The organism is Rhizobium sp. LjRoot30 (assembly GCF_964253915.1).
Lineage (GTDB): Bacteria > Pseudomonadota > Alphaproteobacteria > Rhizobiales > Rhizobiaceae > Metarhizobium.
Map to the genome: position 1 here is coordinate 282,012 of NZ_CAXUSG020000004.1, position 57,083 is coordinate 339,094.

Sequence of the window (57,083 nt, forward strand, 5' to 3'; positions counted from 1 at the left end):
TACCGTCGTCGCCGCGCCAGTAGCGCCTAACGTCGTCGCGGGCACGGTCGTTCCATTCCAGGAAGGGCGGCGGGAAATTGCCGAGCTGGTAGCCGCCCGGCCCGATATCCCAAGGTTCGGCGATCATCACCCGGTCGGCCAGAACGTCATCGGCGAGGATCGCTTCCAGCGTCCGGCTGCTGCTGCTGAAGCCTGCCGCCGTCCGGCCAAGGATTGGTGCCAGGTCGAACCGGAAGCCGTCGACACCGGCATTGAGCACGAAATGGCGGAGGCTGTCGACGATCAGGCGGTGGATATAAGGATGGTCACAGGCGACCGTATTGCCGGTGCCCGTATCGTTGACAAGGTTGCCGGCATGCCGTGGATCGTGCCGGTAGAAGGCAAGATTATCGAGGCCGCGCAGCGACAGCGTCGTGCCGAAGCGGTCGCTTTCGCCGGTATGGTTGAAGACGAGGTCGAGAATGACACCGATGCCTTCCCGGCGCAGGGCAGCGACCGTACCGGCCAGTTCGCGCATGCCGCCGGGCACGAGGCGCGGATCGAGCGCCATGAAGGCGACGGGATTGTAGCCCCAGCCATTGTGCAGGCCGAGCGGCGGCAGGTGTCGCTCGTCGATCCAGGCGGTGATCGGCATCAGCTCGACGGCATTGACGCCGAGGCGCTTCAGGTGGTCGATGACGGCCGGATGGGCGAGCGCTGCCACCGTGCCGCGCTGGGCCGCGGGAACATCGGGATGCAGCATGGTGAAGGGCCGCACGGCGACTTCATAGATCAGGCCGCCATGCCGGAAAAGCGGCGGCCGGTGCGTTACGGGGATATCGCGCCGGACGATCGCCTTCGGCATCAGTTCGGCCGTGTCCACGCCGTAGGTTCCGAGCCGCGGATCGTGGCGGAACGCACGGTCGAGCTCGGTCGCATAAGGATCGACCAGCAATTTCGACGGGTCGAACCACAGGCCGTTGTCGGGATCGTAAAGCCCGTCGGCGCGGTAGCCATACCGCGTCCCTTCCTTCAGCCCGTCGATGAACAGGCGGTGCATGTCGCCATCGCGTTCCATCGGCTGGCGAAAGAATTCGTTCCCGCCTTCATAGAGGCAGAGATCGACATGCGTGGCATGGCTGGACCACACGGCGAACTCGACGCCCGTTTCAAAAGGGATGGCACCGCCCTGGCGAGAAAGGCAGTCCTGCATGGGGTCCCCGTTCAGGTAATGACACTCGGCGTATCACGTCCGGTGCGGCTGCGGATGTCGGCGATGGTTTCGGCGACGGCGATCAGGTCGGCGAGCGCGTCCTGCGTCTCCAGTCCGTGGCGATTCGGATCGGGCTCGTAACGCTCGATATACACCCGCAAGGTTGCGCCGGACGTACCGGTTCCCGAAAGACGGAAGACGACACGCGATCCACCTTCGAACAGGATGCGGATGCCCTGGTTCTTGCTGACCGACTTGTCGACCGGGTCGTGATAGGCGAAGTCGTCGGCGGCGGCGACGGTGAGATCGCCGAACGCCGTGCCAGGCAGGCTTCCGAGTTTCTCACGCAGCGCTTCGACGAGACCGTTGGCGGCATCGGTATCGACACCTTCGTAGTCATGGCGCGAATAGTAGTTGCGGCCGTAGGCGGCCCAATGCTGGTGGACGATATCGGCAACGCTCTCGCCGCGCACGGCAAGGATGTTCAGCCAGAGCAGCACGGCCCACAGCCCGTCCTTTTCGCGGACATGGTTGGAGCCGGTGCCGGCGCTCTCTTCGCCGCAGATGGTGGCGAGGCCCGCATCCAGCAGGTTGCCGAAGAATTTCCAGCCGGTCGGCGTCTCGTAGCTGCCGATGCCGAGCTTTTCAGCGACGCGATCGGAAGCGCCGCTGGTCGGCATGGAGCGGGCGATGCCGGCGATACCGGCGGAATAACCGGGCGCCAGGTTGGCATTGGCGGCGAGAATCGCCAGGCTGTCGGACGGCGTGACGAAAATGCCCTTGCCGATGATCAGGTTGCGGTCGCCGTCACCATCGGAGGCGGCGCCGAAATCCGGCGCGTCCTCGCCCATCATCTCGTCGTAGAGTTCCTTGGCGTGGACGAGGTTAGGGTCGGGATGGTGGCCGCCGAAATCCGGCAGTGGCATGAAATTGCGCACCGAACCGTTAGGTGCGCCAAGGCGGATCTCGAGGATTTCCTTGGCATAGGGGCCGGTCACGGCGCTCATGGCATCGAAGCAGATGCGGAAACCGAGGCTGATCATGTTGCGGATGGCGCCGAAATCGAAGAGCTCCTCCATCAGCGCCGCATAATCTTCTACCGGATCGATGACCGAAACGATCATGCCGGCGATGGTCTGCTTGCCGATGACATCAAGATTGATGTCGGCGAAATCGGCGATCTTATAGCTGTCGATCACCTTGGTGCGGGCGAAGATCGCATCGGTGATCTTTTCCGGCGCCGGACCGCCATTGCCGATATTGTACTTGATGCCGAAATCTTCGGTCGGGCCGCCGGGATTGTGGCTGGCCGACAGGATAATGCCGCCGAAAGCCTTGTATTTGCGGATGATGTGCGAAGCGGCGGGCGTCGAAAGAATGCCACCCTTGCCGACCATGACCTTGCCGAAGCCATTGGCGGCGGCCATCTTGATCGCCTTCTGGATGACTTCGCGGTTGTAATAGCGACCGTCGCCGCCGATGACGAGGCACTTGCCCTGATACCCTTCCAGCGAATCGAAGATCGACTGGATGAAGTTCTCGGCATAGTCCTGCTGCTGGAACACCGGCACTTTTTTGCGAAGCCCCGATGTGCCCGGTTTCTGGTCCGGATACGGCTTCGTGGGGACGGTTTTGTTCATGTGGCTATATGCCTTTCGCAACGAGACTGGAATAAAGCGCGGCATACCGCTCGGCGCTCTTCTCCCAAGAGACTTCCGATTTCATGCCTTGCTTTTGCAATTGGGTCCAGAGCTTTTGATCATAATACAGCCGGAAGGCACGGCGCAGCGCCTGGCGCAGTCCGGCGGCGTCGATCGGCGAGAATTGGATGCCCGTTGCCGCATGGTTGTTGATCGCCGCCTCGTTTGCATCGATGACGGTATCGGCGAGGCCGCCGGTACGGCCGACGATCGGCACGCAGCCGTAACGCAGGCCGTATAGCTGCGTCAGGCCACAGGGCTCGAAGCGCGAGGGGATAAGGATAGCATCGGCGCCTGCCTGCATCTGGTGCGACAAGGCCTCATTGTAGCCGATGGTCATGCCGATCCGGCCGGGATGCCGGTGGGTGGCGGCCAGCAACGACCGTTCGAGATCGGGGTCGCCGCTGCCGAGAATGGCAAGCTTTCCGCCCTGCGCCACGATCTCGTCGGCCGCGTCGGCAACCAGGTCCATGCCCTTCTGCCAGGTCAGCCGGCTGACGACACAGAAGATCGGCCCGTCGTCCTCCACCAGGCCGAAATGGGAGACGATTGCCTTGCGGTTGGCGGTGCGTTTGGCGAGACCCGACGCGGAATAACCGGCCGCGATCATCGGGTCGGTTTCTGGGTTCCAGATCTGGGTATCGATGCCGTTGACGATGCCATGCAGGAAATCGGCGCGGGCGGCGATGACGCCTTCCAAGCCCATGCCGAAGTCCGGTGTCAGGATTTCCTCGGCATAGGAGGGGCTGACTGTGGTGATCGCATGGGATGTCTGCAAGCCGCCCTTCAGGAATCCGACATCGCCGTAATATTCGACGCCTTCGATGGAGAAGGCGTGTGGCGGCAGGCCGAGTTGCCCGAAAATCTCAGGGGCGAACTGGCCCTGGAAGGCGATGTTGTGGATGGTCAGCGCGCTCGGCAGTTCCGGCGCAAAACCGTAGCGCATATAGACCGGCGTCATCGCCGCCTGCCAGTCGTGGACATGCACGAGATCAGGCTGCCAGCCGGGCAGGGCGCCGGTGGCGATTTCGGCACCGGCTTTGGACAGCGCCGCAAAGCGCCGCCAGTTGTCGGGATAATCGAGGCCGTTGGTATCGAGATAGGGGCCGCCGGCGCGGTCGAAAAGTTCCGGCGCGTCGAGGATCAGCAGGGTTAGACCCTTGTAATCTGCCTCCAGCACGCTGGCCCTGGCACCGAGCAGATCGTCGAACTCGGCGCGCAGCATGGTATTGCCCACGGCTGCCATGACCGCCGGATAACCGGGGATCAGCGTTTTCGTCGAAATGCCGCGGGCCTTGAGCGCCAGCGGCAGGGCACCGGTGACATCGGCCAATCCCCCGGTCTTGACCAGGGGATAGATCTCGGATGCGATGGCCAGGACTTGCATCGGTTACAGGTCCAGCCGGTCAATCATCTGCTGGGTGATCAGGCAAATGCCTTCGTCGGTGCGGCGGAAGCGCTTTCCATCGATTTCAGGATCCTCGCCGACCACCAGCCCTTCCGGAATGGTGACGCCGTGGTCGATGACGACGTTCTTCAGCTGCGCCCGACGGCCGATGCGCACGGAGGGCAGCACCACGGCGTTTTCCAGCCGCGAGTAGGAGTTCGCCCTGACGCCGGTGAACAGCAGGCTGCGGGTGAGCGAGGCGCCGGAAATGATGCAATCGCCCGAAACCAGCGAGGAGATCGCCGAGCCGCGGCGGTTTTCATCGTCATGGACGAATTTTGCCGGCGGATTGATCTCGGCATAGGTCCAGATCGGCCAGGACTTGTCGTAGAGGTCGAGTTCAGGAACGATGTCGGTGAGGTCGATATTGGCCTGCCAGTAGGCATCGATGGTGCCGACGTCGCGCCAGTAGGGTTCGCGTTCGAAGTCGGAACGCACGCAGGACTGGGCGAAACGGTGCGCGATGGCCTTTCCGTTATTGACGATATAGGGAATGATGTCCTTGCCGAAGTCGCGGCTGGAGCTTGGGTCGTTGGCATCGCGCCGCAGGCAATCGAGCAGGAACTTGGTGTGGAACACGTAGATGCCCATCGAGGCCAGTGCGAAATCCGGCTTGTCGGGAATGCCCGGCGGATCGGCCGGCTTTTCGACGAAAGCAATGATCTCGTCCTTCTCGTTGACATGCATGACGCCGAAGCCGGTTGCCTCCATGCGCGGCACTTCCAGGCAGCCGATGGTAACGTCGGCGCCTGAATCGACGTGCTGCTGCAGCATCAACTCGTAGTCCATTTTATAGATATGGTCACCGGCGAGGATGACCATGTATTCCGGGCCGTAGGGCTCGATGATGTCGATGTTCTGGTAGACGGCGTCGGCCGTGCCTTCGTACCACTGCGTTTCCGAAACGCGCTGGCTGGCCGGCAGGATGTCGAAGCTTTCGTTGCGTTCCGGGCGGAAGAAGTTCCAGCCGCGCTGCATGTGGCGGATCAGCGAATGGGCCTTGTATTGCGTCGCGACGCCGATGCGGCGGATACCGGAGTTCAGCGCGTTCGACAGCGCGAAATCGATGATGCGCGCCTTGCCGCCGAAATAGACGGCGGGTTTGGCGCGTCGATCGGTCAGTTCCTTGAGGCGGCTTCCGCGTCCGCCGGCAAGAACATAGGCCATGGCATCGCGGGCCAGCGGTTGGATCCGTTTTTCCATCATTCTTTACTCCTCCCGACTTTTCTTCAGTTTTCCCATTCCAGCATCAGTGTTGCGAGCGGTGGCAAGGTTATCGTTGCTGTCGTTCCCCCATTGGCCACCTGCACTGCTTGAACACGTCCGCCATTGCCCTTGCCGCTGCCGCCATAGATTTCGGCATCGGTATTGAGGATCTCGCGCCAACGTCCGCCGGCCGGCATCGGGATCGTGAAATTCTCGCGATAGACCGGCGTGAAGTTGCAGACGACGACGACAGGCTTTTCACCCGGCGCCTTGCGCTGCCAGACGAAGACCGAGTTTTCGTGGTCGTCGGCGCTCAACCATTCGAAGCCTTCGCCCTCGCAGTCGCGGGCGTGCAGGGCCGGCTTGGAGCGATAGGTGAGGTTGAGATCGCGCACCAGCCGGCGCATGCCTTCGTGCATCGGGTACTGCAGCAGGTTCCAGTCGAGCGCCTTCGCTTCGCTCCATTCGCTCCACTGGGCAAATTCCTGGCCCATGAACAGAAGCTTCTTGCCGGGATAACCCCACATCATGCCGTAATAGGCGCGCAAGTTGGCAAACTTCTGCCAGTCGTCGCCGGCCATCTTGGCGATCAGCGAGCCCTTGCCGTGCACCACCTCGTCATGGGAAAGCGGCAGGACGAAGTTTTCCGAGAAGGCGTAGAGCAGCCCGAAGGTGATCTCCTGATGGTGGTGCTTGCGATGCACGGGCTCCCGCGCCATGTAGCTCAGCGTGTCGTGCATGAAGCCCATGTTCCACTTGAAGCCGAAACCGAGCCCGCCTTCATGCACCGGATGCGAGACCTTCGGCCAGGAAGTCGACTCCTCCGCCACCATCATCGTGCCCGGATGGCTGCCGTAGACGTGCTTGTTCACCGATTGCAGGAACCGCACGGCATCGAGGTTTTCCCGACCGCCATATTCGTTCGGCACCCATTCGCCGTGCTTGCGGGAATAATCGAGATAAAGCATCGATGCGACCGCATCGACGCGCAGCCCGTCCAGATGGAATTTTTCCGTCCAGTAGAGCGCATTGTTGACCAGATAGGACAAGACCTCGAGCCGGCCGAAATTGTAGATCGCCGTGTTCCAGTCGGGATGGAAACCCTGGCGCGGGTCCTCGTGCTCATAGAGCGCGGTGCCGTCGAACCAGGCAAGCCCGTGCTCGTCGGTCGGGAAATGCGCCGGCACCCAGTCGAGGATGACGCCGACGCCGACCTTGTGGCAGCCGTTGACGAAGCGGGCGAAACCTTCGGGTTCGCCAAAACGCGCCGTCGGTGCGTAGAGCCCGGTCGTCTGGTATCCCCAGGAGGGATCATACGGATGTTCGGTGATCGGCAGGAACTCGATGTGGGTGAAACCCATGTCGGTACAATAGGGGATGAGCCGTGTCGCCAGCTCGTCCCAGGAGAGCATCGTGCCGTCGTCCTTGCGCTGCCAGGAGCCAGCATGCACCTCGTAGATCGAGATCGGCTGGCGGCGGTGGTCGACGGTCGCCCAGTGCTTGCGGTGCGCCTCGTCGTCCCATTCCTGCACCAGTTCGGCGGCGGTCATCGAGGCGTTTTTCGGGCGCAGTTCGGCGCGGCGCGCGAAGGGGTCGGCCTTCAGCGGCAGCGGCACACCGTTCGACCCCATGATCTCGAACTTGTAGGTCTGGCCGGCAACGACGTCCGGGGCAAAAATCTCCCAGATGCCGGTATCGGCCCGCAGCCGCATCACGTGCCGGCGGCCGTCCCAGTTGTTGAAATCGCCGACGATGGAGACACGTTTGGCATTCGGCGCCCAGACGGCGAAATGGAAGCCGTTGACGCCCTCATGCTTCAGCGGATGGGCGCCCAGCTTGTCGAAGAGCCGGAGGTGCGAGCCTTCGCGAATGTAATAATCGTCCATCGGCCCGAGCACCGGACCGAAGCTGTAGGGATCTGTGATCATCCACTCCGCATCGCCGCGCCGGGCGCGGTAACGAACGGGCTGCAGTTTCGAGACCTCGACGCGGCCGACAAAAAAGCCGGCCGGATCGAGGCTGGTCAGTTCACCGACCGTCGTTCCGTCGAGCGCCACCGCCGTGACGGCTTCGGCGCCCGGTATGAAGCAGCGCACCGCGTAGCCGTCCGCCACGCGATGAACACCGAGAATAGCAAAGGGATCGGTATGGGTACCGGTGACAATGGCCGCGATGTCGTCGGTGGACACCTCCACCGACTGAACCTCCTCGGGGAGGCGCTTCGACGGCTTTTTCATCCGGCTCTCCAGATCTCTTTCGCGTATTGCCGGATCGAACGATCCGACGAGAACCAGCCCATGCGCGCAGTGTTGCGGATGGTCTTGGAATACCAGCGTTCCGGTTCGCTCCAGATCGCGTCCACTTCGCGCTGGGCGCGCGTGTAGGAATCGAAGTCGGCGGCGACCATGAACCAGTCGTGGGTGTAGATGCCGTCCACCAGTCCGGCGAAGCGGTTGCGGTCGTCCGGCGAGAAGACGCCGGAGGCGATGGCCGCCAGCGCCTGCGACAGCTCGCGGGAATTCTCGATCGTGGCCCGCGGGTTCGGCGTTTCCGAGCGAACCTTGGCGACCTCGTCGGCGGTCATGCCGAAGATGACGATGTTGTCGGCGCCGACATGGTCGCGCATCTCGACATTGGCGCCGTCGAGCGTGCCGATGGTCAACGCGCCGTTGAGGGCGAACTTCATGTTGCCGGTGCCGGAGGCTTCCATGCCGGCCGTGGAGATCTGCTCCGAGAGGTCGGCCGCCGGCACCATGATTTCAGCCAGGGAGACGTTGTAATTGGGAATGAAGACCACCTTCAGCAGGCCACGCACCGCGGGATCGTTGTTGATGACACGGGCTACGTCGTTGGCCAGCTTGATGATCAGCTTGGCGTTGTGATAGCTCGGCGCCGCCTTACCGGCAAAGAGCTTAACGCGCGGCACCCAATCCAGTTCCGGGCGGGAACGGATCTGGTCGTAGAGCGCGACGGCCTCGATGATGTTGAGCAGCTGGCGCTTGTATTCGTGGATACGCTTGATCTGGATGTCGAACATTGCCGACGGATCGAGGCGGATGCCCATGCGCTGGGCCACGAGATTGGACAGCACCTGCTTGTTGGCACGCTTGACGGCTGCAAACCTCGCCTGGAAATCGGCATTGTCGGCGTGGGCGTCGAGCGCCTTCAGCGCCTCCGCATCGTCCATGAAGCCGTCGCCGATGGTTTCGCGCAACAGGCTGGTCAGGCCCTGGTTGCACTGCATCAGCCAGCGCCGCGGGGTGATGCCGTTGGTCTTGTTGTTGATGCGTGTCGGGTAGAGCTTGTGGAGATCGGCAAAGACCGTCTCCTTCATCAGTTCCGTATGCAGCGCCGAGACGCCATTGATCGAATGCGAGCCGGTGAAGGCAAGATTGCCCATCCGCACCCGGCGGTCGCCGGTTTCGTCGATCAGCGAGATCGACCGGATTTCGGCATCGTTCATGGTCTTCGTCTTGCGGGCGTCGATGAGAACCTTGGCGTTGATCGCGTAGATCAGCTGCATGTGGCGCGGCAGAAGCCGTTCGAACAGCGGAACCGGCCAGCTTTCCAGCGCTTCCGGCAGAAGCGTGTGGTTGGTGTAGCTGAAGGTGCGCCAGGTGATGTCCCAGGCCTGTTCGAAATCCAGGTTATGGACGTCGATCAGCAAGCGCATCAGTTCCGCAATGGAGACGGCCGGATGGGTATCGTTGAGCTGGATCGATACCTTGTCCGGCAGCGAGGTGAAGTCCTCGTATTGCTGCAGGTGGCGGCGCAGGATGTCCTGCAGCGACGCGGAGCAGAAGAAGAATTCCTGGCGCAGCCGCAGCTCTTGTCCTGCCGGCGTCGCATCGGCCGGATAGAGGACGCGGGCCAGCGTTTCGGCCTTGTTGCTCTCGCGCAGCGCGCCGATATGGTCGCCGGCATTGAAGGCGTCGAGCAAGATCGGGTCGATCGGTTGCGCCGTCCACAGCCGCAACGTGTTCACCCGCTTGGCGCGCCAGCCGACCACCGGGGTATCGTAGGCCATGGCGATGACGCGTTCTGCCGGCTTCCAGACGTAGCGCGGCGTCTCGTCATATCCGCCGACGGTTTCCACCGCACCGCCGAAGCCGATTTCATAAGAGCTTTCGCGGCGCTCGAATTCCCACGGGTTGCCGTGGGCGAGCCAGGTTTCCGGCAGTTCCACCTGCCAGCCATCGGCCATCTGCTGGCGGAACAGGCCGTGCATGTAGCGGATGCCATAGCCATAGGCGGGAATATCGACCGTCGCCATCGATTCCATGAAGCAGGCGGCGAGACGGCCGAGGCCGCCGTTGCCGAGTGCAGCATCCGGCTCCAGCCCGGCGATGACGTCGAGATCGACGCCGAGCGAGGTGAGCGCGTCGCGAATTTCCGACATCAGGCCCATATTGTTGATGGCATCGCGCATCAGGCGGCCGATCAGGAATTCCAGCGATAGATAATAAACGCGCTTGGCGTTGGTCTTGTAGACCTGCTTGGTGGAGGCCATCCACTTGTCGATGATGCGGTCGCGGATGACCAGGATCGTCGCCGTCAGCCAGTCATGCGGCTTGGCCACCTGGGCATCCTTGCCGATCCTGTAGGTCAGGCGCTCGATGATTTCTTCCGCGAGAACTGCGGGTTGGGAGCTGCGCGGGGCGGGAAGGGGGAGGTCTGCCTTGGGGAGATTGTTCATCTGTGGCCCTGTAGGTTTGGATAGTGGTTTGGCAACCGAACGACCAACACAAATCAACTCGCGTGCGGCATCATACGGTCAGTTTATGCACCGATATCATGCACTTGCAACAGAGATTTAAGCGCTGTGAAAAATCATCCGCGGTTGTGCTCCGTGAATGAAAAGGACTTGCGTTTGCTGAAATTTGCGTGTCTGCTTGATGCCCGCGAAACACGAAAACACCCGCCTCCGGCCATTCCGGAAGCGGGTGATTCATAACGTTTCGATGAAGGCTGCGGCGCCGTCAGTTGGTCAGGCGTGTCGACAGCTGCGAGGCCTTTTCGCCGATCGATTTGAAGGCGGCAACCAGTTCACTCATGTTGTCAGCCGCAAAATAGTGGCTCGCGTCCGTGGCGCAGTATTGCAGCAACTGCTGGCCGCGGGTCGGGGCCATGAAGGCAACGGTGTAGACCTGGATCTTGGCGGTGCGGGCGGCATCGCACGTGGCCTTGGTCGAGACGTCGTCGCTCGTGTAATTGTTGTCGCCGTCGGTCATGAAGACGATGTATTTGGTCGGCACCTGACCGTTCTTTGTCTTGTGCTCTTCCTCTTCCTTGTAAGCGCCGGACTTCTTCACCTTCATGAGGCTGTCATAGGCGGTCTGCATGCCCTTGGCGGATGCGGTGCCGCCGAGCGCCTGCAGGGCGTTGACATAGGTGGAGGCTGCCGCCTTGTCCCAGGAGAGGCTTGTCGCGGCCTGCGTCTCGAGGTCATAAGAAATGGCGCCGATGCGGACGTATTCACTCTTCGGATCCGCCGTGGTCAACTGCGTCATCAGGCTGCCGACAGCTGTCTTCAAGGCGTTGATCTTCGAGATATAGCACGGGCTCGATGCTGCCAGGTTGGGGTAATATTTCCAGTTGCTTTCCGTGTAGTTCTGGCAGGACGTGGCCGTCGTGCTCTTGGTATCGGTCTTCCAGGCCATCGAACCGGACTTGTCGAGCACGAGGTACATCGACAGGGCGTTCTTGCTCTCCGTCTGGCTTTCGGAAGCGCTTTTCACCGAGACATCCATCGACTTGAAGCCGATGATGCTGCTGAAGCCTGAGAAGGGAACCGTATAGGCGGCCTTGATCTCCACCTTGAAGTTCTTGCCCGCGCCGCCGACTGGCGTTTCGATGATGTTTACGACCGGATCCGTCGAAAAGGGGTTGTCTTTCGGCACGTCCTTCGCTTCGTCGAGGGCGCTGCCCCTGTTGGCCATCTGGCCGGTCAGGAACTGGATGGCCAGCTCGCGCGCTTCCTTTTCGGTGAGGCCCTTTTGCGCCAGAGCAGAGGCGGCCGCAAGTGCTGCGGAATCGGCGGCGTCCTGCAGCCGGTTCTTTTCCTGCAGCAGATTCGACGTGTCAATCGCCAGTCCGACGACGCCGAACAGGATGGGGATGATCAAGGCTGTGGTGATGGCGAAATTACCGCCCTTGTCCCGCAGCAGGTGCCGCAATTTCGTTTCACGACCCGAGAGACCACTCATGACGCATATCCAGTCATTTTTTTAAGCTGGACAAGCTTTAGCGCTTTCTCATTGACGGAGGATTTATGGAATGGGTGCAATTTTATCGAAGGTGCATGTTTCGTGACAGTGGTGGCTAACCGACCGGGACGACATCCACCGCCTGAACGGTCTGCTGCTTGCCGTAACTCTTGAGAACCCCGATGACCGGCGCGACGTCGGAATAGTCGCGGCCGTAGGCAACGACGATGTGGTCGGTGCCGGCGGGAATGTTGTTCGTCGGGTCGAGTTCGATCCAGCCCATGGCGTCGCCGCACCAGACGCGAACCCAGGCGTGCATGGCGTCTGCGCCTTCCAGCCGCTCCTTGCCGGGCGGTGGAATCGTGCGCAAGTAGCCGCTGACGTAACCGGCAGGAATGCCGAGGCTGCGCAGCGCCGAGATCATGATGTGACTGAAATCCTGGCAGACGCCACGCTTCAAAAGGAAGGCCTGTTTCGGTGTGGTGTCGACCGTCGTGGCTTCCGAATCATAGGTGAAGTCCTTGTAGATGCGGGCACACAAGGCTGTCGCGATTTGGCACACCGTCCGGTCATCGCCGGCGATGCTGCGCGCATAATCGGCGATGACAGGCTCCTGCGGTATGCGCGGACTGGTGCCGAAGAAATGGTGCGGGGAGGCGGGGCCGAGCGACCAGCAGTCCGCCACCTCGTCGGGCAGCTTGGCCAGCAGCGGCGAAAGGTCGGCGGCGATGGGCTGCGCTTCGACCTGCACACGCGCCTTCATGCGGATGTCGAGCCGCTCGTGCGGGGCGCGAACGAACACCGAGGAGGCCGGATGCTGGAAGAAGTCGGTGAAGGTCGAACGTTCCTCCGGCGTCGGGCTCACCGTCAGCGAGCCGGCGACCAGCCGTTGCCGGTCGGGAAGCGACAGCGGCAGCACGCGGATGATGTGTCGCGCATTCGTGGCGGCCGTATCGTAGAGGTAACCCATATGCAGGGACAGGTCGTAGAGCATGGCGGCCTAGCCCAGATAGGTTTGCGCGAGAATGTCGGAAAGCCGTTCGATCTCGTTTTCCAGCCGCCGGTAGACATCGCCGTTCATCGTTTCCGGCGTCATGACGGCAACGCCGGAATGCAGCCGCATCGCCTCGCGATAGAAGGGCGACATCTGGCCGTTGATGAAGGCATTCGGCAGCTGTTCCACTTCGGTGCGGATCTCGTTCAGCTGGAAGAGAATGGAACGGGGGTTGAGCGGATCGAGCGCCAAAAGGTCGGTGACCGTCAGCCGTGCGGTGTTGACGTTGTAGCGGCGGCGGTGGGTCATGACGTTGTCGCCGATCTCCAGCAGCATGTCGAGTGCGCCGTCCGGCGCCTCCGGTCCGGACATGTGGCCGAGCAGCCGCGTCATGTGCAGCCCGCGCTCGAGATAACGGCCGATCGACAGGAAGCGCCAGCCGGTGAAGCGATACATGTTTTCGTGCACCAGGCCGGCGAAACCGGCGAGCTTGCGCAGCAGGATCGTCATCGCATGGGTGGCGTCGTCGCCGGGCTTGACCCGCTCGTGAAACCGTCTTGCCGTCTTTGCCAGGTCGTTCAGCGCCAGCCAGCCGTCCGGCGAGAAACGGTCGCGAATGTTGCTGGCGGAATAAACGGCGCTATCGATGTTGCGCAGCAGGCTTTCCGGCACGGCTTCGGCCGTGTCCATGTCCAGCGCTGCAAGATAATCGCTGACATTGGCGAGCAGCGGCTGCTTCGGATCGGCGGATTCGGCAAAGCGGGCGTTCCAGGCGCGCAGGATGCGCAGCGCCCCTTCCGCCCGCTCGATGTAGCGGCCGAGCCAGAAAAGGTTGTCGGCGGCGCGGCTCGGCAGGCTGCCCGGCATGTTGCGGGTGAAGTTTTCCTCGGCCGGCAGCAGCGTGGTGCGCTCCACCGGCTTGTCGCTGACGATCCAGACGTCGGCGGCTCGACCGCCTGACTGCATGGCAATCGCCGCCACGTCGTCGCCGGAGCCGATGCGGGCAAAACCACCCGGCATGATTTCCCAGCCGTCATGGGTTCGGGCTGCGAAGACGCGCAGGCTCATCGGTCGCGGCGTCAGCTTGCCGTTGACGATTGCCGGCGTCGTCGACAACGTCACGGCTTCCTGGCCGACCAGCTTGGCGCCGTCGGTGCTCAGCCAGTCGGCAATGGAAACCTTGGCCGAGCTGCGCAACGTCGATCCGAGCACCGACTGGCCGTCGTCGTCGAAGAAAGGCAGGCGCGAATAGGCTGGGCCGATCACCATCTTGGAAATGTTGCTGGCCACGTGCTCGCGCTCCGCCTGCTGCCCGCACCACCAGGTGGCGATCGATGGCATCAGCAGGTCCTCGCCCAGCAGATGGCGGCAGATCGTCGGCATGAAGGCCAGGAGGGCGCGGGTTTCCAGAATGCCGGAACCGAGTGCGTTGACGATGGAAACGGAGCCGGCCCGCAGTGCTTCGACCAGGCCCGGCGTACCGATATGGGAATGCTGGTTGAGTTCCAGCGGATCGGCATAGGAGGCGTCGAGGCGGCGCCAGAGAACACTCACCGGCTTCAATCCGGCGACGGTGCGCACCATGACGCGGTCGTTGAAGACCGTCAGGTCTTCGCCTTCCAGCAGCATGAAGCCGAGGTAACGGGCGATGTAGGCATGTTCGAAATAGGTTTCGTTCGCCGGCCCCGGCGTCAGGACGGCGATGCGATCCTCGGCGCTGTGCTTGCCGCCCTGCAGCGTATGGCGAAAGGCGCCGAAGAAGGAGGCGAGCCGGTGCACATGGGTCTCGGCATAGATATCGGAAAAGGCGCGGGTCGTCGCCACGCGGTTTTCGAGCGCGAAACCGGCGCCGGACGGCGCCTGCGTCCGGTCTGCCAGCACCCACCAGTTGCCGTCAGGCCCGCGGCCGACCTCGAAGGAGCAGAAATGCAGGTAGTGGCCGCCCACAGGCTTGATGCCGACCAGAGGCCGCAGATATTCCGGGTTGGCCGCCACCAGCGCGGGCGGCAGACAGCCGTCGCGTACCAGCCTGTTTTCGCCGTAGATGTCGGCGACGACCTCTTCCAGAACGTTGGCGCGCTGGATCAGCCCGGCTTCCAGCGCCTGCCATTCCTTCTCGTCGATCAGCACGGGAATATGGGAGATCGGCCAGTTGCGCTCGCCGCTACCCTGGGCGCCATAGGCGCGATAGAACACGCCGGCATCGCGAAGATAACGGTCGGCGCGGGCAAAGCGGTCGTGCAGTTCCTGCTCCGACATGCGGTTGATCGCGGAAAGGAACCCCTGCCAGACGGGGCGCACCTGTCCCTGCGTGTCGACCATCTCGTCGGCGATGCCGGGCATGGCGCGATAGCCGAAGGCCGGATCGGTTGTCGACCCGGCCTCAGCGCTCAGCTTTCGTCCCGTCGCGGGCTTCTTCCCCATTTAGATCCCTTGCGGCCGCCGCAAATCCAGCGTCAACGGAAAGTCCGCCGAGACGGCTTCCTGCATCAGAGTGTAATGTCCGCCGGTGTGTCCCCACGGTTCGAAGCGCGCCAGACGCCGGGCTTCCGCTTCGTTGCCGTTCACCGGGAACGTGTCATAGTTCCGGCCGCCCGGATGGGCAACATGGTAACGGCATCCACCGATCGAACGGCCGGTCCATGTGTCATAAATGTCGAATGTCAAAGGCGTATTCACGGGTAACACCGGGTGAAGGCCTGACGCCGGCTGCCAGGCCTTGAAGCGGACGCCGGCAACGGCAACACCTGATTCTCCCGTCCGCTTCAACGGCACGGCGCGGCCGTTGCATGCCACCGTGTAGCGTTCGGGGTTGTCGGTCTGAAGCTTCACCTGCAGGCGTTCCACCGAGGAATCGACATAACGCACCGTGCCGCCCGGCGCGCCTTGCTCGCCCATCACGTGCCACGGTTCCAGCGCCTGGCGCAGTTCCAGCTTGGTCTCGCCGTATTGCACTTCGCCGCAGAAGGGGAAGCGGAATTCCAGCTGCGCCTCGAACCATTCCGGACGGAAGGTGAAACCGTTGTCGCCGAGGTCGGAGAGTACGTCGAGGAAATCCTGCCAGATATAATGCGGCAGCATGAAGCGGTCGTGCAGGGTCGTGCCCCAGCGCACGAACCGGCCGCTGGCCGGGTTCTTCCAGAACCGGGCGATCAGGGCGCGGACCAGCAGTTGCTGGGCGAGACTCATGCGGGCATTCGGCGGCATCTCGAAGCCGCGGAATTCGATGAGGCCGAGGCGGCCGGTCGGACCATCCGGCGAAAACAGCTTGTCAATGCAGATTTCGGCGCGGTGGGTATTGCCGGTGACGTCTATCAGCAGGTTGCGGAACAGGCGATCGACCAGCCAGGGCAAAGGCGGCAGGCCCTGGCCCGGTACCGGCACCTGCGCCATGGCGATTTCCATTTCGTACAACGAATCATGCCGGGCCTCGTCGATGCGCGGCGCCTGGCTGGTCGGGCCGATAAACATGCCGGAGAACATGTAGGAGAGCGAAGGATGGCGCTGCCAGTGCAGCACGATGCTCTTCAACAGATCCGGCCGGCGCAGGAACGGGCTGTCGCCGGGATTGGCGCCGCCGACCACCACATGGTTGCCGCCGCCGGTGCCGGTGTGGCGGCCGTCGATCATAAACTTGTCGGCGCCGAGACGTGTCTGGCGCGCTTCCTCGTAGATCGCCTGCGTCGTCGCAACACAATCCTCCCAGGAGGAAGCGGGATGGATGTTGACCTCGATGACGCCCGGATCCGGCGCGACGCGGATGACATTGATGCGTTCGTCGTGCGGCGGGGCATACCCTTCGATATGCACCGGCAGGCCGAGGGCAGCAGCAGCGCGTTCGGTCGAGGCGACGAGGTCGAGATATTCCTCGATCGTCACCGTCGGCGGCATGAAGACGCAGAGCCGCCCGTCGCGAGGCTCGACCGATATCGCCGTGCGCACGTGTCCGCCGATGTCCTCGGCATAACCGCTCGGCTGCGGAGTAACGGGCTGCGTCTCGGCGAAGGGCTGGAAGCGCGCTGCCTGCAGCGGCCGGCCTTCGTCCTTGCCGAAATCGGGCAAGGGGCCGCGCGGCACGCTCGGATCGAGCGGGTTGATGTAGGGATATTGCGACGGCGGGATGAAGGCGAGCGCGTTCAGCGGCAGGCGGAAGCCGACCGGGCTGTCGCCGGGCAGCAGGAAGATACGGCCGCGCCGCGTCGTCCACCTTTCGCTGACCCAGCGGCGACCGCTGGCGCGGGCGTTCCAGGCCTGCACCGGCAGGACGTAGCCGGTGGGTTTCGTCAGGCCGCGTTCGAAGACGCGGGCAATACGCTGCCGGTCCTCGGGATTCTCCAGCTTGGAATTGGACGGATCGACATTTTCCGGCAGACTCGCTTCCTTGACCAGCCATTCCGCCGGGTCCTCGAAGGCCGGAAGCACGTTTTCCGGCTTGATATCCAGTTCCCCGGCAATCGCCGTCAGCAGCCGGCCGGCATCGTCCGCCGTCACCTCGTAGTCGGTGCTTTCCTTGGCGAGCAGCTCGTCGTTCGACCAGACTGGCAGGCCGTCGCGGCGCCAGTAGAGCGAAAACGTCCAGCGCGGCAGGGATTCGCCCGGATACCACTTGCCCTGGCCGTAATGCAGGAAGCCGCCGGGGGCGAAACGTTCACGCAGGCGGCGGATCAAAAGGTCCGCCTTGTCGCGTTTGGTCGGGCCGACGGCGTCGGTGTTCCATTCGGCGGATTCGAAATCGTCGATGGACACGAAGGTCGGCTCGCCGCCCATGGTCAGGCGCACGTCCTGTGCCGCCAGTACACGGTCGACCTTCTGGCCAAGCGTGTCGAGCGCCTCCCAGGATTCCTCGGAGAAAGGTTTGGTGATGCGCGGGTGCTCGGCAACGCGCCGCACCTTCATGTCGAAGTCGAATTCCGTCTTGGCATGGCCGGAGTACCCGCCGGAAATCGGTGCGGCGTTACGGTAATGCGGCGTCGCCGCCAGCGGGATGTGGCTTTCGCCGGTCAGCAGGCCGGAGGTGGGGTCGAGGCCGACCCAGCCGGCGCCGGGAAGATAGACTTCCGCCCAGGCATGCAGGTCGGTGAAATCGACTTCCGTGCCGGAAGGGCCGTCGAGTGCCTTCAGGTCAGGTGTCAACTGGATGAGGTAACCGGAGACGAAGCGGGCGGCCAAGCCGAGATGACGCAGGATCTGCACCAGAAGCCAGCTGCTATCGCGACACGAACCCTTGGCGCTGATCAGCGTATCCTCGGGTGTCTGCACTCCGGGTTCGAGCCGGATGACATAGCCGATTTCCTGCTGCAGCCGGGCATTCAGGCCGACGACCATGTCGACGGTGCTCTGCTCGGAGCGATCAACCGTCTTCATGAAGGCGGCGAAGGCGTCGCCGGTCGGTTCCGGCTTCATGTAGATCGACAGGTCCTCCGTCAGTTCCGCCGGATAGGAGAAGGGCCATGTCGTGGCGCTTTCCTCGACGAAGAAGTCGAAGGGATTGTAGACCGTCATGTCGGCGATCAGGTCGACCTCGATCTTGAACTCCGTCACCGGCTCGGGAAAGACGAAGCGGGCGAGGTAGTTGCCGTAGGGGTCCTGCTGCAGGTTGACGAAGTGGTTTGCCGGCGTGACCTTCAGCGAGTGGCTGAGCACCTTGGTCTTGGAATGCGCGGCGGGTTTCAGGCGGATGATCTGGGGGCCGAGAATGACGGGGTTATCATATTTGTAGTGCGTCAGATGGTAGATGCTGGCTTTGATCGACATCGTGCTGTTTGCCTGACCCGTTCTGCGATACACGCTTCATGATCGGGTGATCTTGTGCAATGCAGCGCAAGAAAGCAAGAAGGATTGCGGCATTCCGTCGCCGTTGCAAAATCGCGTCCAGTGTCGGTCTCCCGCCTCAATCCAGTGTCCGCCGGAAACGGCGCACGGCGATCAGCATGGCGACGGCCGTCAGCCCTGCCAGCGCCAGCGTGTCGGTGGTCAGGTCGGAAAGATCGGCACCCTTCAGCATGATGGCGCGGACGATGCGGATATAGTGCGTGAGCGGCAGCGCCTCGCCGAGCCATTGCGCCCAGGCTGGCATGCCGGCGAAGGGGAACATGAAGCCGGAGAGCAGAATATTGGGCAGGAAAAACATCATGGCCATCTGCATCGCCTGAAGCTGGTTGGATGCAATCGTCGAGAACGTGTAGCCGATCGACAGGTTGGCGAGCACGAACAGGCCGGTCAGCAGCGCCAGGGACGCCGGGTCGCCGGCAATCGGCACGCCGAACACCCAGAAACCGGCAGCGATGATCAGCACCGCCTGCAACAGCCCGATCAGCACATAGGGAGCGATCTTGCCGAGCATGATCTCGATCGGCTTGATCGGCATCGACAGCAGGTTTTCCATCGTGCCGCGCTCCACCTCGCGGGTGACGGAAAGTGCCGTGAAGATCAGGAGCGTCATGGTCAGGATGGTGCCGAGCAGGCCGGGCACGATGTTGAGCGTGGAAGAGCCGGCCGGATTGTAGCGGCGATGCTGGACGATGCGGAAGGCGGGCGGCGTCGGTTCGCCCAGCGTCACCTGCCGGTCGCGGGCCAATGCGGTGTTGACGATGCCGGACAGCGCGCCGAGCGCCGAACTTGCGGCGACCGGATCGGTGGCGTCGGCGGCCACCAGCAGCGCCGGCTGGTCGCCGCGTCTCAGCGCCCGCTCGAAACCGTCGGGGATCTCGATGACGAACAGCGCCCGGCCGGATTGCAGTATTTCGTCCACCTCTTCCTCGTGCTGGAGCACGAAGCGGATGTCGAAGAAATCGGTGTTCTTGAGCGCTGCCAGGATCGAGCGGCCGACGTCGCTCGTCTCGCGCATCAGCACGGCGGCCGGTAGGTTGTGCGGCGTGGTGTTGATGGCGAAACCGAAGAGGAACAGCTGCATGACCGGGATCATGATCATCGTCGCCAGCGTGATCCGGTCGCGGGTCATCTGGATGAACTCTTTGGTCGTCATCGCCCAGAAGCGGCCGAAAGCGCCGCCGGTTGCCTCAGTGCTCATCGGAAATTGTCCTCCGATCGCTTCATCAGGTCGATGAAGGCATCTTCGAGCGTCGGCTCGCCCTTATGCCAGGTGAGGCCGGCGCGGTCGCGGAACGGGGCGATCGCTGCCTCCAGCGCCTGTTCGTCGCGGCCGGAGACATGCAGGCTGGTGCCGAAGGGGGCGACCATGTCGATGCCGCCGGTCTTTTCCAGTTCCATCTGCAGCGGGTGGATCTCCGGGCCGGTCACGGTCCAGGTGTGGAGATGCGAGGCGGCGATCACCTCGTCTACCGTGCCGGTGACCAGGAGCTTGCCGTAGGCGATATAGGCGATCTCGTGGCAGCGCTCCGCCTCGTCCATGTAATGCGTCGAGACCAGCACCGACAGCCCTTCGGCGGCAAGCGCATGGATCTCGCTCCAGAATTCGCGCCGCGCCTGCGGATCGACGCCGGCGGTCGGCTCGTCCAGCAAAAGCAACGCCGGCTGCGGCAGGATGCAGGCGCCGAGCGCCAGCCGCTGCTTCCAGCCGCCGGAGAGATTGCCGGCCAGCTGGTTTTCGCGGCCCTTGAGGCCAAGCCGGTCAATGGCGCCCTGCGCCTTGCCGCGCGGATCGGGCAGGTTGTAGACGCGGGCGACGAATTCGAGGTTTTCGCGGATCGACAGGTCCTGGTAGAGCGAGAACCGTTGCGTCATGTAACCGACGCGGCGGCGGATGCGGTCGCTTTCGGTGAGGATGTCGAAGCCGAGGCAGGTGCCGGTGCCGCTGTCCGGCGTCAAGAGGCCGCAGAGCAGGCGGATGGTGGTGGTCTTGCCGGAGCCGTTCGGCCCGAGAAAGCCGTGGATACGGCCCTTGCCGACCTGCATCGACACATGGTCGACGACGGTGCGGCCGTTGAAACTCTTCGTCAGTTCATGAACGTCTATGACGATGTCATGGGCGGGCGGGCCGCTCATGTCTTGGGGGGGAGTGGGTGCGGCGGCGGATATCATTGCGCCCCTCCGTTGCCGGCGGCCGGCAGGATATCGACCGGTTGGCCGACGCGCAGCAGCGCCGGTTTCTCAGGCAAGGCCTCGACACGGTAGACCAGTTTTGCCCGCTCCTCCGGCGTGTAGATCTCCGGCGGCGTATATTCGGCGGATGACGCAATGAAGGTGATGCGCGCCTCGCTCGTCTCGCAGCCGTCGCAGGAGACCGTCAGCCGGTCGCCGAGCCGCATGCCGGCAAGGGCGGCCTGCGGGATGAAGAAACGCAGCTTGATGTTTTCCGGCGGCAGGATCGCCACCACCGGCCGCCCGGCCGGCACCACTTCACCGGCGCGGTAATAGAGCTGTTCCACCGTGCCGGCCGCCGGCGCGACGACGGCACGGCGGGCAAGGGCTGCTTCCGCTGCGGCAAGGTTGGCCTTGGCGGAGCGCACCGTTTCGTCTGCCGCCTGGATCGTTTCGTCGCGCTCCGGCAGCCGGCCGAGATCGATCTGTCGGCGGATGTTATCGAGCGCGGCCCGGCTTGCCGCGTAATTGGCCTCGGTGCTGTCGAGATTGGATTTCGATGCCGTGCCCCTGTTGAACAAAGCTGTCGTCCGTTCGAGCTCCTGGGAGGCAAGTTCCATCTTTGCCTGCGTCTCCCGCTCGCTGGCCGCCAGCACCGCGATCTCTTCCGGCCGTTTCTGTGCCGCCATCGCCAGCGCCTGTTGCGCTTGCGCCCTGGCAAGCTCGGCGCGGGCGCTCTCCACCGCTGCAACTTCCGTCCGGTCGTCGAGGTGGAAGAGCGGGGTATCGGCCGTCACCAACTGTCCTTCCGCGACAGTGAGCGCCGTCAGCCGCCCGCCGTTTTCAGCCCCGATGAACAACGTATCGGCCTCGACCCAGCCCTGGTAAGGGCGTGGTTTGCCGTCTTTTAAAAAGAAGGGCATGGCGCAGAGCGCCAGCAATAGGACAGTGGCGAGGAGGAGGATCTTGCGCATCACGCGTCTCCGGGCGGCAGGAAAAGAGTGTCGAGAAAGGCGGCAAAGAGCTTTTTTGTATCGAGCGGTTCCAACCGTCCGAACAGCGAACCCCAGACGATGGAGAGTATCAGTGGCGAGGCGATGATCTGCGGCACTTCGGCAACGGCCGGCGCACGCAGTTCGCCGCGCTCCGCCGCCCGCGACAGCACCTGCTGCAGTGCCTTGAGTCCGATCGAGACGACGTCGCGATGATAGATCTCGGCAATGGCCGGAAAAGTCGGTCCCTCGGAAATGATCAGCCGGATAAGGTGACGGCGGTCGGTGCTGAGCACCAGCCGCTCGAAGGTGTCGTAGAGCAGCGTCACAGCCTGTCTTCCCGTCAACCCGTCGCGGATCGCCAGAGCGCCGATTTCTGCCAGCACCGGCGAGGCGAGACCCGCCACCAGGCCGGTGAACAGTGCCTCCTTGTCGGCGAAATGCAGGTAGACCGTTCCCTTGGCGATGCCTGCCCGCGCCGCGATGTCCTCGATGCGCGTCGCGGCAAAACCGCGCTCGGTAAAGACGGCAAAGGCGGCGTCGAGGATGTCGCGCTTGCGCTGCTCGGGGCTGACGGCCTTGCGTTTGTTTTCCTTCATCGCAAGTCCCTTTATGACTGACTGGTCAGTCATTATAGCAATCGAAAAATCCATGCAACAAAAAAGCGAGCCGGCCGTAGGGCCAGCTCGCTCTCTAAGGCAGGCTTTTTCTTGTCAGCTGCGGCCGAACTCGTCGACGATGCGGATGATGTCGTCTTCGCCGAGGTAGGAGCCGGTCTGAACCTCGATCATCTCCAGCAGGATCTTGCCGGGGTTGGCAAGCCGATGAACTTCACCCTGCGGGATGTAGACGGACTCGTTCTCGCGCAGGGTCTGCACCTTGTCGCCGACAGTCACTTCCGCCGTGCCCTTGACGCAGATCCAGTGCTCGGAGCGGTGATGGTGCTTCTGCAGCGACAGCTTCTTGCCCGGCAGCACGAACAACCGCTTCACCTGGAAACGGTCGCCATTGAGCACCGAAGTGTAGCCACCCCAGGGGCGGTAGGAGGTCGGATGCGTCTGCGTCAGGTTCGAGGTCGCGCTCTTGGCAGCAAGGTGCTTGACCAGCTTGCCGACTTCCTGCGCCTCGTCGAGACGGCCGACATACACCGCATCTTCGCTGGCGATGACGGCGATGTTGTCCATGCCCTGCACGGCCAGGTGTCCATGATGCGACATGACCAGCGAGTTGCGGGTGTTCATCACGGTGACATTGCCTTCGACGACGTTGCCGTCCTCATCATTCTTGCCGAGTTTCCAAACCGAATCCCAGCTGCCCAGATCCGACCAGACGATCGGCGAGGGCACGACGGCGGCGTTCTTGGTCTTTTCCATGATGGCATAATCGATGGAAATGTCCGGGCTCGCGGCGAAGGCGTCGTGGTCGAGGCGGGTGAAATCGAGGTCGCGCACGGCCTTTTCGACGGCCAGCGTCGCCGCTTCCATCACAGCAGGCGCATAGGCCTGGAATTCCTTGGTGAGCTGCGGCAGCGAGAACATGAACATGCCGGAGTTCCAGAGATAGCCGCCGGCGGCGAGCATCTGTTCGGCCTTTTCCTTGTTCGGCTTTTCGACGAAGCGTTTGACGGCATGGGCGCCGGAGGGCAGCGTGTCGCCGGATTCGATGTAGCCGTAGCCGGTTTCGGCATGCGCCGGCGTGATGCCGAAGGTCACCAGCTTGCCGGCGGCGGCGGTATCGCGGGCGATGCGGATACAGTCGAGATAGGTGGCGTCGGCGACGATCTCGTGGTCGGAGGCGAGAATCTGGATGATCGCATCGTCACCGAACAGGCCGGCAACCGCAGCGGCAGCGGCGGCAACGGCAGGCGCGGTATTGCGCGCCACAGGCTCAAGAATGACGGCAGCGAGCTTGACGCCCATTTCGCGCGCCTGCTCGGCGACGAGGAAGCGGAATTCCTCGTTGGTGACAATGACGGGCGCTTCATAACGATCCGGATCGGCGACGCGGGCCAGCGTGTTCTGGAACAGCGTCTTGTCGCCGATCAGCTGGATGAACTGTTTCGGTGCCGTTGCCCGCGACAGCGGCCAGAGCCGCGTTCCCTTGCCGCCGGCCATGATCACCGGAACTATTCTCTTCGTCATGAATGCAATCCTCTCGGCTGGTTCCGTCCCGTCGGCGCCTTGTCATATGGCGCGTGATTAGGCACGCTTGCTAACGTGATGCGTCCTGTTTGGCAACGTCGGGTAAGCAGAGGATTCGGGCGAATATCGGATGGTTGCGGCAAAAATCCACGAAAACCGTTCAAGCCGGTGGTGTGGTGGGTGCCGACAGGTGCTCATGCACCGCTTTCCATTCACCGGCGCCATTGCGGGCGAAGACGATGGTTTCGCGTTCCTGCGTCGTCACTTCGTCATCGCCGAAGGCGACGTCCGTGGAGACGGCGTGGGTGAAGATGCCGGTTTCGCCGACCATCTGCAGCTGCTGTTCGCTCGACCGGCAGCCGCGGACGCGAAACCCGTCGCGGCTTTCCCAGAGTGCCCATTCCGCCTCGTATTCGGCGCGGCTTTTCAGCGTGCGGTCGAGATTGTGGAAAATGAAGGTGGCTTCCGGCGCGAAGGCTGAAAAATAGGCGTCCCGGTCGTGGCGCGCGAAGGCGTCGATGAGCTGGCGCGCGGCGCCGAGGATCTCGTCTTGCAATGGTTTCTCCCTGCTAGGCTTGTTTGTTGTGTCTTATCGCGGCGCGCTGATCAGCGTCGCCAGCGGCCGGTTCTGGCGGGCGACATTGTCCTTCAGCGCCTCGAGCGTCGACGCCTCGTCCTTGACGAATTCGGTGAACATCATGTTGAGGTTGTTGAACACCATCTGGCCGACGGCGACGGCATCGATGCCGGTCAGGATCGCGCCGCGCAGCTGCAGCTTCTGCATCAGCGCCGAGATCTGGCCGCACAGCCGGTTGTCGAGATCGGTATAGCGCTGGCTGAAAGGGGTGTTCGGCTGCTGGATCGAGATCGCCATGGCGGTGCGCCACATCTCTTTCGTCAGGTAGACGAGCGAGTGGTCGTAGTACTGGTTGATCAGCACATCCAGCGCTTCGCCGACGGAGCCGGGCGGATTTTCGACGATCGACTGGCCGGCTTCCAGCACTTCCTCGACTTCCATCGAAACGGTGGCGACCAGGATGTCGCCCTTGTTTTCGTAGTAGTTATAGAAGGTTCCGACCGAAACCTCGGCACGCTCGGCAATGTCCTCGATGCGGGCGCTGTCATACCCCACCTCGCGAAACAGGCTCGAAGCTGCCTCCAGGATACGCCGATTCTTGTCGGCCTTCTGCCGTGCCCTCAGCCCTGCCATGTCAGTCTTTTCCGTTTTATGAATATCCTCAAAATTGATATTGACTTAAAAAATGAACTCATTCAATCTTTTTTCGAAAGGCGCCGAAAACGAGCGTCGCGAAAGAGGGAAACGAGATGAAAATCGGGAAAAAGCCTGGCGCCTCCATGCGCCGTTTTCTGCAGTCCGCCACCGCGCTTGCGGCTATTGCCCTGACCTCGCCGGCGTTGGCGCAGGATGAGCTGAATGCACTCGTGTGGTGCGACCACACCGACCCCGCGCTGATCGAGCCGTTCGAGCAGGCCAATAACGTCAAGGTCAATCTCAAGGATTTCGAAGGCACCGGCGCCGGCCTTTCGATCATCGAGCAGTCGCAGCCGGGTGACTGGGACGTCATGGTCATCGACGGCGTCGATGTGCAGCGTGCCCTCGACATGGATCTCTTCGCCGAACTGCCGGCGGATGCCCTGCCGACGGCGGATATCTTCCCGGAGGTTCGCCTCGACAAGAACAACAGCCGCGACGGCAAGATCTACGCCGTCACCGAAAAATTCGGCTACAACACCATCGCCTACGACAAGTCGAAGGTCGATCCGAACGACATGAAGAACCTGTCGTCGCTGTGGTCGGAAAAATACAAGGGTCGCATCGCAATCTACGATTATTACCTGCCGCTGATCGGCATTGCCGGCCTGGAACTCGGCAAGAAGACCGCGGAACTCACCGACGCCGATCTTCCCGCCATCAAGGACAAGCTCGTCGCGCTGAAGCAGAATTCCAAGCAGGTCAGCGACGTCGTTTCCTCGCAGACGGCACTGGCGACCGGCGAAGTCGACATCCTGCTCGGCGGCGGCGAATGGATCACCGGCGTGCTCTCGGCCGACAAGCCGGATCTCGACTGGACGATCCCCGATCAGGGCGGCCTGCTCTGGACCCAGTCCATCGCCGTGCTCAAGGCCTCGAAGAAGCAGGAACTGGCACGCAAGTTCGTGCAATATATCGTCAGCCCCGAAGGCCAGGCGCGGCTTGCCACGTCCTCTTGCTACTGGGCGATGCCGGCCAACAGCAAGGCGGGCGATCACCTGACCGACGCCCAGAAGGCGGCGCTGCGCTGGAGCGACCAGGCATCCTACCTGCCGAAGACCCAGCTCTATCCGGTGCCGAGCGCCGAGCTGGACCAGAAGATGCAGGACGTCTGGACGGAGATGCTGCAGCAGTAAATGCTGGTTGCCGCGTGAGTGGCGGCCCCTCATCCGCCCGCGTCCTGCGGACCCTTCTCCCCGCAGGCGGGGAGAAGGGGATATGCCGCACCGTTTTGCCAAACTCGACCCAAACTCGACGTTGAGCGGGGCAAGTCCCCTCTCCCCGTAATACGGGGAGAGGGTTAGGGTGAGGGGCAGACACCAGACGCAATTCAAAACCAATTCCAGGGCCACCCATGACCACCCTCACGCTCGAAAATGCCGATCGCCGCAAGGCCTGGGGGTTCGTCGCGCCGGCGCTTGTCTGGACCGTCGCCTTTTTTGTCGTGCCGTTCCTGTTCATGGCGGCGATGAGCCTGTGGTCGCGGCAGGGCCGGGAGATTGTTCGCGCCTGGAATCTCGACAACTACCTGCGCTTCTTCAGCGAAAACGCCCTGCTCAAGGGCCTGACCAATTCGCTCGAAATCACCCTGATCGTCACCGTCCTGTCGGTGCTGCTCGCCTATCCACTCGCCTGGATCATTGCCGAACGGGTGCCGAAGCGGTTCCAGCGCACCGCGCTGATCCTCGCCATCCTGCCGTTCTGGACGTCTTATGTCGTGCGGTCCTACTCCTGGCTGCTGGTGCTCACCAAGAACGGCGTCATCAACCAGGCGCTGCTGGGCATCGGCATCATTTCCGAACCGCTGGAAATCGCCAGCACCCGTACCGCCACCGTCATCGGTTTCGTGCATTTCTTCGTCATGCTCTTGACGCTGACGATCTACGCCAACCTTGTACAGCTCTCGCCGAATTACCGCCGCGCCGCCGCCGATCTTGGCGCCAACGGGCTGCAGACCTTCTGGCACGTCATCCTGCCGCTGACGCTGCCCGGCATCATGACCGGCGCCTTCCTCACCTTTGTGCTCTGCATCGGCGATTACATCACGCCGCAGATCCTCGGTGGCAACAACGAGCTGGTGCTGCCGCAGATCATCATGCTGCAGATCGGCCGGCGCGCCGACCTGCCGATGGCCTCGGCGCTGTCCATCGTGCTGATGCTCGCCGTCACGCTGGCCTACGCGCTCTGCGCCCGCTGGCTGAAGATCGATCGGGTGTGACCATGCTGCGCCATCGCCTCTCCACCCTTCTCGCCGTCGTCTACGCCGCAGCCCTGTTCGGCTTCATCTTCCTGCCGGTCGCGGTGCTGGTGCTGTTCTCCTTCCAGGACGGCCGCCTGCCGGTGCCGCCGTTCAACGGCTTTTCGCTGCAATGGTACGAGGCGATCTTCGCCGACCGCAAGCTGATGGCCGCACTCCTCAACTCGCTGATCGTCGCCACCACCTCGTCGGCCGTCGCCTGCCTGCTCGGCTTCATGGCGGCCTACGGCTTTGCCCGCTACAAGCTGCCGGGCTCGGCGCTGCAGCGTGGCCTCTTGATCGCGCCGATGACGGTGAGTTACCTGATCATCGCGCTCGGCCTGCTCACCGTGCTCAACACGCTCGGCATCGGCCTGTCGCTCTGGACGGTCGGCATCGGCCACGTCGTCATCAACCTGCCGCTCTGCTTCGCCATCATCTATTCTTCGATGGGCGATCACCATGTGAACATCGAGCGCGCCGCCCGCGATCTCGGCGCCAGCGACTGGAAGGTGATGCTTCTCGTCACCGCGCCGATGCTGATGCCGTCGATCCTCGCCAGCTTCTTCCTGTCCGTCACCTTCAGCTGGGACGAATTCATCATCGCCTTCCTGCTCTCGCGTTTCGACGTGACGCTGCCGGTAGAGATCTGGAGCCTGTTGCGCTCCGGCCTCAACCCGAAGACCAATGCCATAGGCTCCGTCGTCTTCCTGGCGTCGATCGCGCTGCTCGTCATCCTCGAACTTGCCCTCTTCCGGAAAAAGAACACGCCATGACCGCCGCCGTCTCGATCCGCACCGTCTCGCGCCTTTTCCACCAGTTCACCGCGCTGAACGAGGTCTCGCTTGAAATCGCTGCCGGCGAGTTCATCGTGCTGCTCGGGCCGTCCGGCTGCGGCAAGACCACGCTGCTCTCCATCCTCGGCGGCTTCCTGATGCCGTCGAGCGGCCAGGTGCTGATTGCCGACAAGGACATGACCTTCGTTCCGCCGGCCCGGCGCCCGACCACCACCATGTTCCAGGACTACGCGCTCTTCCCGCATATGTGCCTGCGCGACAATGTCGGTTTCGGCCTCAGGATGCGCGGCATGGCCCGCGCCGAGCGCTACGAGAAGGCGTTCGGTTTCCTTGATCTCGTCGGCCTGAAGGCCTCGTCGGCGAAGAAGCCGCACGAGCTTTCCGGCGGCCAGCGCCAGCGCGTGGCACTGGCCCGCGCGCTTGCCGTCGATCCCGACGTGCTGCTGCTCGACGAGCCGCTCGGCGCGCTCGACCTGAAGCTGCGCCGCCAGATGCAGGACGAGCTGAAGGCGATCCAGAAACGGGTCGGCACCACCTTCGTGCACGTCACCCACGACCAGGAGGAGGCGATGGCGATCGCCGACCGCATCGTGGTGATGAATGCCGGCCGCATCGAGGATGTCGGGGCACCGGCCGAGATCTACATGCGGCCGAAATCGCTGTTTTCCGCCGGTTTCATGGGCGAGGTGAATTTCCTCGACGGCAAGGTCATCGCCCGTGACGGTGATGAGGTTCTGGTGGAAACGCCGCTCGGCCGGCTGATCCTGCCGGCCACGGCGTTCACGGCGGGTGACGCGAAAACCGGCCAGAAATTCAGCCTCGTCATCCGCCCGGAACATTTTCGCGGTCCGGCGGAGGCGGCGGGCGGACCGGGCAGCCTGTCGCTCGGAGAGGCGCACATCACCTCCAGCGCCTTCTTCGGCACCCACCAGCGTTGCCATGTGGCGCCTGTCTCATCGCCTTCGTCGAGTCTTGTCGTGCATATGCCGCAGACGGCGCACCTTTCCGACGGAGCCTCGATACCGCTTGCGGTGCAGGCGGCCGACATCGTCGCCTTGCCGGCCGCCACGGGGGCCTGATCCATGCAGCGCATCAGCCCGGATAAATGGTATGCCGTCGAACGCCGCGAGGACGATGTCACCGCTATTTCCGAACCCTTCATCCAGGAATTCTACCGCTGCAACATCTGGCATGTGCGCGGCCGCGACAGCGACATGCTGGTCGATAGCGGCATGGGCGTCGTGTCGCTGCGCGAATGGGTGCCGCTGGTCACCGAGAAGCCGTTGATCGCGGTGGCCAGCCACACCCATTTCGATCATATCGGCTGCCACCACGAGTTCGAATGCCGCGCCGTGCATGAGGCCGAGGCCGACCTGCTCGCCAATCCCACCCGCGCCAACACGCTTGCCGATCCCTACGTCACCGACGACATCTTCGACGCCTTGCCGCCGGAACCCTATTGCTCGAAATGTTACGCCGTGAAGGCGGCACCCGCGACCCGCATTCTCAGGGACGGCGATCACATCGATCTCGGCGACCGCCTCTTCGAGGTCATCCATACGCCCGGTCATTCCCCCGGCGGCATCGCGCTTTGGGAGGAAAAGACCGGCATCCTGTTTTCCGGCGACATTCTCTATGACGGCCCGCTGATCGAAGACACCTACCATGCCGATGCCGGCGATTACCTGCGGTCGATGCAGCGGCTGCTCACCTTGCCGGTCCGGCTCGTGCATGGCGGCCATTTCCCGAGCTTTTCCGGTGAGCGCTACCGCGCGCTCATCCGCAACTGGCTCGACGAGAAGGAGCGCGCCTGACCGACGCAAAGTTCGGGCAGGGTTGGACGGATATCGAGTGTGTTCGAATCGGTGGCATGCGCCGCCCGCATGAAGAGGGACACATGAGAAACGTCGCCATCGCCATCCTCGGCCTGCTTGCCGTCAGCGGCTGCACCAATCCCGGCGCCTATATGCCGCCGGACGGATTAGTCGATCCGATCTCCAAGCAATGCTACGGCGTCATTCGCGAACAGGAATTCGTCGCCTGCACCAATGCGGTGCGTTCCGGCCAGTATTACTTCGTGCCGAAGCGCGGCTTCGAGGCGATACAGGAGGAGATGGAGGAACGGAACGCCGAAAGCGCGAGCGGCGAAAAGGGCGCCCGGCGCTATACAAAGCAGCTTGAGGACCATTGAGCTGCGGCTTGGCGATCTGTCTGCGTGAATGGGGCCTCCGCGAATGAGGTTTTGCCCCTCTCCCTCTCCCTCTCCCCGCTTGCGAGGAGAGGGGACTTGCCCTACGCAGCGTTGAGATTGGGGAAGTCGGTGCGGCATACCTCCTTCTCCCCTTCAAAACGGAGAGAAAGGTCCGCAGGACGCAGGCGGATGAGGGGCCACCGCAGGCGCCACCTCCACCCCAACATGCTCACGCCGTCAGCGCCGCATACAGTCGGTCCGTCCATTCCTGCACCCCGGCATCCGTCAGCAAAAGATCCTGCCGCACCTCCACCAGAACTGCCGGATACCCGCGGTCCTCGCCGTGGACGGGAATGGCGTAATCCTCCAGCCGGTCGATGATGTAGGGCACGTTGCCGTCCACCACCAGCGCCGGATCGCGCCTCAGTTCGGTCATCAGCGCCTCGGCGTAGTCCTTCGACTGGCCGTAGAGGATGCCGACATGCCAGGGTCGCTGCACCCCATGGAAAACCGGCGTGAACGAGTGGATACCGACGATGCGGCTCTTCCGGCCCTGCTTTTCCCGCGCATCCAGCAAGGCTTCGATGCGATCGTGGAACGGCCTGAACATCCGCTCGATACGGCGGGTCTTCTCGTTTTCGTCGATCCCGATATTGCCCGGAATGTCCGTCGCCTCGGAGCGCGCCGGAATGCTGGTCGGGCTGTCCACAGGCCGGTTGAGGTCGATTAGGAGCCGCGAATAGGTGCCGAGGAAGGCCGGCGCGTCTAGCCGCCGTGCCAGTTCGCGGGTCACGGCGGCGACGCCGATGTCCCAGGCGATGTGGCGGGTCAGTTCGTGCGGCGGCAGGCCGAGGCCGGCATATTCGGTCGGAATATGGTTCGAGGCATGTTCGCAGGTGAGCACGATGTCGTTCGTGCCCGCCTCGTTCAACACTTCGACCGGATCCGGCCAGTCCAGGGTCGTTGCGGTCGTCATGCAGGTTTCCCGAGCGCCTTGAGGCGTTCGATCACCGTGTCGGTGTCGGCCAGCCAGCAATACCCGCCGAATGCCTTGAGGGCGCCGTCGTGGCGTTCCGGCGTTGCCGTGGCGCAGGCATCCGTGACGCAGGTGACGAGATAGCCGCGGTCGGCGGCATCGCGCACGGCCATGTCGACGCACTGGTCGGTCATGATGCCGGTGATGATCAGGTACTTGATACCCAGGTTCTTCAGCAGATAGTCGATATTGGTCGAGTTGAAGACGCCGGAGGATGTCTTCGGAATCATGATCTCGTCGCCGACGGGCATCAGGCTATCGACCGGCAGGCCTTCCGGGGCGCTGCGCGGAATGTGGATCGGCGTCAGTTTGTGGTCGAGCGAGCAGTCGCGGCCGTCCTCGGTCAGGCTCTGGATGATGGTGTGCAGCACCTCGACGCCGTTTTCACGCGCTGCGGCAAGCAGCCTCTCGTTGTTGGGGATCGTCTCCGTGGCGGTCTGCTTGTAGAAATAGTGGTCGGGACCACGCTCCGGATGGGAAGGATCGATACCGGGGATGAGCCAGATCTTCTGCAGGTCGACGAGCAGGATGGCGGTCGCGCCGGCCTCGTAGGCCTGGTCGCGGGTGATGGTCTTGGTCATGGTTTCGGCTCCTGCCTGGTGTTTTTCGGTCCGGGCTGTGTCCGGACGGATGTCTCGTTGGAGGGGGTGTCCCCGGCGCCTGAGCGCGTGTTGTCGAAAGTCACGCCGTTGCGTTCACGCACACCCTCCAGCGCCTCGATGCGGGCGCGGGTATCGTCGTCCATGCGGGCGATGAGGTGCGCAGCCAGCGCCTCGATCTGGCCGACCGCCGGTGCCAGCGTGTCATAGGGCGAAGCGACGTCGATCGAGCTTGAGAGCGTCACCTCGGCATAGTCCGAGATCGGCGACAGCCAGGGATCGGTGAACAACAGGATCTTGACGCCGCGGGCCGCCGCCTGCTCGGCGAAGGCGACGACGTCGCGCTGGTAGCGGCGATAATCGAAGACGACGAGCACGTCGCGCTTGTCCATGTCGATGAGCTGGTCGAAGCTCTGGGCGGACAGCACGCCGATATCGTGCACATCGCTGCGCAGCTGGGTGATGTAGCCGCCGAGCATGCCGGCGATGTGGCGGCTGAAGCGGCCGCCGAGCAGGAAGACGCTGCCCTTCGCTTCGCTCACCAGCCGGGCGGCGCGCTCGTAGCTCATCGCCGGCGTGCCGGTGATCGTCCGGTCCAGGCAGGCGACCACAGAGCGCAGGTAGGAGGTGGCGATACCATCGGCGGTGCTGCCGCTTTCCAGCCGCTTCGCTTCCATCATCAAGAGCGGCGAATGCAGCCGTGCCTCGACCTCGGCCAGAAGTTTTGCCTGGAAGCCGGGATAGCCCTCGAAGCCGAGTTTCATCACCAGCCGCACCACGGTCGGGTCGCTGACGCCGGCGCGTTTGGCCAAGGCCGTCGCCGTTCCCAGCCCGGCCGTCGGGTAGTCGGTCAGGAGCGCCTGGACGATCTTTTCTTCCGACGGCGTAAGCGAAAGATCGCTGCGCAGCAGCATATCCCGGATGCTCATGGCCGTGGCGCCTCCCCAAGTGCACACTTGTCGTTATTGTATGAAGAGAAAATTACAGACAAAATCCTGTCCGTCAATTGTGAAGAAGCGTTGACAGCTACGAAGGTGTGGACATAGCATTGAGAAAAGCAGCGAAAAGTTGCGGGGAACGAAAATGAGGAAGAGCAGCCTTTGCGGCAACGGTCGAGTCGTATCGCCGTTGCGCGAAGCCGCAGAGTGCCTTGACCTCATTTGAAATTTCATTTCAGACTTGAACCAATAAGACGCATGAAAAGCTTCATCCGGGCGGGCTTTGGGTAAGACCGTCTTTGCTTTCCCGATGAAGGAGAATGCAGAATGCGCACCGTCCATCAGGGGCAAGGTGCCGGGGAACGACATGAAAAGCTGGTTGAACTGGAAAGAGATGAATCAGGAGCGGATCGTGCTTTTGATCGCGGTCCTGATGTTCGTCGTCGCTTCGGTCACCCTGCCGGGTTTCTTCACGTCGGATAATATCGTCGCCATCGTCCGCTCCGTCTCTGTGCTCGGCATCCTGGCGCTCGGCATGGCGATCGTCGTCATCGGCCGCGGCATCGATCTTTCCGCCGTCGCCATCATGGCCATGTCGGTTGCATGGTATCTGCAGCTTCTGAACGACGGCATGGCCGACAGCGCCGCCTTCCTGCTGGTGATATCGGGCGTGCTGGCGATCGGCCTGCTGAACGGCTTCCTTGTCGCTTACGCCGAGGTGCCGGCGATCTTCGTGACGCTGGCAAGCGGTTCCTTCGTTTTCGGTTACGTGCGTTCGCAGCTCATCGCCCAGGATGCCGTGCCGGTGCCGCCTGGCCATTGGGTCCAGCTTTTCGGCGGCGTGCGGTATTTCGATATCCCGGTGGAAGTGTTCATCTTCGCCGCGCTGGCTTTTCTCATCTTTCTGTTCCTGCGCTACACCAAGTGGGGACGCTACGTCTATTATGCCGGCGACAACCCGGTTTCGGCGCGAAATGCCGGCATGCCGGTGCGGCCGATGCTGGTGCTTCGCTACGTCATTTCCGCGCTGATCGCCTTCATCGCCGGCCTGCTGACGGCGGCGAGCCTGCACTCGATCAATACCCGCGTCGTCAACTCGACGCTGCTTTACGACATCGTTCTGGTGGCGGTCATCGGCGGCATCGGGCTGTCCGGCGGCAAGGGCGGGGTGCGTAACGTGCTGTTCGGCGCCGCCCTGATCGGCATCATGCTCAACGCCATGACGATCATCGATATTCCGTTGATCTACCAGAGCCTGATCAAGTCGACGATCCTGCTCGCGGCAATCATTATCGACGGCTTCCTGAACCCGCGCGACGAACAGACGGCGCAGCAGGGCGATATTTAAAACCGTGCCGCGCCCCGACGGCGCGGTGCCCAAAGAGATTGTTTACCGACCAACTGCAACAGGGGATTGCCATGAAATATTTGCCTACGCTTCTGGCGGCAGCCGCCGCGCTTTCCGCCTCCTTCTTCGCCACGGCGCCGCAGGCGGCCGACGACCCATCATCGGCCGTCTATGCCGAAGCGCTGAAGGGCAAGCGTATCGTCCTGGTGCCGATGGCCATGGGTTTCGACCTTGCCCAGGGTTGGGCGGCGATCCTGCAGCGTGAAATCGATACATTCGGCGGCGTGTTCGAAACCCGCGACCCGAACTGGAGCGTCGAGGCCGGCGCCCAGGCGATCACCGAGGTGATTTCGTCGGAAACGAAGCCCGACGTGCTGATCGTCATGTCGCCCGACCTCAACTCCTACTCCAAGCTGATGAAGCGGGCGCAGGCGGAAGGTATCTATGTCGTGCTCGTCGACAACCCGGCGAACTTCAAGGCCGACGCCTATGTCGGCAGCGATTGGACGCAGCTCGGTCGCCTGGAAGCGGAAGCCGTGGTCAAGGGTTGCGGCCCCAATTCGTCGAAGAAGATCGGCCTCGTGCAGGGCGACCAGGTCAACGCCACCAGCCTCTACCAGTATGCCGGCATCATGGACGTCCTGGCGAAATACCCGGACTTCCAGGTCGTCGCCAAGCCGGATTCCAACTGGGATGCCACCACGTCGCGCAACGTGACCACCACCATGCTGCAGCAGAACCCCGACATTTGCGGCATCATCGACTTCTGGGATGGTGACGCAACCGGTGCGGCGGCTGCCATCCGCGATGCCGGCAAGCAGGACCAGGTCTTCCTCGTGACGACGGGCGGCGGCGAAAAGGCGGCCGATTGCGATCGTATCGCCGACGGCACCTACGGCGCGGTGGTCATGACCGAACTGGCGCAGGAAACCCACAACATGGTGGCGATCATCAAGTACCTGCTGCAGAGCGGCCAGGCTCCCGGCACCTCGTCGCCCTTCATCTACACGCTCCTGAAGGCAACCACGAAGGAAAACCTCCGCCCCGACAGCTGCTGGGATCTGAAGGCGCTGCAGGCGGAAGCGGCTGCGAAGTAAGGCTGGTTGCGGCCGGACGAGCGTTGTCTACGCAGTGACGGTGCGTCTTGCCTCCTTCTCCCCAGCGGGGAGAAGGTCGCGGCAGCGGGATGAGGGGGCGCTCCACGGCAAAACCTGTGCGCCTGCCCCCCTCACCCGACCCTTCGGGCCACCTTCTCCCCGCGGGGGAGAAGGGGACGCGGCCGCCGGCGACAAAATTCGACATGCTCTCTCCCTTTGACGGGGAGAGGTCGAGGCAAGGGGTGTCTCCCCAAGCCACTACCACATCCACAATCTAGGCCCGACCGATGACCTTCCGCGAACGCCTGCAAGCCTGGCGCTACAACCTCATTCCCGATCACCTGGTGGGCGAAATCCTCACCAAGCGCTGGACGGACAACGCCATCCCCTTTCTGGTGCTGGTGGTCACGGTCGTCTCCTTCGGGGCGTCGATCCCGGGCTTCTTCAAACCCTATTCGCTGCAGGAATCGACCCGCCAGCTCGGCGAGTTCTCGGTCGTCGTCACCGGCCTGACCGTCGTCATGCTCGGCGGCGGCATCGATCTGTCGGTCGGATCGATTTTCGCGCTTGCCACATTCGCGGCTGTCTCGACCTTCTTCATCTTCGAGATGCCGGTCTGGGTGGCGCTTGTCGCAGCGCTTGCCACCGGCATCGTCTGCGGCGCCATCAACGGCTATCTCGTCGGTTATCTACGCCTGCGCGCCTTCCTCACCACGCTGGTCACCTTCATCATCGGCCGGGCGATCTTCGATATCCTGGTGGTGAATTACGGTGCCGATATCCAGACTTCGATGGCCTCGTCCGACACCTGGGATTTCATCGGCGATGGCACGCTGTTCGGCTTCTCGATCCCGGTCATCACCGCCGTTATCATTGCCGTCATCACCCACATCGCGCTCACCCGCTCGCGACCCGGATGGCACGTTCTGGCCGTCGGCGGCTCGCGGCGCTCGGCGCACAATGCCGGCATCCGCGTCAAGCGCACCGTGTTCCTGACCTACGTCTTCTCCGGCTTCTGTGCCTCGATTGCCGGCTTCCTCATTGCCACAAGGCTCTCCGGCGCCGGCCCCGGCACCGGCCTCAACCTTGAAATCCTGGCGCTGACGGCGGCCGTCGTCGGCGGCAATTCGCTCGGCGGCGGGCGTGGCTCCGTGGTGAAGGGGGTCATGGGCGCCATCATCGTGCTGGTCATGACCAACGGCCTCATCCGGCTCGGCTACGGTACCGGCACCAACCAGATGGTGCTCGGCATCATGCTCGCGGTCGCCGTCACCATCGATATCCGCTGGCTGAAGAACCGCCACAAGGTGCTGAATGAGGTCTATGTCGCCCCCGTCTATCTGAAGATGGGGGAGACGCAATCGGCGCTGCCTGGCTCTGGCAGCGCCTATGCCCTCGACAACCGCCTGTCGGAAGCCAGTCACATCGGCCTCGGTGAACTGGAAGGCCCCGAAGACGTCATCCTCGACCGCAACGACCATCTCTATTGCGGCACCCGCCACGGCGAGATCGTCCGTTTCTTTGCGCCGGATTACACCCGCTCGGAAGTTTTTGCCCATGTCGGCGGCTTCCCGCTCGGACTGGCCTTCGACAGGGACGACAACCTGATCAGCTGCGTCGGCGCCATGGGCCTCTATTCCATCTCGCCTGATCGCGAGGTGAAAAAGCTCTCGGCCGAAACGGCGCGCTCCTGGACCTCGGTCGTCGACGATGCCCGCCTGCGCGATCCGAACGACTGTGACATCGCCCCGGACGGCCGCATCTATTTCACCGACAGTACCAAGCGTTACGATGCCCACGACTGGGCGCTGGATTCGATCGAAAACCGTGCCACCGGCCGCCTGCTGGTCTACGATCCCAAGGACGGCTCGACGAAAACGTTGCTGGACGGCTACCGTTATCTCAACGGCGTCTGCATGGCGCATGACGGCAAGTCGCTGTTCGTCGCCGAAAGCTGGGCGTGCCGCGTCCACCGCTACTGGCTGGAAGGCCCGAAGGCCGGCACGGCCGAATGCGTCATCAAGGACATGCCGGGTTATCCCGACAACATCAACCGTGCTTCCGGCGGCCATTACTGGATGGCCTGGCTCGGCATGCGCACGCCGAGCTTCGACCTGTCGCTGCGCCATCCCGGCATGCGCAAGCGCATGACCCGCCGCCTGCCGCAGGACGAATGGCTGTTTCCCAACATCAACACCGGCGGCGTGGTGAAATTCAACGACAAGGGCGAGATCGTCGAGACGCTCGGCGACCTCTCGGGCAACGCCCACCCGATGGTCACCTCGATGCGCGAGCATAAGGGCCAGTTGTTCATCGGCGGCATCCTGAACAACCGCGTCGGTCGCTACAGGATCGCCGGCGCTGACGAAAGCTGGACCGGCCCCGCTTCCTACTGGGGAGGTACCAAATGATCTTCGACCCGATCCTCGATTATTTCCGCGGCAAGGCGGTAACGATCCCGCCGCTCGACGGCGCCTTCCGCCCCAACACCCGCCTCGACGACGCCCCGGCCTTCGCGGCGCTGACGGAAGCCGACAACCTGGTTTTCCGCAACGGCGCGCTTTTCGCCTCCAGCGGCAACGCCGTCTACACGCTCGCTGCCGGAGCCGAACCCTCCGTCGCCGAAACTTTTCCCTCGCCGGTCACGGCGCTTGCTGTGTCGCCGGCCGGCTCTCTGGCCGTGGCGCTCGAAACCGGCAAGCTTTTCGTCGATGGCAAGGAATTAGCGTTGCCGCCGGCCGTCCGCTGCATCACCGCGCTTGCCTACGGCCCTGACGGCGCCTTGTTTCTCGCCAACGGTTCCGCAAAACACGCCCCGTCCGCCTGGGCTGCCGATCTGATGGAAAAAGGGGCTTCCGGTTCCGTCTGGAAGCGCGAGGCTGCCGGCGGCGATGTCCGTGAGATCGCCTCGGGTCTCGCCTTTCCTTATGGCCTGTATCCGGTCGCAGATGGCGTCATTGTCAGCGAAAGCTGGCGCCACCGCCTGCTGAAAATTACCGGCAGCGGTACCCCGAAAACGGTCATCGACAAGCTGCCCGGCTATCCCGCCCGCCTGTCGCCGGCTGCCGATGGCGGCCTCTGGCTCTCGCTGTTTGCGCCGCGCAATCGCCTGATCGAATTCGTGCTGCAGGAAACCCATTACCGGCTGGACATGATGGCCGAGGTGCCGCGCGACAGCTGGATCGCTCCGGCGCTCTCCTCCGGCCGCAGTTTCCTGGAGCCGCTGCAATGCGGCGGCATCCGTACCATGGGCATCCACAAGCCATGGTCGCCGAGCCGGTCCTACGGGCTGGTGGTCAAGCTCGATGCCGACCTGCAGCCGCTCTTCAGCCTGCATAGCCGCGCCAACGGCACCCGCCACGGCACGACCAGCGCCGTGGCAAAGGACGGCACGCTCTACGTCGCATCCAAGGGCGGTGACAGCGTGCTCGCCATCGACATACCCACCGCGGAGGGCCGCTGAGATGGATACCATCGTTCGCCTGGAGGGCGTCACCAAGGCCTATCGCGGCGTGCCGGCGGTCAAGAACGTCACCTTCGACCTGCGCAAGGGCGAGATCCACGCCTTGCTCGGGGAAAACGGTGCCGGTAAGTCGACGCTGACCAAGATCATCGCCGGCGTCGTCGAGGCGACATCCGGCAAGATGTTCCACCACGACCGCGAAGTGTCCTACAAGACGCCCAACGAGGCGCTGGAAGCCGGCATCGCCATGGTCTTCCAGGAAACCAGCCTGGTGCCGTCGATGACGGTTGCCCAGAACCTCTATCTCGGTGCCGAGAAATTCCTGAACCGCCTGCGTGGCACCTACATTTCGGCGCAGCAATTCCTGCAGTCGCTGAATTTCCCGGTCGATCCCACCGCCATGGTCGAGACGCTGGGTGCCGCCAAGAAGCAGATGGTCGAGATCGCCCGCGCCGTCCACCACAATGCCGAAATCATCATCTTCGACGAACCGACGGCGACACTGACGCCGGAGGAAAAGCGCCACTTCTTCGCGCTGGTGCGCCGCCTCAAGGCGCGCGGCGTCTCGATCGTCTTCATCTCCCACGCGCTCGAAGAGGCGCTGCTGCTTTCCGACCGCATCACCATCCTGCGCGACGGCGAACTGGTCGCCTCGGGCGAAACGAAGGAATTCGACCGCGAAAAAATCATCGCCGCCATGGTCGGCCGTACGCTTTCGGCCGAGCTTTACCGCCAGCGCGACGAGGCGAAGTTGCGCAAGCCCGGCCACAAGGTGCTGTCGGTGCAGGACATCTCGATGAGCAACATCGTGCGCAACAATTCCTTCTCGATCTTCGAGGGCCAGATCACCGGCGTCTTCGGCCTGATCGGCTCCGGCCGCACCGAAACCTTCAAAGTGGTCGCCGGCATTTACAAGCGCGACTTCAATCGCGGCGGTACCATCGAACTGGACGACAAGCCGGTACGTTATTACGTGCCGCGCGAGGCGGTGAAGGACGGCATCGTCTACGTCACCGAGGACCGCAAGAGCGAAGGTTTCTTCGAAACCATGTCGATCGCCGAAAACATTTTTGGCGGGCTGCTGGCGGCTGGCCACGAGAAGGCCTGGGTGATCAACGCCGCCGAGATGCGGGCGCTGTCGGCAGAATGGACGAAGATGCTCAACATCCGCGCCATCAACGACAATGCCCGCGTCGTCGAGCTGTCCGGTGGCAACCAGCAGAAGGTGGTGATCGGCAAGGGCCTTGTGCAGCGCCCGCGCGTCGTCATCTTCGATGAGCCGACCCGCGGCGTCGATGTCGGCGCCATCGCCGAGATCCACCAGATCATCAATCGGCTCGCCGACGAAGGCCTCGCCGTGGTGGTGATCTCCTCCTATCTGCCGGAGATCATGAACCTCTCCGACCGCATCCTCGTCTGCCGCCAGGGCCGCATCGTCGAGGAGTTTTCGCCTGTCGAGGCGACGGAAGAGAAGATCATGTACGCGGCAGTGCATTGAGGGCAGGGGAGCCGCCGGCGAAACAATTGCCCCGCTGCTGTGGGCGGGGTATTCCAGACAGAACGGAAAAGAGGAGACCCATCCCATGGCAACCGTAAAACTGTGGACCGATGCCGAGGCGGACGCCCATCCGGAGGTCAAGGCCGTCTTCGACGACATCCGCGCCACGCGCAAATCGGATTTCGTCAACAATTTTTGGCGCGGACTTGCCAATGATCCGGCTCATCTGAAGCGTATCTGGGGTCAGCTGAAGGAGATCATGGTCGCCGATAGTGCCATTGATCCCCTGACAAAAGAGATGGTCTACATCGCCGTCTCCGTTGCCAACGGCTGCTCCTACTGCATCCATTCGCATACGGCCGCCGCCAAGGCCAAGGGCATGACGGATGCCCAGCACGGCGAACTCCTGTCGATCATCGGCCTCGCCGGCCAGACCAACCATCTGGTCACGGCGATGCAGATCCCGGTCGATCCGCAATTCGAGGTCAAGGGCTGAGATTTTTCTCCCCGGTCCCGCAAAAAATAACCTCCCCCTGTCGGGTCGGCAGGATCCAATCCGTCCTTGGATCGTTCATGCAAACAACCGAGAAGGATCACGATCATGCCGAGCACCATCAAACTGCACCGTGTCCTGGCAACCAGCCCGGACAAGGTCTACCGCGCGTTCCTTGAGGCGGATGCGATGGCGAAGTGGCTGCCGCCGAACGGGTTTGCCTGCACCGTACATCATTTCGAGCCGAAGGTCGGGGGCACGTTCAAGATGTCCTTCCGCAACTTCACCACCGGCAATAGCCACGCCTTCGGCGGCGAATATCTCGAACTCGTCCCCGGCGAACGCCTGCGCTATGTCGACAGGTTCGACGATCCCAACCTGCCCGGCGAAATGGAGGTCGTCGTCACCTTGAAGAAGGTATCCGTCGGCACCGAGGTGGAGATCACCCAGGCCGGCATACCGGACGTCATCCCGCCGGAAGCCTGCTACCTCGGCTGGCAGCAATCGCTACGCAACCTCGCCAATCTCGTCGAGCCGGACATCAAGGAATAATGCCGTCATGGCCAGACGGTGATCACCCGATCTGGCCAGTCTCCTTCAAGTCCACACTCTTTCCCGCGCCGGGCAATGCTTGACGATGTCGTTGTTATTAGGTAGATCGGTCTACATAATAACGGAGTTTCGATCGTATGGCGAACCGGGTTCCCGCGCGTGATCGTCTGCTGCAGGCGGCGGCCGAGCTTTTTTATGCCGAAGGCGTGGCCGCGACCGGCATCGATGCGATTACCGCCCGGGCGGGCGTGGCGAAGATGAGCCTTTACAACAACTTCTCCTCCAAGGCCGAGCTTTTGGTCGCTTATCTCGAAAAGCGGTGCGTCGAGTGGCATGCGTTGCTGCAAGCGCGGTTGAGTGCGGCCGCCACGCCGAAGGATCGGGTGCTGGCCGTGTTCGATTCCTACGTCGATCATGCCGCAATGGCCTACGAATGGGGATTTCGCGGCTGCGGGCTTCTCAACGCCGCCGCCGAACTGTCGGTCGACGATCCCGCCCGGGCCATCGTCGCCGCGCAAAAGGAGGAGGTGCAGCAATTGTTCCGGCAACACCTCGATGCCTTGCGCCCCGGCCATGCCGATAGCGACGAAATCGCCGAACACCTGTCGTTTCTGCTGGAGGGGGCGATGTCGCGGGCGGGGCTCGACGGACATGACCAGCGCTTGAAGACGGCGCGCCGGATGGCGGTTTCCATGCTCGAGCGCTTCGAAGCCACCGGCCGATGACAAAAACCTTCGCGACGTCATTGCGTCCCGCCAGCGGGCTGATGGGCCTTGCGGTCCTGGTGCTGATCGAAGCGGCGTTGGTGATCTGCTGGAGTGCCGGTTTCATCGGCATTCGTTTCGCCAACGATCATGCGCCGATCTTTCTCATCCTCCTGTGGCGCAGCCTCGTCTCTGGGGTGGTATTGTTGCCCTTCGCCCTAACCGTCGGACCGCGATTGCGATGGAAAGACGTTCTGCCGCAGGTGCTGTTCGGCGCCTTGGCGATGGCGTTCTATCTCGGTGCTTTCGCCTTCGCCATCTCCCTCGGTGTCCCGACCGGCCTCGTGGCGCTGATCACCGACATGTTGCCGTTGATGGTTGCAGTGCTCTCCTGGCCGATGTTGGGCCAGCTCCTGACCGGGCGGCAGTGGGTCGGCTCCTTCGTCGGGCTGGCGGGGGTGCTGATCGCTTCCGGCTGGTCGGTCCGCATCGTCGATGTGCCGCTCTGGGCCTATGGCCTGCCCATTCTCGGCACGTTGTCTCTGGCGGTGGCGATGCTGTTGCAGAAGCGTAGCGCGGCGGGCGCCATGCCCATCCATCAGAGCCTGTGCATCCAGTGCCTGTCGGCGGCAGCCATATTTTCCGTCTTTGCCTGGCAGGAAGGCGGTGTCGTGCCGATCCTCGAGGCCGGTTTCGTCGGCGGCATCCTCTGGCTGGTGTTTGTCGCCACCATCGGCGCCTGGAGCCTTTATTACCTTGCGTTGCGCCGGTCGTCTCCGGCGCAGGTGACGGCCGTGCTCTATCTCAGCCCGCCGGTGGTGATGATCTGGGCCTGGATCATGTTCGATGAGCCGCTGACCTGGGCGATGGCCTGCGGCATGGCCGTGTCTTTGGCAGGCATCGTCATCGTCGCCCGGTCGCCAAAGCCCGCTGCGATGAAAAAGCGGGTGGACGAGGCGCTGGCGCAAAGCGCCTGAACATGCGAAAGGGGCTTTCCCGGCGGCCCCTTGCAAGCGCCGCCGATGGGCAGCGCAGGGGCATTCCATGAGACATATCCTCCTCGTCGGCATCGGTTCCGGCAATCCCGAACACATGACCATCCAGGCGATCAATGCGCTCAATCGCGCCGATGTCCTGTTCCTGCCGACCAAGGGGGCGAAGAAGGCTGAGTTGGCCGATGTCCGCCGCGAGATCGTCGCCCGCTACGTCACCAATCCGGAAAGCCGTACGGTGGAATATGCCGTGCCCGTTCGCCGCACCGAAGGCCAGAGCTACATGCAGGGCGTCGACGAGTGGCATGCGGCGATTGCCGAAATCCACGAGGCGATGTTTTGCGCCGAACTCGATGAGGATGGCATCGGTGCCTTCCTCGTCTGGGGCGACCCGATGCTTTACGACAGCACCATCCGCATCATGGAGCGGGTGACGAGGCGCGGCAACGTCGCCTTCGACTACAGCGTTATCCCCGGCATCACCAGCGTTCAGGCGCTCTGTGCCAGCCACCGCATACCCCTCAACCTCGTCGGCAAGCCGGTGGCGATCACCACCGGCCGCAGGCTTTCGGAGAGCTTTCCGGGCATTGTCGAAACAGCTGTGGTGATGCTCGACGGCGAGCAGGCTTTCCAGCGCATCGACGATCCGGATGCGATGATCTACTGGGGCGCTTATCTCGGCACGTCGGACGAAATCGTCATCAGCGGCCGGCTGTCGGACGTGAAGGAGGAAATCCTCGCCACCCGCGCCGCCGCCCGGACCCGCCACGGCTGGATCATGGATATCTATCTGCTGCAGAAAGGCGCAGATTTCGAGGAATAGGGCCTGACATCGGTTCTCCTCGTCTCCCCTGGGGGAGACGATGCCTGAAAGGCAGATGAGGGGACTGCTCCGGGTCTGAATGGTGCTATTCGCTGCGCGACCGCCCCCACTCTGCCTCCGGTGCAGGGCGCAAAGCAGATCGCGGGGGTCGCGTCTTTGATTTCTCGCAAGGCCTGCCGTCGTGTTATGGTTCAGCCTGAGATGATGAACACGCCCCAACCTTTGCCGCTTGCCTGCAGCCCGCTTCCCGTCCCCTCGGCCCGCCGCGGTGCTTGCCCGTCTCTCGACGCGCCGATGGCGACCGGCGATGGCCTCCTGGTGCGCCTGCGTCCGCTCGACGGCAGCCTGACGCCCGGCCAGTTCGCCGCCATCGCCGCCGCTGCGAAACAATTCGGCAACGGCCTCATCGAAGTCACCGCCCGCGGCAACCTGCAGGTTCGCGGTCTCGATACGGAAACGGCACCGGCCTTCGCGCAAACCATCCTGGCGATGGACATGCCGCTATCTTCGGGCGTGGCGATCGAAACCCCGCCGCTTACCGGCATCGATCCCGGCGAAATCCTCGATCCCCGCCCGCTTGCGGACGCGCTGCGGCAGGCGATCGAAGCGCACATGCCGCCGCTGCAGCTTGCGCCGAAACTCTCGATCACCGTCGATGCCGGCGGCCGTTTCCATCTTGGCGGCATCGTCGCCGATATCCGCCTGTCCGCCGTGCTTTCGGCGGACGGGGCCGTGTTCTGGTGCCTGTCACTCGCCGGCAATGCCCGCACCGCCCGCCCGGTGGCGCTTCTGGCTGAAGAGCAGGTCGTCGATGCCGTCGTCACCCTGCTGCGTGCCCTCGATGCTCTTGGCCCCGCCGCTCGCGGCCGCAATCTTGATGTCGAGGCCTGGCGTGGTCACTTTGCCTTGCCCGTTGCCTTTGCCGAAGGCCATGCGAAGCCTGCACCGCTTCCCGTCGGCATCCATGCCTTCGATCCGGCTCGCCCGCTTCTCGGGGTCGGCCTGTCCTTCTGCCAGATCGAGGCCGATGTCCTCATTGCTTTCCTCGCCCCGATGGAAAAGCTGGGCGCCGGCGAAATCCGCCTGGCGCCGGAGCACGGCTTTTTCCTCGTCGGCATCGCGCCCGAAAAGATCGGCGAGGGGCTTTCGCTGGCTGCCACCCATGGCCTGCGCACGTCACCGGCCGATCCGGCCAATGCCATCGCCGTCTGTGCCGGTGCGCGCGGCTGCGCCTCGGCATTTTTCGATACGCATGCGCTGGCCCGTACCGTCATCACGGAGGCGCCGTCATTGCTCGACGGCTCGTTGACGCTGCATCTCTCCGGCTGTCGGAAAGGCTGTGCCCATCCCGCCGCGGCGGGCCTGACGCTGACGGCAGCGCCAACAGGCTACGGACTTGTCGTAAATGGCTCCGCATCAGGCTCGCCAGATGCTTACATCGCTGCTAAGGACGTGACCTCCGCCTTCCGGCGGCTTGCCGTGCTGGTCGACACCGAGCGACAGGCGGGCGAGACGGCGGCGGCCAGCCTGGAAAGGCTGGGTGCGGGAGCGATCGGGCAAGTGCTGCAACGGGACTGGGAATGACAGATTACGACTATATCCGCGAGGGTGACGCCATCTATGAGCGCTCCTTCGCCATCATCCGCGCCGAGGCCGATCTTGCGCGTTTCTCCGATGAACAAGCGGATATCGCCGTTCGCATGATCCACGCCTGCGGCCTCGTCGAGGCGGCAGAACATTTCGTCTTCTCGCCGGATTTCGTCTCCGCCGCCCGCGGTGCACTGAAGGCCGGCGCGCCGATCTTCTGCGATGCGCAGATGGTGGCGCATGGCATTACCCGCGCCCGCTTGCCGGCCGGCAACGAGGTGATCTGCACGCTGAGTGATCCGCAGACGCCCGTGCTCGCCAAGGAGATTGGCAATACCCGTTCCGCAGCGGCGATAAAGCTCTGGGTCGAGCGGCTTGCCGGCTCTGTCGTTGCCATCGGCAATGCGCCGACCGCGCTCTTCTACCTGCTCGAACTCCTGCGCGACGGCGCGCCAAAACCGGCGGCGATCATCGGCATGCCGGTCGGCTTCGTTGGCGCGGCCGAATCGAAGGATGCGTTGGCGGAACAGTCCTACGGCGTGCCTTATGCCATCGTCCGCGGCCGCCTCGGCGGCAGCGCCATGACGGCGGCGACCGTCAACGCCCTGTCGAGGCCGGGCCTTTGAGTGCGGCGGCTTACGGACGCCTGATCGGCGTCGGCACCGGCCCCGGCGATCCGGATCTGCTGACGGTCAAGGCGATCCGCGCGTTGGAAAGCGCCGACGTGCTCGCCTATTTCGCCAAGGAAGGCCGTCGCGGCAATGGCCGCGCCGTGGTCGACGGGCTGTTGAAGCCCGGCATGCCGGAACTGCCGCTCTATTACCCCGTTACTACCGAGATCGATAAGAACGAGGACGGCTACAAGAGCCAGATCACCGATTTCTACGATGCCTCGGCGGCGGCGGTCGCAAGCCATCTCGAAGCGGGCCGCACCGTCGCTATCCTCAGTGAAGGCGATCCGCTGTTTTACGGCTCCTACATGCACCTGCATGTGCGGCTCGCCTCGCGTTTTGCGGCGGAGGTCATTCCCGGCATCACGGCGATGTCCGGCTGCTGGTCGATGGCCGGCCTGCCGATCGTCCAGGGCGACGACGTGCTGTCCGTGCTGCCCGGCACCATGCCGGAGGCCGAACTTGTCCGCCGTCTCGGCGATACCGAGGCGGCCGTCATCATGAAGGTCGGCCGCAACCTGCCGAAAATCCGCCGGGCGCTTGCCGCCGCCGGCAAACTCGATCAGGCCGTTTACGTCGAGCGTGGCACGATGGCGAATGCCGCCATGGTGCCGCTCGCCGAAAAGGCGGATGATGTGGCCCCCTATTTCTCGCTGGTGCTGGTCGCCGGCTGGAAGGACCGGCCATGAGCGGTGTGCTGTATGTCGTCGGCACCGGCCCCGGCAATGCCGGGCAGATGACGCCGGAGGCTTTGAACGCCGTTGCCGCCGCCACGGAATTTTTCGGCTACGGCCCCTATCTCGACCGCCTGTCGCTGCGTCCCGACCAGCGGCGCATCGCCTCTGACAACCGCGAGGAACTGGACCGTGCCCAGGCCGCGTTGATACGGGCTGCGGCGGGCGAAAAAGTCTGCGTCGTCTCCGGCGGCGATCCGGGCGTTTTCGCCATGGCCGCCGCCGTCTGCGAAGCCATCGACAAGGGACCGGCGGAATGGCGGCAGGTGGAACTCGTGGTGACGCCCGGCGTCACCGCCATGCTGGCTGTTGCCGCCCGTATCGGCGCGCCGCTCGGCCATGACTTTTGTGCCATCTCGCTGTCCGACAACCTAAAACCCTGGGAGGTCATCACCAGGCGGCTGCGGCTGATGGCGGAAGCCGGCATGGTGATCGCGCTCTACAATCCCATCAGCAAGGCGCGGCCCTGGCAGCTCGGCGAAGCCTTCTCCCTGCTGCGCGAGGTTCTGCCCGGCACGGTGCCGGTGATTTTCGGCCGCGCCGCCGGCCGGCCGGACGAACGCCTTCTGGTCATGCCGCTGGCGGAGGCCGATGCAGGGCGCGCCGACATGGCGACCTGCGTCATTATCGGCTCGCCGGAAACACGCATCGTTGCCCGCGAGGGACAATCCGACCTCGTCTATACGCCGCGCTTTTACGCCGGAGGCAAGACGTGAGTGATGCGTTCGAGCGCCGCTTCCGCGTCGGCGACCGACGGGACGTCGGGTGCGACCTGCCGCTCGATCATCACCACGACCTTGCCCAGAATGCGTGCCGCGGCGATCTTGCCGTAGGTGGCGCTGCCGCCGCTGTTCTTGGCGACGATCACATCGATGCGCCGGTCTTCGAGCAACCGGCGCTCGCCCGCCTCGTCAAACGGTCCGGTCGCAAGGATGTATTCGGCCTGCGGCACGTCGAGCGGCGGCACGACGGGATCGACGCTGCGCACGACATAGGCATGCTGCGGCGCGCGACTGAAGGCAAAAGCCTCCTGCCGGCCGATCGCCAAAAACACCCGGCGCGGCGCCGTGCCCAGCGCATCGACGGCGGCATCGACACTGTCGACGCTCTCCCACACATCGCCCTCGACGCGTTCCCAGCCGGGACGGCGCAGCGCGAAGATTTGCACGCCCGTTTCCTTGGCCGCCCATGCGGCATTGGCGGAAATCCTATTGGCAAAGGGATGGGTAGCATCAATCAGCAGGTCGATCTGTTCGGCGCGCAGATAGGCAGCCAGCCCCTCCGCTCCGCCGAAGCCGCCGCTTCTCACCGCCAGCGGCAGGGCGCGCGGTTCGGCCGTGCGGCCGGCGAGCGACAGCGTCGCCTCATAGGCGGGATGTCCGGCCAGGCGTTCTGCGAGTTGCCGGGCCTCGGTCGTGCCGCCGAGAAGAAGGATGCGGTGTCTGCCCATGCCTGATTCCATCCATACCCCGTCCGTTTCCGAACGGTGGCTTACCATTATCGGCATCGGTGAGGATGGTCCAGCCGGCCTCGGCGATGCGGCCAAGGCGGCGATTGCCGCCGCCGGTCTGGTGTTCGGCGGCACGCGGCACCTGCAACTGGCTGCCCCGCTGATCGCCGGGGAAACGTCAGCCTGGCTCAGCCCGTTCGAGACATCTGTCGAAGCCGTCGTCGCCCGCCGCGGCAAGCCGACTGTGGTGCTCGCCTCCGGCGATCCCTTCTTCTTCGGCGTCGGTGCCACGCTGTCGCGACGCATCGATCCGGTGGAGATGCACGTCATTCCCGCACCCTCCTCGTTCAGTCTCGCTGCCTCGCGGCTTGGCTGGCCGCTGCAGGATGTGACGGTGGTTTCGCTGCATGGCCGACCTGTCGATCTCGTCCGTCCGCACCTGCAGCCCGGCCGTCGTGTGCTGGCCTTGACCTCGGACGAAAAAGGCCCGGCGACCCTTGCCCACCTGCTCGCGGAAACCGGTTTTGGCGGATCGCGGCTGACCGTGCTGGAGGCGCTTGGCGGAGAGCAGGAGCGGCTGACCCGGCATGTCGCCGCGCATTTTTCCGACGATGTTTTCCATTCGCTCAATGTCTGTGGCGTTGAGGTGACGGCGGGTGAAGGTGCGAGAATCCTGCCGCTCGCCGGCGGTCTGGATGATGCGCTGTTCGAGCATGACGGCCAGATCACCAAGCGAGAAATCCGGGCTCTGACGCTCTCGGCACTCTCTCCGCGCAGGGGCGAACTTCTCTGGGATATCGGCGGCGGCTCCGGCTCCATCGGTATCGAGTGGATGCTCCGCGACCCCGCCATGCGGGCGATTGCCATCGAGCAGGCGCCGGACCGGGCGGCCCGCATCGGCCGCAACGCGGCGATGTTCGGCGTGCCGGGTCTTGCCGTCGTCGAAGGGCAGGCACCGCAGGCGCTTGCCGGCCTTGTTACCCCGGATGCGATCTTCATCGGCGGCGGCGGCAGCGAGGATGGCGTCATGGATGCGGCAATCGCCGCGCTGAGGCCGGGTGGCCGGTTGGTCGCCAATGCCGTGACGATCGAGATGGAGGCGGTGCTTCTGGCGCAGTACGCGCGCCTAGGCGGCACGCTGGTGCGCATCGACATCGCCCGCGCTGCCCCGATTGGCAACATGGTAGGCTGGCGGCCGGCGATGCCGGTGACGCAGTGGAGCTGGGTGAAATCGTGATGACGGGGGCGGAAACGGTGGTTTTGCTCGTACGAGCAGGTTTTTTGCCTGTTGAATGAAGGGGGCGCATCCTGCCTCCTTCTCCCCGGCGGGGAGAAGGTCGCGGCAGCGGGATGAGGGGGCGCTCCAGGCGAAGGTCTTGCCGTGTCTCACCCCCTCATCCGACCCTTCGGGCCATCTTCTCCCCGCGGGGGAGAAGGGGAAAGGGGCACATGCGACCATCCTGCTCGCAAGGGCGGCAAGGTCAGAAATTTTTGTCAGCGCGGCGCCATCCATCGGCTGGTCGCGGCGCGATCGAGGGATAGGACATGACAGTACATTTCATCGGGGCTGGGCCGGGGGCGGCCGATCTCATCACCGTTCGCGGCCGGGATCTGATCGGCAAATGCCCGGTCTGCCTCCATGCCGGCTCGCTGGTCTCGCCGGAGCTTCTGCAATATTGCCCGCCCGGCGCCCGCATCGTCGATACGGCGCCGATGTCGCTGGATGAGATCGAGGTGGAGTTCGCCAAGGCGGCGGAAGCCGGCGAGGATGTGGCCCGGCTGCATTCCGGCGATCTCTCCGTCTGGAGCGCGGTGGCCGAACAGATCCGACGTCTTGAAAAACGTGGTCTCGATTACACCATGACCCCGGGTGTGCCGGCCTTTGCCGCCGCCGCTTCGGCGCTCGGCCGCGAACTGACCATTCCGTCCGTCGCCCAGAGCCTCGTGCTCACCCGCGTTTCCGGCCGAGCTTCGCCGATGCCGAACAGCGAGACGCTGCAGGCTTTTGGCGCCAGCGGTTCGACGCTCGCCATCCATTTGGCGATCCATGCTTTGGATCAAGTGGTGGCGGAACTGACGCCGCTCTACGGCGCAGATTGCCCCGTCGCCATCGTCGTCAAGGCAAGCTGGCCGGACGAGCGGATCATCCGCGGCACGCTGGCCGATATCGCCGCCAAGGTGGCGGAAGATCCGATCGAGCGCACCGCGCTGATTTTTGTCGGCCCGGGCCTTGCGGCCAGCGATTTCCGCGAAAGTGCCCTCTACGATCCTGCCTACCAGCGTCGCTTCCGCGGCCGGCAGGAATGAAAAAGCCGGCCTCGGGGGCCGGCCTTTGGAATGACTTGGAGCATGTTGCGGTCAGCGCGCCGCCTTACAGCACGCCGGCAAGCAGGCCGACGCCAGCAAGTGCCGTGATGCCGCCCGCCGAACGAACGACGATGGGGCCTTTGATCTCGCTGAGCCGGCCGATCAGGGCGCCGGCGCCGAGGCCAGAGACATGCAGCAAGGCCGTTGCCAGCATGAAGCCCAGCGCATAACCGAGGCCGCTTGCATCTGCCGGCATTTCGGCGCCATGCGCATAACCGTGGAAGATGGCGAACAGGCCGACGATGCCGGCTGCGGCGGCCAGCGAGGCGCGCAGGCCGAAGGCCACCAGGCCGCCGAGAATGACCACCGAAAGCGCAATGCCGGTCTCGACGAACGGCACCGGTACGGCCGAGATGCCAAGCGCGCCGCCGACAGCCATCAGCGCGACGAAGCTTGCCGGCACCGCCCAGAGCGCCTTGCCGCCGAGCTGCCAGGCGAAGACGCCGACCATCACCATCGCCAGGATATGATCCAGCCCGCCGACCGGATGCATGAACCCATGCATGAAGCCGCTTGCCTCGCCGACGCCGGTATGCGCGAAAGCGAGAGCCGGAGTGAGAAAGGCCGCCGCGGCGGCGATCGTGAACGTGATGAGTTTTCTGGCCATGATGCGTCCCCTTGCTGGCGGAGGCTCCGATGATGCGGACGACCTCCTTCAGCTTGGAGTTTTGGCATATCCGGCGCCGGGAGAAAATGCCGGAAGTTTTCGATTACGTCATTTGACGTATATCGCGCCGGTTGAGGGAGATTGCCCGTCTGCAGCGACGCGCGGGCGGCCAATTATCTGCCTCCCGCCGGCTTTGGCCGGCAGGAGGCTGGTTTCGGGTGAACCTCAGATCTGTGCCATGCCACCATCGACGAACAGTTCGATGCCGTTAACGAAGCTGGCATCGTCGGAGGCGAGGAACACGGCAGCACGGCCGATTTCGTTCGGGTCGGCCAAGCGTCCGAGCGGGATCTGCGCCGAGATGCTGCCCTCGAACTGCTTCCACTGCTCTTCGCTGGAGGTGAGGCCGGTCAGGCCGGGTGTCAGCGTCGGGCCGGGGCTGATGGCGTTGACGCGGATGTTGCGATCCTTGAGGTCGAGGATCCAGTGGCGGGCGAAGTTGCGGATCGCCGCCTTTGTGGCGCCGTAGACGCTGAAGGCAGGGATGGCGCGTGTCGTGCTGGTCGAGCTCGTCAGGATGATCGAGCCGCCGTCGCGCAGCAGCGGCAGCGCCTTCTGCACCGTGAACAGGGTGCCCTTGACGTTGATCGAGAAGGTTTTGTCGAAATCCTCCTCGGTGATTGAGCCGAGCGGTGCAAAGGTGCCGCCGCCGGCATTGGCGGCGAGGATGTCGATGTGGGAAACCTTCTGCTGGATCGTGTCAAACAGGCGGTCGAGATCGGCGAGGTCGGAAATGTCGCCGCGGACGCCGGTTACGTTGCCGCCGATGTCCTTGACGGCGGCGTCGAGTTCCTGCTGCCGGCGGCCGGTGATGAAGACTGTGGCGCCTTCCGCCGCGAACTGCCGGGCGATGCCGAGGCCGATGCCCGTGGTGCCGCCGGTAACGACTGCGACCTTGCCTTGCAATCTGTTGCTCATTGTTCTGCTCCTTGTTGGTTGCAGCGACCTGTTTCGCTGTTGCCAATAGAGATATTTTCAGAACGGTGATGGCTGTAGTCGGCAATGTCGATACTATGCGTTCCATCAATGGAACGCTGGAGTGTCATGATGCAGGACCTGAACGACCTTTTCTATTTCAGCGAGGTGGTGACACATGGTGGCTTCACGGCTGCCGGCCGGGCGCTCAACCTGCCGAAATCCAAGCTCAGCCGCCGCGTGGCGCAGCTGGAAGCGCGGCTCGGCGCCCGGCTTATCGAACGGTCGTCGCGCAGTTTCCGGGTGACGGAGATCGGCCGCGCCTTCTTCGAACGTTGCCGTAATGCCCTGTCGGAGGTGGAGCGCGCCGAGGCGCTGGTCGCCGCGGCACAAGCGGAGCCGCGCGGAACGGTGCGGTTCAGCTGCCCAACCGGGCTGATGGATGTCGTCGCCCAACTGCTGCCGTCGTTCCTTGCCCGGTTTCCGCTGGTCAATGTCCGGGTGCTTGCGACCGACCGGGCCGTCGACCTGATTGCCGAACATATTGATCTGGCGCTGCGGGTGCGCACGCGGCTGGATACGGATGCGGTGCTGACGATGCGCACGCTGGCGAAAAGCCGGCGCATCCTCATCGGCAGTCCTAAGCTCGCCAACACGATCGCAGATATGCAGGATATCGGCGGTCTTGCCGCGATACCGACGTTGAGTTCATCCGATGCGCCGGGAAATATCGTCTGGGATCTCGAGGATCAGGCGGGGCGACAGCATTCCTTCAGCCACGAGCCACGGATTGCCTGCGGCAATTTTTACGCCTTGCGCGAGGCTGCGCTGGCCGGGCTGGGGGTTGCCCTTTTGCCCGACCATGCCTGTGTGGACGCGCTGCGCGAGGGGCAGCTTGTCCGGCTGTTTCCGCAATGGAGTGGCCGCGAGGGCATCGTCCATCTCGTCTTCACGACGCGGACCGGGTTGCCCCTGCATGTCCGCGCCTGGATCGATCATCTGGCGGTCGGTTTTCGCGAAGGACGATTCTTCTCGGCCTGACCGACACCTGGTCTTTTAGCCGGCGATCTCCGAAACCTTGACTGCACGACCTTCCTTCACCGATTTCAGGGCTGCTTCGGCCAGAGCCAGCGCCGCAAGCCCGTCCTTGCCGCCCGGATGCGGCTCGGTGCCTTTTTCGACCGCATCGATGAAGGCGGAGATTTCTGCGGCATAGGCGGAGGTGTAGCGGGTCATGAAGAAATCGTGCAGCGGCGGGCGGGTGTAGCCGTCGGCATTGGCGATCTCGATGGAGACCGGGCGCTGGTTTTCGGCCGAAACCGCGCCCTTCGAGCCGTGCACCTCGATGCGCTGATCGTAGCCGTAGCTGGCGCGGCGTGAGTTGGAGATGATGCATTGCTTGCCGCTTGCCGTCGTCAGGATGACGCTGGCGCTGTCGTAATCGCCGGCGGTGCCGATAGCCGGATCGACCAGCACGGCGGCCGACGCCATGACGCTGTCGATCTCCTCGCCCAGCAGGAAGCGGGCCATGTCGAAATCGTGGATGGTCATGTCGCGAAAGATACCGCCGGAGACCTTGATGTATTCCTGTGGCGGCGGGCCGGGATCGCGGCTGGTGATCGTCACCATCTCGACATCGCCGATGCGGCCGTCGTCGATGGCGGCGCGCACCGCGCCGAAATGCGGGTCGAAACGGCGGTTGAAGCCGACCATCAGCTTGCCTGAAACGCTCTCGACCACCTTGAGGCAGGTCTTGACGCGGCTGACATCGAGATCGATCGGTTTTTCGCAGAAGATCGCCTTGCCGGCCTTGGCGAAACGCTCGATCAGGTCGGCATGGGTGTTGGTCGGCGTGCAGATGATCACCGCATCGACGTCGGCAGATTGCTCGATCGCCTCGATGCTGCGGACCTCGCAGCCGGTCTGGGTCGCGATTGCTTGCGCCGCGTCGGCGATGGCGTCGGCGACGGCGACCAGCTTTGCGCGCGGATCGGAGGTTACGGCGCGGGCATGGACCTTGCCGATGCGGCCGGCGCCCAACAGTGCAAAACGAAATGCCATCTCTGGTTTCTCCTCCCGGATGTGCGGCATGCGCACGACACGCATGCGAAGGCTTGCTCTTCCACCCGACATCCTCCATGCGGGGAGCGACGGTTTCTTGCCGAAGACGCTCCGGTTCGGTGTGGAATTTTTATTCTATATTTGCTATGGAATAGCATGCCACCGGTGTCAAGACGGAATGTGAAAGGATGGGACATGCCTGAGCTCGATGCGCCGACGACGATCAAAGCCTTCGAAGAGCGGCTTCTGGAAGTCTCCTCCAGCCTGCCGAAGCGGTTGCGCCAATGCGCCGATTATGTCGCCGCCAACCAGGACCGCATCGCCGTCTCGACCGTGGCAACCATGGCGGAAGGAGCGGGTGTGCAGCCTTCGGCCTTCATGCGTTTCTGTCAGATCCTCGGCTTCACCGGCTTTTCCGAGATGCAGAAACTGTTCCGCGAATCTTATTCCGGCGGTTGGCCGGATTACTCGACCCGGCTCGAACATCTGCGCGACAGTGGCAGCGGCAGTCCCTCGGCGCTTCTGGCAGAATTCGTCGATGCCGGCCGCACCTCGCTGGAAAGCCTGTTGAAGACCATGGATGCGGAGATGCTGGATGCCGCCGTCGCCGCACTTGCCAAGGCGCATATGGTGCATATCGTCGGTTACCGCCGTTCCTTTCCCGCGGCAAGCTACCTTGCTTATGCCTTCGAGAAGATGGACGTGCCGGCGATGCTGCACAGCGGCATCGGCCGGCTCGACAGCCGCCATGCGCTTCGCCCCGGCGACGTGCTGATCGCCATCTCCTTCGCGCCCTATTCGGCCGAGACGGTGGAGCTTGCCGAGGCTGCGCATGCGGCGGGTGTCACGGTGGTGGCAATCACCGATACCGTCGTCAGCCCGCTGCGCAAGCTCGATGCCCTGATCCTGTCGGTCTCGGAAGTCGATTTCGGGGCGTTTCGTTCGTTGTCGGCCACGCTGTCGCTGGCGATCACGCTGGCGGTGGCCGTCGGCACGATGCGGCAGAACGGGGAAATCTGAATTTTTGTATTGCTGCTTCCAAAAATGGAATATATAATCCAAATTCACAACGAATGAGGTTGGAATTCCATTTCCGCCTCTAGAGCAATTCCAGCAAAACTGCGTAGCGGTTTTGCCTGTGGAATTGCGTCGAGACAAATAGGATGGAGCGTTTTCGCGATTCGGAGAAAAGCGGAAGCGCTCCAAGCGGGAGATCTTGCATCCGCGGGAGGAGGCGGCAATCCTTGCCGGCCGCGGTCGCGCTCCAGCCATAGACCGGTTCGACCGGCACGATGACAGCGTTCGGAGGGGCGGGCAATCGCCTCCGGCAAGGGAGGGCCATGTGAAGCCGCTTGACTTGATTACCATTGGCCGGTCCTCGGTCGACCTCTACGGCGCGCAGATCGGTGGACGGCTGGAGGACATGGCCTCCTTCAACAAATACATCGGCGGCTCCCCCACCAACATCGCCGCCGGCACCGCCCGGCTGGGCCTGAAATCGGCGCTGATCACGCGTGTCGGCAACGAGCATATGGGCCGTTTCATCCGCGAACAGCTCGTCCGTGAAGGCGTCGACGTGCGTGGCGTCAAGACCGATCCGGAGCGGCTGACGGCGCTGGTGCTGCTCGGCATCCGCGACCAGGAGCAGTTCCCGCTGATCTTCTACCGCGAAAACTGCGCCGACATGGCGCTGGAGGAAGGCGATATCGATCCCGCGTTCATCGCCGAGGCGCGCTGCGTCTGCGCCACCGGCACGCACCTCTCCAATCCGCGCACGGAAGCCGCCGTACTCAAGGCGTTGCGGCTCGCCCGCGAAAACGGCGCGAAGACGGCGCTCGATATCGACTATCGCCCGAACCTCTGGGGACTGGCTGGCCACGGTGACGGCGAAAGCCGCTACATCGAATCCGGCAAGGTGACGGCCAAGCTGCAATCGACGCTGACCCTGTTCGACCTGATCGTCGGTACGGAAGAGGAATTCCACATCGCCGGTGGCTCGACCGATACGATCGCGGCCCTGAAGGCGGTCCGCAAGGTGTCGAAGGCGGCGCTGGTGTGCAAGCGCGGGCCGATGGGTGCCGTGGTCTTCGAAGGCGAAATTCCGGAAAACCTCGATGACGGGCAGACGGGCGAGGGCTTCCCCATCGAGGTGTTCAACGTGCTCGGTGCGGGCGACGGCTTCATGTCCGGCCTGCTCAAGGGTTGGCTGACCGGTGAAGACTGGCCCACAAGCCTGAAATACGCCAATGCCTGTGGTGCTTTCGCCGTCTCCCGCCATGGCTGCACGCCGGCCTATCCCAGCTGGGAGGAACTGCAATATTTCTTCCGCACCGGCATCCGCAACAAGGCACTGCGCAAGGATGTGGCCCTTGAGCAGGTGCATTGGGCGACCAATCGTGACGGCGACTGGCCGGACATGCATGTCTTCGCCTTCGATCACCGCATCCAGCTCGAAGAGATGGTGCGCGAGACAGGCGCCTCGCCGGAGCGGATTGCCGATTTCAAGCGGCTCTGCCTGCAGGCGGCGCTGAAGGTGCGGGGCGGTCGCGAGGGCTATGGCATTCTTTGCGACGGCCGGTTGGGGCGCGATGCGCTCTATCAGGCTGCCGGCACCGGCCTCTGGATCGGCCGGCCGGTGGAATGGCCGGGTTCCCGGCCGCTGACGCTGGAGCCGGAAATCGGCCCGGATTTCGGCGGGCTGGTGGAGTGGCC

Annotated in this window: 50 protein-coding genes (2 of these 50 cut by a window edge); 25 read left to right on the forward strand and 25 right to left on the reverse strand. The window is 63.5% G+C overall.

The features are described 5' to 3' along the window. The 17 genes from glgX to ACSQ3I_RS11215 form a co-directional block, all read right to left on the reverse strand. Positions 1-1,192 carry the 5' portion of a glycogen debranching protein GlgX gene (gene glgX / locus ACSQ3I_RS11135; RefSeq protein ID WP_435998802.1) on the reverse strand. Its footprint begins 773 nt before the window's first position, so only the first 1,192 of its 1,965 coding nucleotides appear in the window; it begins with the start codon at positions 1,190-1,192; the stop codon falls past the left edge of the window. Between the two features lie 11 nt (positions 1,193-1,203). Continuing rightward, on the reverse strand, positions 1,204-2,832 hold the full coding sequence (locus ACSQ3I_RS11140) for an alpha-D-glucose phosphate-specific phosphoglucomutase (protein ID WP_435998803.1): 1,629 nt from the start codon (positions 2,830-2,832) through the stop codon (positions 1,204-1,206). A 4-nt stretch (positions 2,833-2,836) separates the two neighbouring features. Further along, positions 2,837-4,279 (reverse strand): glycogen synthase GlgA, encoded by a 1,443-nt coding sequence (glgA, locus tag ACSQ3I_RS11145; RefSeq protein WP_435998804.1) that lies wholly within the window; start codon positions 4,277-4,279, stop codon positions 2,837-2,839. 3 nt (positions 4,280-4,282) lie between these two features. After that, the gene (glgC, locus tag ACSQ3I_RS11150) at positions 4,283-5,545 is read right to left on the reverse strand and encodes a glucose-1-phosphate adenylyltransferase (protein ID WP_435998806.1); all 1,263 of its coding nucleotides are present in this window, start codon (positions 5,543-5,545) and stop codon (positions 4,283-4,285) included. 23 nt (positions 5,546-5,568) lie between these two features. Continuing rightward, entirely contained in the window at positions 5,569-7,782 is a 2,214-nt protein-coding gene (glgB, locus tag ACSQ3I_RS11155; RefSeq protein ID WP_435998808.1) for a 1,4-alpha-glucan branching protein GlgB, read from the reverse strand. Continuing rightward, positions 7,779-10,241: a glycogen/starch/alpha-glucan phosphorylase gene (locus ACSQ3I_RS11160; RefSeq protein WP_435998810.1), complete on the reverse strand. Its 2,463-nt coding sequence runs from the start codon at positions 10,239-10,241 to the stop codon at positions 7,779-7,781. Before ACSQ3I_RS11160 ends, glgB begins: the two co-directional genes overlap by 4 nt. Positions 10,242-10,524: 283 nt before the next feature. Beyond that, positions 10,525-11,751: a vWA domain-containing protein gene (locus ACSQ3I_RS11165; RefSeq protein WP_435998812.1), complete on the reverse strand. Its 1,227-nt coding sequence runs from the start codon at positions 11,749-11,751 to the stop codon at positions 10,525-10,527. A gap of 115 nt (positions 11,752-11,866) precedes the next feature. Beyond that, positions 11,867-12,745 carry a transglutaminase family protein gene (locus ACSQ3I_RS11170; RefSeq protein ID WP_435998814.1) on the reverse strand — a complete coding sequence of 293 codons (879 nt, stop codon included), beginning with the start codon at positions 12,743-12,745 and terminating at the stop codon, positions 11,867-11,869. A gap of 6 nt (positions 12,746-12,751) precedes the next feature. Beyond that, complete coding sequence (locus ACSQ3I_RS11175; protein ID WP_435998816.1) at positions 12,752-15,169, reverse strand: circularly permuted type 2 ATP-grasp protein; 2,418 nt, start codon at positions 15,167-15,169, stop codon at positions 12,752-12,754. Further along, positions 15,170-18,499: a DUF2126 domain-containing protein gene (locus ACSQ3I_RS11180; protein ID WP_435998818.1), complete on the reverse strand. Its 3,330-nt coding sequence runs from the start codon at positions 18,497-18,499 to the stop codon at positions 15,170-15,172. It lies immediately after the preceding gene. A 136-nt stretch (positions 18,500-18,635) separates the two neighbouring features. Further along, positions 18,636-19,775 (reverse strand): ABC transporter permease, encoded by a 1,140-nt coding sequence (locus ACSQ3I_RS11185; RefSeq protein WP_435998819.1) that lies wholly within the window; start codon positions 19,773-19,775, stop codon positions 18,636-18,638. After that, complete coding sequence (locus ACSQ3I_RS11190) at positions 19,772-20,746, reverse strand: ABC transporter ATP-binding protein (protein ID WP_435998821.1); 975 nt, start codon at positions 20,744-20,746, stop codon at positions 19,772-19,774. The genes ACSQ3I_RS11185 and ACSQ3I_RS11190 overlap by 4 nt, the downstream gene beginning before the upstream one ends. Continuing rightward, a complete protein-coding gene (locus tag ACSQ3I_RS11195; protein WP_435998823.1) occupies positions 20,743-21,720 on the reverse strand; it encodes an HlyD family secretion protein in 978 nt (325 codons plus the stop codon). Before ACSQ3I_RS11195 ends, ACSQ3I_RS11190 begins: the two co-directional genes overlap by 4 nt. Beyond that, positions 21,720-22,337 (reverse strand): TetR/AcrR family transcriptional regulator, encoded by a 618-nt coding sequence (locus tag ACSQ3I_RS11200; protein WP_435998825.1) that lies wholly within the window; start codon positions 22,335-22,337, stop codon positions 21,720-21,722. The genes ACSQ3I_RS11195 and ACSQ3I_RS11200 overlap by 1 nt, the downstream gene beginning before the upstream one ends. Before the next feature lie 114 nt (positions 22,338-22,451). Beyond that, positions 22,452-23,879 carry a mannose-1-phosphate guanylyltransferase/mannose-6-phosphate isomerase gene (locus ACSQ3I_RS11205; RefSeq protein WP_435998827.1) on the reverse strand — a complete coding sequence of 476 codons (1,428 nt, stop codon included), beginning with the start codon at positions 23,877-23,879 and terminating at the stop codon, positions 22,452-22,454. A gap of 160 nt (positions 23,880-24,039) precedes the next feature. Beyond that, positions 24,040-24,435 carry a YybH family protein gene (locus ACSQ3I_RS11210; protein ID WP_435998829.1) on the reverse strand — a complete coding sequence of 132 codons (396 nt, stop codon included), beginning with the start codon at positions 24,433-24,435 and terminating at the stop codon, positions 24,040-24,042. A 33-nt stretch (positions 24,436-24,468) separates the two neighbouring features. Further along, positions 24,469-25,089, reverse strand: a complete 621-nt coding sequence (locus ACSQ3I_RS11215) for a TetR/AcrR family transcriptional regulator (protein ID WP_435998831.1) — start codon at positions 25,087-25,089, stop codon at positions 24,469-24,471. A 116-nt stretch (positions 25,090-25,205) separates the two neighbouring features. Here ACSQ3I_RS11215 and ACSQ3I_RS11220 point away from each other — a divergent pair, with 116 nt between their 5' ends. The 6 genes from ACSQ3I_RS11220 (at position 25,206) to ACSQ3I_RS11245 (ending at position 30,376) form a co-directional block, all read left to right on the forward strand. Beyond that, complete coding sequence (locus ACSQ3I_RS11220; RefSeq protein WP_435998833.1) at positions 25,206-26,288, forward strand: polyamine ABC transporter substrate-binding protein; 1,083 nt, start codon at positions 25,206-25,208, stop codon at positions 26,286-26,288. Between the two features lie 218 nt (positions 26,289-26,506). Then, positions 26,507-27,370: an ABC transporter permease gene (locus tag ACSQ3I_RS11225; protein ID WP_435998835.1), complete on the forward strand. Its 864-nt coding sequence runs from the start codon at positions 26,507-26,509 to the stop codon at positions 27,368-27,370. 2 nt (positions 27,371-27,372) lie between these two features. Next, positions 27,373-28,164, forward strand: a complete 792-nt coding sequence (locus ACSQ3I_RS11230; RefSeq protein WP_435998837.1) for an ABC transporter permease — start codon at positions 27,373-27,375, stop codon at positions 28,162-28,164. Then, positions 28,161-29,264 (forward strand): ABC transporter ATP-binding protein, encoded by a 1,104-nt coding sequence (locus tag ACSQ3I_RS11235; protein WP_435998839.1) that lies wholly within the window; start codon positions 28,161-28,163, stop codon positions 29,262-29,264. Before ACSQ3I_RS11230 ends, ACSQ3I_RS11235 begins: the two co-directional genes overlap by 4 nt. Before the next feature lie 3 nt (positions 29,265-29,267). Continuing rightward, positions 29,268-29,999 (forward strand): MBL fold metallo-hydrolase, encoded by a 732-nt coding sequence (locus ACSQ3I_RS11240; RefSeq protein WP_435998841.1) that lies wholly within the window; start codon positions 29,268-29,270, stop codon positions 29,997-29,999. 83 nt (positions 30,000-30,082) lie between these two features. Continuing rightward, complete coding sequence (locus ACSQ3I_RS11245; RefSeq protein WP_435998843.1) at positions 30,083-30,376, forward strand: hypothetical protein; 294 nt, start codon at positions 30,083-30,085, stop codon at positions 30,374-30,376. A gap of 229 nt (positions 30,377-30,605) precedes the next feature. Here the strand turns inward: ACSQ3I_RS11245 and ACSQ3I_RS11250 are convergent, their stop codons facing one another. The 3 genes from ACSQ3I_RS11250 to ACSQ3I_RS11260 are packed head-to-tail and all read right to left on the reverse strand — an operon-like array spanning position 30,606 to position 32,940. Next, positions 30,606-31,352 carry an N-formylglutamate amidohydrolase gene (locus ACSQ3I_RS11250; protein WP_435998845.1) on the reverse strand — a complete coding sequence of 249 codons (747 nt, stop codon included), beginning with the start codon at positions 31,350-31,352 and terminating at the stop codon, positions 30,606-30,608. Then, complete coding sequence (locus tag ACSQ3I_RS11255) at positions 31,349-31,993, reverse strand: cysteine hydrolase family protein (protein WP_435998847.1); 645 nt, start codon at positions 31,991-31,993, stop codon at positions 31,349-31,351. Before ACSQ3I_RS11255 ends, ACSQ3I_RS11250 begins: the two co-directional genes overlap by 4 nt. After that, a complete protein-coding gene (locus ACSQ3I_RS11260) occupies positions 31,990-32,940 on the reverse strand; it encodes a MurR/RpiR family transcriptional regulator (protein ID WP_435998849.1) in 951 nt (316 codons plus the stop codon). Before ACSQ3I_RS11260 ends, ACSQ3I_RS11255 begins: the two co-directional genes overlap by 4 nt. Positions 32,941-33,316: 376 nt before the next feature. Here ACSQ3I_RS11260 and ACSQ3I_RS11265 point away from each other — a divergent pair, with 376 nt between their 5' ends. From ACSQ3I_RS11265 to ACSQ3I_RS11330, 14 genes are all read left to right on the forward strand, one after another. Then, positions 33,317-34,297 carry an ABC transporter permease gene (locus ACSQ3I_RS11265; RefSeq protein ID WP_435998851.1) on the forward strand — a complete coding sequence of 327 codons (981 nt, stop codon included), beginning with the start codon at positions 33,317-33,319 and terminating at the stop codon, positions 34,295-34,297. A 71-nt stretch (positions 34,298-34,368) separates the two neighbouring features. Further along, positions 34,369-35,394, forward strand: a complete 1,026-nt coding sequence (locus tag ACSQ3I_RS11270; RefSeq protein WP_435998853.1) for a sugar ABC transporter substrate-binding protein — start codon at positions 34,369-34,371, stop codon at positions 35,392-35,394. A 287-nt stretch (positions 35,395-35,681) separates the two neighbouring features. After that, positions 35,682-37,805, forward strand: coding sequence for an ABC transporter permease (locus ACSQ3I_RS11275; protein ID WP_435998855.1), 2,124 nt, complete (start codon positions 35,682-35,684; stop codon positions 37,803-37,805). Next, positions 37,802-38,857: a hypothetical protein gene (locus ACSQ3I_RS11280; RefSeq protein WP_435998857.1), complete on the forward strand. Its 1,056-nt coding sequence runs from the start codon at positions 37,802-37,804 to the stop codon at positions 38,855-38,857. The genes ACSQ3I_RS11275 and ACSQ3I_RS11280 overlap by 4 nt, the downstream gene beginning before the upstream one ends. 1 nt (position 38,858) lies before the next feature. Further along, a complete protein-coding gene (locus tag ACSQ3I_RS11285) occupies positions 38,859-40,355 on the forward strand; it encodes a sugar ABC transporter ATP-binding protein (RefSeq protein WP_435998859.1) in 1,497 nt (498 codons plus the stop codon). Positions 40,356-40,440: 85 nt separating this feature from the next. Continuing rightward, a complete protein-coding gene (locus ACSQ3I_RS11290; RefSeq protein WP_435998861.1) occupies positions 40,441-40,851 on the forward strand; it encodes a carboxymuconolactone decarboxylase family protein in 411 nt (136 codons plus the stop codon). Between the two features lie 105 nt (positions 40,852-40,956). Beyond that, positions 40,957-41,400 (forward strand): SRPBCC family protein, encoded by a 444-nt coding sequence (locus ACSQ3I_RS11295; RefSeq protein ID WP_435998862.1) that lies wholly within the window; start codon positions 40,957-40,959, stop codon positions 41,398-41,400. Between the two features lie 137 nt (positions 41,401-41,537). Next, entirely contained in the window at positions 41,538-42,125 is a 588-nt protein-coding gene (locus ACSQ3I_RS11300) for a TetR/AcrR family transcriptional regulator (protein ID WP_435998864.1), read from the forward strand. Next, complete coding sequence (locus ACSQ3I_RS11305; protein WP_435998866.1) at positions 42,122-43,081, forward strand: DMT family transporter; 960 nt, start codon at positions 42,122-42,124, stop codon at positions 43,079-43,081. Before ACSQ3I_RS11300 ends, ACSQ3I_RS11305 begins: the two co-directional genes overlap by 4 nt. Positions 43,082-43,148: 67 nt before the next feature. Beyond that, positions 43,149-43,919: a precorrin-6A synthase (deacetylating) gene (cobF, locus tag ACSQ3I_RS11310; protein WP_435998868.1), complete on the forward strand. Its 771-nt coding sequence runs from the start codon at positions 43,149-43,151 to the stop codon at positions 43,917-43,919. Positions 43,920-44,120: 201 nt separating this feature from the next. Then, positions 44,121-45,503 (forward strand): precorrin-3B synthase, encoded by a 1,383-nt coding sequence (cobG, locus tag ACSQ3I_RS11315; protein ID WP_435998869.1) that lies wholly within the window; start codon positions 44,121-44,123, stop codon positions 45,501-45,503. Beyond that, complete coding sequence (locus ACSQ3I_RS11320) at positions 45,500-46,132, forward strand: precorrin-8X methylmutase (RefSeq protein WP_435998871.1); 633 nt, start codon at positions 45,500-45,502, stop codon at positions 46,130-46,132. Before cobG ends, ACSQ3I_RS11320 begins: the two co-directional genes overlap by 4 nt. Further along, positions 46,129-46,866, forward strand: a complete 738-nt coding sequence (locus ACSQ3I_RS11325) for a precorrin-2 C(20)-methyltransferase (RefSeq protein ID WP_435998872.1) — start codon at positions 46,129-46,131, stop codon at positions 46,864-46,866. The genes ACSQ3I_RS11320 and ACSQ3I_RS11325 overlap by 4 nt, the downstream gene beginning before the upstream one ends. Beyond that, positions 46,863-47,627, forward strand: a complete 765-nt coding sequence (locus ACSQ3I_RS11330) for a precorrin-3B C(17)-methyltransferase (protein ID WP_435998873.1) — start codon at positions 46,863-46,865, stop codon at positions 47,625-47,627. Before ACSQ3I_RS11325 ends, ACSQ3I_RS11330 begins: the two co-directional genes overlap by 4 nt. On the opposite strand, the gene ACSQ3I_RS11335 is transcribed toward ACSQ3I_RS11330, so the two are convergent. Then, positions 47,606-48,361, reverse strand: coding sequence for a cobalt-precorrin-6A reductase (locus tag ACSQ3I_RS11335; RefSeq protein WP_435998875.1), 756 nt, complete (start codon positions 48,359-48,361; stop codon positions 47,606-47,608). The two genes, ACSQ3I_RS11330 and ACSQ3I_RS11335, sit on opposite strands and share 22 nt — an antisense overlap. Between ACSQ3I_RS11335 and cbiE the strand changes: the two genes are divergently transcribed. Both cbiE and cobM read left to right on the forward strand, forming a co-directional pair. Next, positions 48,345-49,598, forward strand: a complete 1,254-nt coding sequence (gene cbiE / locus ACSQ3I_RS11340; RefSeq protein ID WP_435998877.1) for a precorrin-6y C5,15-methyltransferase (decarboxylating) subunit CbiE — start codon at positions 48,345-48,347, stop codon at positions 49,596-49,598. The two genes, ACSQ3I_RS11335 and cbiE, sit on opposite strands and share 17 nt — an antisense overlap. 308 nt (positions 49,599-49,906) lie before the next feature. Further along, positions 49,907-50,668, forward strand: coding sequence for a precorrin-4 C(11)-methyltransferase (gene cobM / locus ACSQ3I_RS11345; RefSeq protein ID WP_435998879.1), 762 nt, complete (start codon positions 49,907-49,909; stop codon positions 50,666-50,668). A gap of 64 nt (positions 50,669-50,732) precedes the next feature. Here cobM and ACSQ3I_RS11350 read toward each other — a convergent pair whose 3' ends face one another. The 3 genes from ACSQ3I_RS11350 to ACSQ3I_RS11360 all read right to left on the reverse strand — a co-directional run bounded on the left by ACSQ3I_RS11350 (position 50,733) and on the right by ACSQ3I_RS11360 (position 52,441). Then, positions 50,733-51,335 carry a HupE/UreJ family protein gene (locus tag ACSQ3I_RS11350; protein WP_435998880.1) on the reverse strand — a complete coding sequence of 201 codons (603 nt, stop codon included), beginning with the start codon at positions 51,333-51,335 and terminating at the stop codon, positions 50,733-50,735. A 225-nt stretch (positions 51,336-51,560) separates the two neighbouring features. Beyond that, positions 51,561-52,313 carry an SDR family NAD(P)-dependent oxidoreductase gene (locus ACSQ3I_RS11355; RefSeq protein WP_435998882.1) on the reverse strand — a complete coding sequence of 251 codons (753 nt, stop codon included), beginning with the start codon at positions 52,311-52,313 and terminating at the stop codon, positions 51,561-51,563. Then, positions 52,310-52,441 (reverse strand): hypothetical protein, encoded by a 132-nt coding sequence (locus tag ACSQ3I_RS11360; RefSeq protein ID WP_435998883.1) that lies wholly within the window; start codon positions 52,439-52,441, stop codon positions 52,310-52,312. Before ACSQ3I_RS11360 ends, ACSQ3I_RS11355 begins: the two co-directional genes overlap by 4 nt. Between ACSQ3I_RS11360 and ACSQ3I_RS11365 the strand changes: the two genes are divergently transcribed. Continuing rightward, a complete protein-coding gene (locus ACSQ3I_RS11365) occupies positions 52,440-53,351 on the forward strand; it encodes a LysR family transcriptional regulator (protein WP_435998885.1) in 912 nt (303 codons plus the stop codon). The two genes, ACSQ3I_RS11360 and ACSQ3I_RS11365, sit on opposite strands and share 2 nt — an antisense overlap. Positions 53,352-53,366: 15 nt before the next feature. Here the strand turns inward: ACSQ3I_RS11365 and iolG are convergent, their stop codons facing one another. Then, complete coding sequence (iolG, locus tag ACSQ3I_RS11370) at positions 53,367-54,371, reverse strand: inositol 2-dehydrogenase (protein ID WP_435998887.1); 1,005 nt, start codon at positions 54,369-54,371, stop codon at positions 53,367-53,369. A 195-nt stretch (positions 54,372-54,566) separates the two neighbouring features. On the opposite strand from iolG, the gene ACSQ3I_RS11375 reads away from it, so the two are divergent. Beyond that, positions 54,567-55,391: a MurR/RpiR family transcriptional regulator gene (locus ACSQ3I_RS11375; protein ID WP_435998889.1), complete on the forward strand. Its 825-nt coding sequence runs from the start codon at positions 54,567-54,569 to the stop codon at positions 55,389-55,391. A 322-nt stretch (positions 55,392-55,713) separates the two neighbouring features. Then, positions 55,714-57,083, forward strand: the 5' portion of a protein-coding gene (locus ACSQ3I_RS11380) for a bifunctional 5-dehydro-2-deoxygluconokinase/5-dehydro-2-deoxyphosphogluconate aldolase (protein ID WP_435998890.1). Its footprint extends 547 nt past the window's final position; only the first 1,370 of its 1,917 coding nucleotides appear in the window; the start codon lies at positions 55,714-55,716; the stop codon falls past the right edge of the window.

Coding starts and splice junctions, on each gene's coding strand:
- ACSQ3I_RS11170 (WP_435998814.1), bottom strand. CDS start 12,745: ATGCTCTACGACCTGTCCCTGCATATGGGTTACCTCTACGATACGGCC.
- ACSQ3I_RS11260 (WP_435998849.1), bottom strand. CDS start 32,940: ATGAGCATCCGGGATATGCTGCTGCGCAGCGATCTTTCGCTTACGCCG.
- ACSQ3I_RS11225 (WP_435998835.1), top strand. CDS start 26,507: ATGACCACCCTCACGCTCGAAAATGCCGATCGCCGCAAGGCCTGGGGG.
- ACSQ3I_RS11185 (WP_435998819.1), bottom strand. CDS start 19,775: ATGAGCACTGAGGCAACCGGCGGCGCTTTCGGCCGCTTCTGGGCGATG.
- ACSQ3I_RS11205 (WP_435998827.1), bottom strand. CDS start 23,879: ATGACGAAGAGAATAGTTCCGGTGATCATGGCCGGCGGCAAGGGAACG.
- ACSQ3I_RS11245 (WP_435998843.1), top strand. CDS start 30,083: ATGAGAAACGTCGCCATCGCCATCCTCGGCCTGCTTGCCGTCAGCGGC.
- ACSQ3I_RS11375 (WP_435998889.1), top strand. CDS start 54,567: ATGCCTGAGCTCGATGCGCCGACGACGATCAAAGCCTTCGAAGAGCGG.
- ACSQ3I_RS11355 (WP_435998882.1), bottom strand. CDS start 52,313: ATGAGCAACAGATTGCAAGGCAAGGTCGCAGTCGTTACCGGCGGCACC.
- cobF (WP_435998868.1), top strand. CDS start 43,149: ATGAGACATATCCTCCTCGTCGGCATCGGTTCCGGCAATCCCGAACAC.
- iolG (WP_435998887.1), bottom strand. CDS start 54,371: ATGGCATTTCGTTTTGCACTGTTGGGCGCCGGCCGCATCGGCAAGGTC.
- ACSQ3I_RS11140 (WP_435998803.1), bottom strand. CDS start 2,832: ATGAACAAAACCGTCCCCACGAAGCCGTATCCGGACCAGAAACCGGGC.
- ACSQ3I_RS11360 (WP_435998883.1), bottom strand. CDS start 52,441: ATGACACTCCAGCGTTCCATTGATGGAACGCATAGTATCGACATTGCC.
- ACSQ3I_RS11250 (WP_435998845.1), bottom strand. CDS start 31,352: ATGACGACCGCAACGACCCTGGACTGGCCGGATCCGGTCGAAGTGTTG.
- ACSQ3I_RS11235 (WP_435998839.1), top strand. CDS start 28,161: ATGACCGCCGCCGTCTCGATCCGCACCGTCTCGCGCCTTTTCCACCAG.
- ACSQ3I_RS11215 (WP_435998831.1), bottom strand. CDS start 25,089: ATGGCAGGGCTGAGGGCACGGCAGAAGGCCGACAAGAATCGGCGTATC.
- ACSQ3I_RS11240 (WP_435998841.1), top strand. CDS start 29,268: ATGCAGCGCATCAGCCCGGATAAATGGTATGCCGTCGAACGCCGCGAG.
- ACSQ3I_RS11230 (WP_435998837.1), top strand. CDS start 27,373: ATGCTGCGCCATCGCCTCTCCACCCTTCTCGCCGTCGTCTACGCCGCA.
- ACSQ3I_RS11160 (WP_435998810.1), bottom strand. CDS start 10,241: ATGAACAATCTCCCCAAGGCAGACCTCCCCCTTCCCGCCCCGCGCAGC.
- ACSQ3I_RS11255 (WP_435998847.1), bottom strand. CDS start 31,993: ATGACCAAGACCATCACCCGCGACCAGGCCTACGAGGCCGGCGCGACC.
- ACSQ3I_RS11280 (WP_435998857.1), top strand. CDS start 37,802: ATGATCTTCGACCCGATCCTCGATTATTTCCGCGGCAAGGCGGTAACG.
- ACSQ3I_RS11265 (WP_435998851.1), top strand. CDS start 33,317: ATGAAAAGCTGGTTGAACTGGAAAGAGATGAATCAGGAGCGGATCGTG.
- ACSQ3I_RS11335 (WP_435998875.1), bottom strand. CDS start 48,361: ATGGGCAGACACCGCATCCTTCTTCTCGGCGGCACGACCGAGGCCCGG.
- ACSQ3I_RS11295 (WP_435998862.1), top strand. CDS start 40,957: ATGCCGAGCACCATCAAACTGCACCGTGTCCTGGCAACCAGCCCGGAC.
- cbiE (WP_435998877.1), top strand. CDS start 48,345: ATGCGGTGTCTGCCCATGCCTGATTCCATCCATACCCCGTCCGTTTCC.
- ACSQ3I_RS11330 (WP_435998873.1), top strand. CDS start 46,863: ATGAGCGGTGTGCTGTATGTCGTCGGCACCGGCCCCGGCAATGCCGGG.
- glgA (WP_435998804.1), bottom strand. CDS start 4,279: ATGCAAGTCCTGGCCATCGCATCCGAGATCTATCCCCTGGTCAAGACC.
- ACSQ3I_RS11175 (WP_435998816.1), bottom strand. CDS start 15,169: ATGGGGAAGAAGCCCGCGACGGGACGAAAGCTGAGCGCTGAGGCCGGG.
- ACSQ3I_RS11200 (WP_435998825.1), bottom strand. CDS start 22,337: ATGAAGGAAAACAAACGCAAGGCCGTCAGCCCCGAGCAGCGCAAGCGC.
- ACSQ3I_RS11290 (WP_435998861.1), top strand. CDS start 40,441: ATGGCAACCGTAAAACTGTGGACCGATGCCGAGGCGGACGCCCATCCG.
- ACSQ3I_RS11270 (WP_435998853.1), top strand. CDS start 34,369: ATGAAATATTTGCCTACGCTTCTGGCGGCAGCCGCCGCGCTTTCCGCC.
- ACSQ3I_RS11195 (WP_435998823.1), bottom strand. CDS start 21,720: ATGCGCAAGATCCTCCTCCTCGCCACTGTCCTATTGCTGGCGCTCTGC.
- ACSQ3I_RS11220 (WP_435998833.1), top strand. CDS start 25,206: ATGAAAATCGGGAAAAAGCCTGGCGCCTCCATGCGCCGTTTTCTGCAG.
- ACSQ3I_RS11365 (WP_435998885.1), top strand. CDS start 52,440: ATGATGCAGGACCTGAACGACCTTTTCTATTTCAGCGAGGTGGTGACA.
- ACSQ3I_RS11285 (WP_435998859.1), top strand. CDS start 38,859: ATGGATACCATCGTTCGCCTGGAGGGCGTCACCAAGGCCTATCGCGGC.
- ACSQ3I_RS11320 (WP_435998871.1), top strand. CDS start 45,500: ATGACAGATTACGACTATATCCGCGAGGGTGACGCCATCTATGAGCGC.
- cobG (WP_435998869.1), top strand. CDS start 44,121: ATGATGAACACGCCCCAACCTTTGCCGCTTGCCTGCAGCCCGCTTCCC.
- ACSQ3I_RS11305 (WP_435998866.1), top strand. CDS start 42,122: ATGACAAAAACCTTCGCGACGTCATTGCGTCCCGCCAGCGGGCTGATG.
- cobM (WP_435998879.1), top strand. CDS start 49,907: ATGACAGTACATTTCATCGGGGCTGGGCCGGGGGCGGCCGATCTCATC.
- ACSQ3I_RS11275 (WP_435998855.1), top strand. CDS start 35,682: ATGACCTTCCGCGAACGCCTGCAAGCCTGGCGCTACAACCTCATTCCC.
- glgC (WP_435998806.1), bottom strand. CDS start 5,545: ATGATGGAAAAACGGATCCAACCGCTGGCCCGCGATGCCATGGCCTAT.
- ACSQ3I_RS11180 (WP_435998818.1), bottom strand. CDS start 18,499: ATGTCGATCAAAGCCAGCATCTACCATCTGACGCACTACAAATATGAT.
- ACSQ3I_RS11300 (WP_435998864.1), top strand. CDS start 41,538: ATGGCGAACCGGGTTCCCGCGCGTGATCGTCTGCTGCAGGCGGCGGCC.
- ACSQ3I_RS11165 (WP_435998812.1), bottom strand. CDS start 11,751: ATGAGTGGTCTCTCGGGTCGTGAAACGAAATTGCGGCACCTGCTGCGG.
- ACSQ3I_RS11190 (WP_435998821.1), bottom strand. CDS start 20,746: ATGATATCCGCCGCCGCACCCACTCCCCCCCAAGACATGAGCGGCCCG.
- glgB (WP_435998808.1), bottom strand. CDS start 7,782: ATGAAAAAGCCGTCGAAGCGCCTCCCCGAGGAGGTTCAGTCGGTGGAG.
- ACSQ3I_RS11350 (WP_435998880.1), bottom strand. CDS start 51,335: ATGGCCAGAAAACTCATCACGTTCACGATCGCCGCCGCGGCGGCCTTT.